General features: G+C 66.8%; 55 protein-coding genes and 6 tRNA genes (1 of these 61 running past the window's edge). 50 read left to right on the top strand and 11 right to left on the bottom strand.

Translation table 11 applies throughout. The features are described from left to right. The 9 genes from rimO to C665_RS01090 all read left to right on the top strand — a co-directional run. Nucleotides 1-477, top strand: partial view of a 30S ribosomal protein S12 methylthiotransferase RimO gene (gene rimO / locus C665_RS01130; protein ID WP_004265999.1) — the 3' portion only. Its footprint begins 855 nt before the window's first position; 477 of the gene's 1,332 nt are visible here — the last part of the coding sequence; the start codon falls outside the window, past its left edge; its stop codon occupies nt 475-477. Between the two features lie 30 nt (nt 478-507). Continuing rightward, nucleotides 508-1,482: a patatin-like phospholipase RssA gene (gene rssA / locus C665_RS01125; RefSeq protein WP_004265997.1), complete on the top strand. Its 975-nt coding sequence runs from the start codon at nt 508-510 to the stop codon at nt 1,480-1,482. Nucleotides 1,483-1,489: 7 nt separating this feature from the next. After that, the gene (locus C665_RS01120) at nt 1,490-2,899 is read left to right on the top strand and encodes an FAD-binding oxidoreductase (protein ID WP_004265996.1); all 1,410 of its coding nucleotides are present in this window, start codon (nt 1,490-1,492) and stop codon (nt 2,897-2,899) included. A gap of 63 nt (nt 2,900-2,962) precedes the next feature. Next, nucleotides 2,963-3,038, top strand: a tRNA-Ala gene (locus tag C665_RS01115). Nucleotides 3,039-3,052: 14 nt separating this feature from the next. After that, nucleotides 3,053-3,128 (top strand) — tRNA-Glu (locus C665_RS01110). Nucleotides 3,129-3,188: 60 nt separating this feature from the next. Beyond that, a tRNA-Asp gene (locus C665_RS01105) sits at nt 3,189-3,265 on the top strand. Nucleotides 3,266-3,364: 99 nt separating this feature from the next. Next, nucleotides 3,365-3,440: transfer RNA gene (locus tag C665_RS01100), tRNA-Ala, on the top strand. Between the two features lie 28 nt (nt 3,441-3,468). Then, a tRNA-Glu gene (locus C665_RS01095) sits at nt 3,469-3,544 on the top strand. 59 nt (nt 3,545-3,603) lie between these two features. Then, nucleotides 3,604-3,680, top strand: a tRNA-Asp gene (locus C665_RS01090). Between the two features lie 113 nt (nt 3,681-3,793). Here C665_RS01090 and C665_RS01085 read toward each other — a convergent pair. Then, nucleotides 3,794-5,461: a sigma-54-dependent Fis family transcriptional regulator gene (locus C665_RS01085; protein ID WP_004265994.1), complete on the bottom strand. Its 1,668-nt coding sequence runs from the start codon at nt 5,459-5,461 to the stop codon at nt 3,794-3,796. A 485-nt stretch (nt 5,462-5,946) separates the two neighbouring features. On the opposite strand from C665_RS01085, the gene C665_RS01080 reads away from it, so the two are divergent. The 8 genes from C665_RS01080 to C665_RS01045 all read left to right on the top strand — a co-directional run bounded on the left by C665_RS01080 (nt 5,947) and on the right by C665_RS01045 (nt 12,647). Further along, nucleotides 5,947-6,216: a phenol hydroxylase subunit gene (locus C665_RS01080; RefSeq protein WP_004265992.1), complete on the top strand. Its 270-nt coding sequence runs from the start codon at nt 5,947-5,949 to the stop codon at nt 6,214-6,216. Nucleotides 6,217-6,249: 33 nt separating this feature from the next. Continuing rightward, a complete protein-coding gene (locus C665_RS01075) occupies nt 6,250-7,245 on the top strand; it encodes an aromatic/alkene monooxygenase hydroxylase subunit beta (protein ID WP_004265991.1) in 996 nt (331 codons plus the stop codon). 12 nt (nt 7,246-7,257) lie between these two features. Then, on the top strand, nt 7,258-7,527 hold the full coding sequence (locus tag C665_RS01070; protein WP_004265988.1) for an MmoB/DmpM family protein: 270 nt from the start codon (nt 7,258-7,260) through the stop codon (nt 7,525-7,527). Nucleotides 7,528-7,547: 20 nt separating this feature from the next. Further along, nucleotides 7,548-9,101 carry an aromatic/alkene/methane monooxygenase hydroxylase/oxygenase subunit alpha gene (locus C665_RS01065; protein WP_004265985.1) on the top strand — a complete coding sequence of 518 codons (1,554 nt, stop codon included), beginning with the start codon at nt 7,548-7,550 and terminating at the stop codon, nt 9,099-9,101. A 62-nt stretch (nt 9,102-9,163) separates the two neighbouring features. Beyond that, the gene (locus tag C665_RS01060) at nt 9,164-9,523 is read left to right on the top strand and encodes a phenol hydroxylase subunit P4 (RefSeq protein ID WP_004265975.1); all 360 of its coding nucleotides are present in this window, start codon (nt 9,164-9,166) and stop codon (nt 9,521-9,523) included. Nucleotides 9,524-9,598: 75 nt separating this feature from the next. Then, complete coding sequence (locus C665_RS01055) at nt 9,599-10,654, top strand: NADH:ubiquinone reductase (Na(+)-transporting) subunit F (RefSeq protein WP_004265972.1); 1,056 nt, start codon at nt 9,599-9,601, stop codon at nt 10,652-10,654. 19 nt (nt 10,655-10,673) lie between these two features. After that, nucleotides 10,674-11,588, top strand: a complete 915-nt coding sequence (locus tag C665_RS01050; RefSeq protein WP_004265969.1) for an alpha/beta fold hydrolase — start codon at nt 10,674-10,676, stop codon at nt 11,586-11,588. 129 nt (nt 11,589-11,717) lie between these two features. Continuing rightward, complete coding sequence (locus tag C665_RS01045) at nt 11,718-12,647, top strand: catechol 2,3-dioxygenase (protein ID WP_004265966.1); 930 nt, start codon at nt 11,718-11,720, stop codon at nt 12,645-12,647. Between the two features lie 87 nt (nt 12,648-12,734). Here the strand turns inward: C665_RS01045 and C665_RS01040 are convergent, their stop codons facing one another. After that, nucleotides 12,735-13,454 (bottom strand): FCD domain-containing protein, encoded by a 720-nt coding sequence (locus C665_RS01040; RefSeq protein ID WP_004265939.1) that lies wholly within the window; start codon nt 13,452-13,454, stop codon nt 12,735-12,737. A gap of 160 nt (nt 13,455-13,614) precedes the next feature. On the opposite strand from C665_RS01040, the gene C665_RS01035 reads away from it, so the two are divergent. The 6 genes from C665_RS01035 to C665_RS01010 all read left to right on the top strand — a co-directional run bounded on the left by C665_RS01035 (nt 13,615) and on the right by C665_RS01010 (nt 18,285). Further along, nucleotides 13,615-14,052: a GlcG/HbpS family heme-binding protein gene (locus tag C665_RS01035; RefSeq protein ID WP_004265936.1), complete on the top strand. Its 438-nt coding sequence runs from the start codon at nt 13,615-13,617 to the stop codon at nt 14,050-14,052. A gap of 138 nt (nt 14,053-14,190) precedes the next feature. Further along, entirely contained in the window at nt 14,191-15,114 is a 924-nt protein-coding gene (locus C665_RS01030) for an acetaldehyde dehydrogenase (acetylating) (protein ID WP_004265933.1), read from the top strand. Between the two features lie 24 nt (nt 15,115-15,138). Then, nucleotides 15,139-16,170: a 4-hydroxy-2-oxovalerate aldolase gene (dmpG, locus tag C665_RS01025; protein WP_004265916.1), complete on the top strand. Its 1,032-nt coding sequence runs from the start codon at nt 15,139-15,141 to the stop codon at nt 16,168-16,170. 98 nt (nt 16,171-16,268) lie between these two features. After that, nucleotides 16,269-16,460 carry a 2-hydroxymuconate tautomerase gene (gene thmT / locus C665_RS01020; RefSeq protein WP_004265915.1) on the top strand — a complete coding sequence of 64 codons (192 nt, stop codon included), beginning with the start codon at nt 16,269-16,271 and terminating at the stop codon, nt 16,458-16,460. Nucleotides 16,461-16,564: 104 nt separating this feature from the next. Then, the gene (locus tag C665_RS01015) at nt 16,565-17,494 is read left to right on the top strand and encodes a SphA family protein (RefSeq protein WP_004265914.1); all 930 of its coding nucleotides are present in this window, start codon (nt 16,565-16,567) and stop codon (nt 17,492-17,494) included. 224 nt (nt 17,495-17,718) lie between these two features. Beyond that, complete coding sequence (locus C665_RS01010) at nt 17,719-18,285, top strand: antibiotic biosynthesis monooxygenase (protein ID WP_004265913.1); 567 nt, start codon at nt 17,719-17,721, stop codon at nt 18,283-18,285. Between the two features lie 71 nt (nt 18,286-18,356). On the opposite strand, the gene C665_RS01005 is transcribed toward C665_RS01010, so the two are convergent. The 6 genes from C665_RS01005 to benA form a co-directional block, all read right to left on the bottom strand. Next, nucleotides 18,357-18,755, bottom strand: coding sequence for a RidA family protein (locus C665_RS01005; protein ID WP_004265912.1), 399 nt, complete (start codon nt 18,753-18,755; stop codon nt 18,357-18,359). A 105-nt stretch (nt 18,756-18,860) separates the two neighbouring features. After that, complete coding sequence (locus C665_RS01000) at nt 18,861-19,832, bottom strand: AraC family transcriptional regulator (protein WP_012585812.1); 972 nt, start codon at nt 19,830-19,832, stop codon at nt 18,861-18,863. A 306-nt stretch (nt 19,833-20,138) separates the two neighbouring features. Further along, nucleotides 20,139-20,915 carry a 1,6-dihydroxycyclohexa-2,4-diene-1-carboxylate dehydrogenase gene (locus C665_RS00995; protein ID WP_004265908.1) on the bottom strand — a complete coding sequence of 259 codons (777 nt, stop codon included), beginning with the start codon at nt 20,913-20,915 and terminating at the stop codon, nt 20,139-20,141. A gap of 27 nt (nt 20,916-20,942) precedes the next feature. Next, nucleotides 20,943-21,953, bottom strand: a complete 1,011-nt coding sequence (gene benC, locus C665_RS00990; protein ID WP_004265907.1) for a benzoate 1,2-dioxygenase electron transfer component BenC — start codon at nt 21,951-21,953, stop codon at nt 20,943-20,945. A gap of 68 nt (nt 21,954-22,021) precedes the next feature. Continuing rightward, nucleotides 22,022-22,510 (bottom strand): benzoate 1,2-dioxygenase small subunit, encoded by a 489-nt coding sequence (gene benB / locus C665_RS00985; RefSeq protein WP_004265897.1) that lies wholly within the window; start codon nt 22,508-22,510, stop codon nt 22,022-22,024. A gap of 15 nt (nt 22,511-22,525) precedes the next feature. Continuing rightward, nucleotides 22,526-23,860, bottom strand: coding sequence for a benzoate 1,2-dioxygenase large subunit (gene benA, locus C665_RS00980; protein WP_004265895.1), 1,335 nt, complete (start codon nt 23,858-23,860; stop codon nt 22,526-22,528). Between the two features lie 273 nt (nt 23,861-24,133). Here benA and C665_RS00975 point away from each other — a divergent pair, with 273 nt between their 5' ends. The 12 genes from C665_RS00975 (at nt 24,134) to C665_RS00920 (ending at nt 37,631) form a co-directional block, all read left to right on the top strand. After that, entirely contained in the window at nt 24,134-27,676 is a 3,543-nt protein-coding gene (locus tag C665_RS00975) for an indolepyruvate ferredoxin oxidoreductase family protein (protein ID WP_004265893.1), read from the top strand. A 1-nt stretch (nt 27,677) separates the two neighbouring features. Further along, nucleotides 27,678-28,037, top strand: a complete 360-nt coding sequence (locus C665_RS00970) for a 2Fe-2S iron-sulfur cluster-binding protein (protein WP_004265891.1) — start codon at nt 27,678-27,680, stop codon at nt 28,035-28,037. A 97-nt stretch (nt 28,038-28,134) separates the two neighbouring features. After that, nucleotides 28,135-29,064 carry a catechol 2,3-dioxygenase gene (locus tag C665_RS00965; RefSeq protein WP_004265889.1) on the top strand — a complete coding sequence of 310 codons (930 nt, stop codon included), beginning with the start codon at nt 28,135-28,137 and terminating at the stop codon, nt 29,062-29,064. Between the two features lie 145 nt (nt 29,065-29,209). Further along, nucleotides 29,210-30,670, top strand: a complete 1,461-nt coding sequence (locus C665_RS00960; protein ID WP_004265886.1) for a 2-hydroxymuconic semialdehyde dehydrogenase — start codon at nt 29,210-29,212, stop codon at nt 30,668-30,670. Between the two features lie 14 nt (nt 30,671-30,684). After that, nucleotides 30,685-31,467, top strand: a complete 783-nt coding sequence (gene dmpE / locus C665_RS00955; protein WP_004265883.1) for a 2-oxopent-4-enoate hydratase — start codon at nt 30,685-30,687, stop codon at nt 31,465-31,467. Nucleotides 31,468-31,496: 29 nt separating this feature from the next. Continuing rightward, nucleotides 31,497-32,285: a 2-oxo-3-hexenedioate decarboxylase gene (gene dmpH / locus C665_RS00950; protein WP_004265878.1), complete on the top strand. Its 789-nt coding sequence runs from the start codon at nt 31,497-31,499 to the stop codon at nt 32,283-32,285. A gap of 155 nt (nt 32,286-32,440) precedes the next feature. Next, nucleotides 32,441-33,613 carry an ABC transporter substrate-binding protein gene (locus tag C665_RS00945; protein WP_004265875.1) on the top strand — a complete coding sequence of 391 codons (1,173 nt, stop codon included), beginning with the start codon at nt 32,441-32,443 and terminating at the stop codon, nt 33,611-33,613. 106 nt (nt 33,614-33,719) lie between these two features. Continuing rightward, the gene (locus C665_RS00940; RefSeq protein ID WP_004265873.1) at nt 33,720-34,586 is read left to right on the top strand and encodes a branched-chain amino acid ABC transporter permease; all 867 of its coding nucleotides are present in this window, start codon (nt 33,720-33,722) and stop codon (nt 34,584-34,586) included. A 4-nt stretch (nt 34,587-34,590) separates the two neighbouring features. Then, nucleotides 34,591-35,556 (top strand): branched-chain amino acid ABC transporter permease, encoded by a 966-nt coding sequence (locus tag C665_RS00935; protein ID WP_004265870.1) that lies wholly within the window; start codon nt 34,591-34,593, stop codon nt 35,554-35,556. Further along, nucleotides 35,553-36,329 (top strand): ABC transporter ATP-binding protein, encoded by a 777-nt coding sequence (locus C665_RS00930; RefSeq protein ID WP_004265868.1) that lies wholly within the window; start codon nt 35,553-35,555, stop codon nt 36,327-36,329. The genes C665_RS00935 and C665_RS00930 overlap by 4 nt, the downstream gene beginning before the upstream one ends. Next, on the top strand, nt 36,322-37,035 hold the full coding sequence (locus C665_RS00925) for an ABC transporter ATP-binding protein (protein ID WP_004265867.1): 714 nt from the start codon (nt 36,322-36,324) through the stop codon (nt 37,033-37,035). The genes C665_RS00930 and C665_RS00925 overlap by 8 nt, the downstream gene beginning before the upstream one ends. A gap of 20 nt (nt 37,036-37,055) precedes the next feature. Then, nucleotides 37,056-37,631, top strand: a complete 576-nt coding sequence (locus tag C665_RS00920; protein WP_004265854.1) for a hemerythrin domain-containing protein — start codon at nt 37,056-37,058, stop codon at nt 37,629-37,631. 202 nt (nt 37,632-37,833) lie between these two features. Here the strand turns inward: C665_RS00920 and C665_RS00915 are convergent, their stop codons facing one another. Next, nucleotides 37,834-38,547 carry a GntR family transcriptional regulator gene (locus C665_RS00915; protein WP_004265851.1) on the bottom strand — a complete coding sequence of 238 codons (714 nt, stop codon included), beginning with the start codon at nt 38,545-38,547 and terminating at the stop codon, nt 37,834-37,836. A gap of 301 nt (nt 38,548-38,848) precedes the next feature. Here C665_RS00915 and C665_RS00910 point away from each other — a divergent pair, with 301 nt between their 5' ends. Then, nucleotides 38,849-39,700, top strand: a complete 852-nt coding sequence (locus tag C665_RS00910) for a 3-hydroxybutyryl-CoA dehydrogenase (protein ID WP_004265849.1) — start codon at nt 38,849-38,851, stop codon at nt 39,698-39,700. A 76-nt stretch (nt 39,701-39,776) separates the two neighbouring features. On the opposite strand, the gene rho is transcribed toward C665_RS00910, so the two are convergent. Both rho and trxA read right to left on the bottom strand, forming a co-directional pair. Then, a complete protein-coding gene (gene rho / locus C665_RS00905; protein WP_040828237.1) occupies nt 39,777-41,036 on the bottom strand; it encodes a transcription termination factor Rho in 1,260 nt (419 codons plus the stop codon). A gap of 178 nt (nt 41,037-41,214) precedes the next feature. Continuing rightward, nucleotides 41,215-41,541, bottom strand: a complete 327-nt coding sequence (trxA, locus tag C665_RS00900) for a thioredoxin TrxA (RefSeq protein WP_004265846.1) — start codon at nt 41,539-41,541, stop codon at nt 41,215-41,217. Between the two features lie 374 nt (nt 41,542-41,915). Between trxA and fdxA the strand changes: the two genes are divergently transcribed. The 14 genes from fdxA to C665_RS00830 all read left to right on the top strand — a co-directional run. Further along, the gene (gene fdxA, locus C665_RS00895) at nt 41,916-42,239 is read left to right on the top strand and encodes a ferredoxin FdxA (RefSeq protein WP_004265844.1); all 324 of its coding nucleotides are present in this window, start codon (nt 41,916-41,918) and stop codon (nt 42,237-42,239) included. Nucleotides 42,240-42,331: 92 nt separating this feature from the next. Continuing rightward, nucleotides 42,332-42,781 (top strand): CBS domain-containing protein, encoded by a 450-nt coding sequence (locus C665_RS00890; RefSeq protein ID WP_004265841.1) that lies wholly within the window; start codon nt 42,332-42,334, stop codon nt 42,779-42,781. 213 nt (nt 42,782-42,994) lie between these two features. Continuing rightward, nucleotides 42,995-44,656: a long-chain-fatty-acid--CoA ligase gene (locus C665_RS00885; protein WP_004265839.1), complete on the top strand. Its 1,662-nt coding sequence runs from the start codon at nt 42,995-42,997 to the stop codon at nt 44,654-44,656. Between the two features lie 299 nt (nt 44,657-44,955). Continuing rightward, nucleotides 44,956-46,623, top strand: a complete 1,668-nt coding sequence (gene ilvB / locus C665_RS00880; RefSeq protein WP_012585806.1) for an acetolactate synthase large subunit — start codon at nt 44,956-44,958, stop codon at nt 46,621-46,623. Further along, nucleotides 46,623-46,940, top strand: coding sequence for an acetolactate synthase small subunit (gene ilvN / locus C665_RS00875; protein ID WP_004265834.1), 318 nt, complete (start codon nt 46,623-46,625; stop codon nt 46,938-46,940). Before ilvB ends, ilvN begins: the two co-directional genes overlap by 1 nt. 95 nt (nt 46,941-47,035) lie before the next feature. Then, a complete protein-coding gene (gene aroC / locus C665_RS00870) occupies nt 47,036-48,166 on the top strand; it encodes a chorismate synthase (RefSeq protein WP_004265816.1) in 1,131 nt (376 codons plus the stop codon). Nucleotides 48,167-48,253: 87 nt separating this feature from the next. Beyond that, on the top strand, nt 48,254-49,423 hold the full coding sequence (locus C665_RS00865) for an MFS transporter (RefSeq protein ID WP_004265815.1): 1,170 nt from the start codon (nt 48,254-48,256) through the stop codon (nt 49,421-49,423). A gap of 7 nt (nt 49,424-49,430) precedes the next feature. Then, the gene (locus tag C665_RS00860) at nt 49,431-50,246 is read left to right on the top strand and encodes a M48 family metallopeptidase (RefSeq protein WP_004265813.1); all 816 of its coding nucleotides are present in this window, start codon (nt 49,431-49,433) and stop codon (nt 50,244-50,246) included. 76 nt (nt 50,247-50,322) lie between these two features. Beyond that, nucleotides 50,323-51,729 carry a 3-isopropylmalate dehydratase large subunit gene (gene leuC / locus C665_RS00855; protein WP_004265811.1) on the top strand — a complete coding sequence of 469 codons (1,407 nt, stop codon included), beginning with the start codon at nt 50,323-50,325 and terminating at the stop codon, nt 51,727-51,729. A 28-nt stretch (nt 51,730-51,757) separates the two neighbouring features. After that, nucleotides 51,758-51,886 (top strand): entericidin A/B family lipoprotein, encoded by a 129-nt coding sequence (locus C665_RS00850; RefSeq protein WP_004265808.1) that lies wholly within the window; start codon nt 51,758-51,760, stop codon nt 51,884-51,886. Then, nucleotides 51,886-52,524: a 3-isopropylmalate dehydratase small subunit gene (leuD, locus tag C665_RS00845; RefSeq protein WP_004265805.1), complete on the top strand. Its 639-nt coding sequence runs from the start codon at nt 51,886-51,888 to the stop codon at nt 52,522-52,524. The genes C665_RS00850 and leuD overlap by 1 nt, the downstream gene beginning before the upstream one ends. Nucleotides 52,525-52,560: 36 nt before the next feature. Beyond that, nucleotides 52,561-53,625, top strand: coding sequence for a 3-isopropylmalate dehydrogenase (leuB, locus tag C665_RS00840; protein ID WP_004265802.1), 1,065 nt, complete (start codon nt 52,561-52,563; stop codon nt 53,623-53,625). Nucleotides 53,626-53,679: 54 nt separating this feature from the next. Then, a complete protein-coding gene (gene asd / locus C665_RS00835; protein WP_004265800.1) occupies nt 53,680-54,813 on the top strand; it encodes an aspartate-semialdehyde dehydrogenase in 1,134 nt (377 codons plus the stop codon). A 206-nt stretch (nt 54,814-55,019) separates the two neighbouring features. Continuing rightward, nucleotides 55,020-55,502 (top strand): type IV pilus assembly protein FimV (locus C665_RS00830; protein ID WP_004265797.1); only part of this gene is annotated, 483 nt, incomplete at its 3' end.

The following is a 55,502-nucleotide window of genomic DNA, read 5'->3' as shown; positions in this document are numbered from 1 at the left end:
CTCGAGCGCGTGCGCAAGTGGCGCAGCATCTGCCCCGAGCTGACCATCCGCTCGACCTTCATCACCGGCTTCCCCGGCGAGACGGAGGAAGACTTCGAGATGCTGCTGAACTTCCTCGAAGAGGCCCAGCTCGACCGCGTCGGCGCCTTCGCCTATTCGCCGGTCGAGGGCGCGACCGCCAACGAGCTGCCCGGCGCGGTGCCGGACGAGGTGCGCGAGGAACGCCGCGCGCGCCTGATGGACTTCCAGGAGGACATCTCCACCCAGCGCCTCGAGGCCAAGATCGACCGCGAGATGACCGTGCTGGTCGACGAGGTCGACGAGGAGGGCGCGCTCGCGCGCTCGCCGGGCGACGCGCCCGAGATCGACGGCCTGGTCGTCATCCCCGAGGGCGACGGCCTCGCGCCGGGCGACTTCGTGCGGGTGCGCATCACCGACTGCGATGTGCACGACCTCTACGCCGAGCGCATCGAGTAAGGCCGGCATTTCCGTGCCGGAGCCCTCGCCGTGCTGAGCGGGGCGGGCTCTGTCGGGCTGGCCTGCGCCGAGCCCTCGGGTGGCGGGCCGGTGATCGGCCTGGCGCTCGGCAGCGGTGCCGCGCGCGGCTGGGCGCACCTGGGCGTGTTGCTCGAACTCGCGCGTGAAGGCGTGGTGCCGCAGATCATCACCGGCTGCTCGATCGGTGCCTTCGTGGGCGCCGCCGCGGCCTCGGGCGACCTCGACAAGCTGGTGCGCTGGGCCGAGACCCTCAAGTGGCAGGACGTGGTGTCGCTGCTCGACGTGTCGCTGCGCGGGGGGCTCATCAAGGGCCAGAAGCTGATCGACTTCTTCGAGCGCAACTTCGTCGACCGCGACTTCACCGAGCTCGACCAGCGCTTCGCCTGCGTTGCCACCGAACTCTCCACCGGACGCGAGATCTGGCTGCACGAGGGCAGCGTGTCGGCCGCGGTGCGTGCGTCGATCGCGCTCCCCGGGCTGATGACGCCGGTGCTGCACCAGGGCCGCATGTTGGTCGATGGCGGCCTGGTCAATCCGGTGCCGGTGTCGCTGTGCCGCGCGATGGGGGCCGACGTCGTGATCGCGGTGGATCTCGGCTCGGACATGGTGGGGCGCGCCTTCCGGCGCTCGGCGGTCGAGCCTGCGCCGGTCGAGGAGACCGAGGCGGGGTGGACCGAGCGCCTGCTCGCGCGCTTCGGCTTCGCCGCCGAAGCCGAGTCCGGCATGCCCTCGCGGCCCCTGGCTGCGGCCGACAGCCTTCCCTCGCTGGTCTCGGTGATCAGCTCCAGCATCAACATCATGCAGGTGCGCATCGCGCGCAGCCGCCTCGCCGGCGAGCCCGCGGACCTGCTGGTGTCGCCGCGGGTGAGCCAGCTCGGCTTGATGGACTATCACCGCGCCGACGAGGCGATCGCCGAGGGCGTCGCGGCGGTGGCGCGGGTGCGCCCGTTGTTGCGCGAGCTGCTCGGCGGCGCCAACGAGTGAGGATCGGATGAGCGATGAACTGAATGCGCGCCTGCGCGCGATCGTCGGCGCGGCCAACGTGCTCGACGGCGAAACCGACATGGCACCCTTCCTGAGCGACTGGCGCGGGCGCTACCACGGCCGCGCGCGCGCGGTGGTGCGTCCGCGCGATACCGCCGAGGTGGCCGCGGTGGTCGCCGCCTGCGCGCAGGCGGGCGTGGCGATGGTGCCGCAGGGCGGCAACACCGGCCTGTGCGGCGGCGCGACCCCGCTCGCCGATGGCGCGGCGGTGGTGATCAGTCTCGCGCGCCTGGACCGTGTTCGTGCGCTCGACCCCGACAACGACACGCTCACCGTCGAGGCCGGTTGCACGCTCGCCGCGGTACAGGAGGCGGCGCAGGCCGCCGGGCGCCTGTTCCCGCTCTCGCTCGCCTCGGAGGGCAGCTGCCTGATCGGTGGCAACCTGTCGACCAACGCCGGCGGCGTGCAGGTGCTGCGCTACGGCAACACGCGCGACCTGGTGCTCGGGCTCGAGGCGGTGCTGCCCGACGGCCGGGTCTGGGACGGGCTGCGTGCTCTGCGCAAGGACAACACCGGCTACGACCTCAAGCAGCTCTTCATCGGCGCCGAGGGCACCCTGGGCATCGTCACCGCCGCGGTGCTGAAGCTCTTCCCGGCCATCCGCACTCGCGCCACGGCCTGGGTGGCGGTGGCCGACCCGCGCGCGGCGGTGCGCCTGCTCGGGCTCTTGCGGGCAGCCTGCGGCGACCGCGTGAGCGCGTTCGAGATTGTCGGCCGCACGGCGCTCGGGCTCGTGCTCCGGCACATCCCGGGCGCGCGCGATCCGCTCGCCGGTGCGCCGGCGTGGACGGTGCTGGTCGAGCTCTCCGATCCGGCCGTCGATGCGCCGCTCGAGGCCCAACTCGAGGCGGTGCTGGGCGAGGCCGTCGCGCAGGGCCTGGCCAGCGACGCCGCGGTGGCGGCGAGCGTGGCGCAGGCGCGGGCCTTGTGGGCGCTGCGCGAGGACATCTCCGAGGCGCAGCGCATCGAGGGCGTCAGCATCAAGCACGACGTCTCGGTGCCGGTCAGCCGCATCCCCGAGTTCCTCGAACGCGCCGGCGCGGCGCTTGCCGCGCGCTGGCCGGACATTCGCGTGGTGGCCTTCGGGCACATCGGCGACGGCAACCTGCACTACAACCTGTCCAAGGCGGTGGCCGACGACAACGCCACCTTCATTGCACGCACCGCAGAGGTCAATGGCATCGTGCACGACCTGGTTTGCGAACTCGGTGGCTCGATCTCTGCCGAGCACGGTCTCGGCCAGCTCAAGCGCGAGGAGGTGCTGCGCTACAAGCCGGCGCTCGAGATGGAGCTGATGCGGCGGGTGAAGCAGGCCTTCGATCCGGCCGGTTTGATGAATCCGGGCAAGGTGCTGTAGAAAGTTCGGAGAGGGGGTTTACAGGTCCCGGGGAGCGACCTATAATGCGCGCTCTTTGGTGCCGGGGGTATAGCTCAGCTGGGAGAGCGCTTGCATGGCATGCAAGAGGTCAGCGGTTCGATCCCGCTTACCTCCACCAAACTGAAGAATGCAGTCCCCATCGTCTAGAGGCCTAGGACACCGCCCTTTCACGGCGATAACCGGGGTTCGAATCCCCGTGGGGACGCCATACAAGGCGGTCCGGCCAATGGCTGGAAAGCAAGCCGGTGAAAGCCGGGCAGGTCAGCGCGGAGTGGTAGTTCAGTCGGTTAGAATACCGGCCTGTCACGCCGGGGGTCGCGGGTTCGAGTCCCGTCCACTCCGCCAGTTTCAAGAGCAGGGCTTCGGCCTTGCGATGTTTCGGAAGTGACGCTCCGGGGCAGTTGCGGTGGGCTTTTTCAGAAGCTATAATCGCCGACTCGTTGTGGGGGTATAGCTCAGCTGGGAGAGCGCTTGCATGGCATGCAAGAGGTCAGCGGTTCGATCCCGCTTACCTCCACCAAAGGTTTTTTGCAGTAGATAGGCTTGCAGTCCCCATCGTCTAGAGGCCTAGGACACCGCCCTTTCACGGCGATAACCGGGGTTCGAATCCCCGTGGGGACGCCAGAAAAGGCGGTCCGATGTTGCTCGGGTCGCAACCGGCGAAAGCCGGAGCAGGTCAGCGCGGAGTGGTAGTTCAGTCGGTTAGAATACCGGCCTGTCACGCCGGGGGTCGCGGGTTCGAGTCCCGTCCACTCCGCCACCAAAAAAGCCACCGTACGGTTTCCGTGCGGTGGCTTTTTTCCGTCTGCGGCCGCAACGGGCATGCTTCCGTTGGTCCTAGGGGAGGGGCCCGCATGCGCCCCTCCTCGCGCCTTACGCCCCCTGCTTCTTGATGCGGTAGTTCAGCTGCGGCCGCGTCATGCCCAGCAGTCGCGCCGCCGCCGACAGGTTGCCGTTGGCGCGCTCGACCGCGTGCTGCAGCAGGCGCTGCTCGAAGGCGTCGAGCGACATCCCCGAGTCGAGTACAGCCGCGGCGAGATCCTGCTGCGCGCGTCGCGCGGTTTCGAGCCCGCCCTGGGCGCTGAGCGAGTGCTCGCGGGCGTGCTCGTCGAGCGTGCCGATGAAGAGGTGCTCGACCTCGATCTGGCCGTTCTGGGGCGCGAGGATCACGCCGCGCTCGAGCACGTTCTCGAGCTCGCGCACGTTGCCCGGCCAGGCGTGCAGCTTGAGTGCGTGCATCGCCTTGTCGCTGAGGCCGGCGATGCGCTTGCCGTGCAGGGTTTCGAAGCGGCGCACCATGGCCTCGACCAGTGCGGGAATGTCGCCGGTGCGCTCGCGCAGCGGCGGGATGGTGACCGGATAGACGTTGAGGCGGTAGTACAGGTCGCGCCGGAAAGTGCCGGCATTGACCGCCTTCTGCAGGTCGACGTTGGTCGCGGCGACGAGGCGGACGTTGACCTTGCGCGTGCGCTCGTCGCCGAGGCGCTCGATCTCGCCTTCCTGCAGCGCGCGCAGCAATTTGGCCTGCGCGGGCAGCGGCAGCTCGCCGACCTCGTCGAGGAAGAGGGTGCCGCCATGCGCGCGTTCGAACTTGCCCGCGCGCGAGGTGTGCGCGCCGGTGAAGGCGCCGCGTTCGACGCCGAAGAGCTCGGATTCGATCAGCTCGTCGGGCAGCGCGGCGCAGTTGACCGCGACGAAGGCCTCGTCCTTGCGCGCGCTCATCTCGTGCAGGGTACGGGCGAAGCGCTCCTTGCCGACGCCGGTCTCGCCGAGCAGCAACACCGACACGTTCGTGGACGCGGCGCGACCGATGAGGTCGTAGGCGTGCAGGAAGGCGGCGGAGCTGCCGATGAGGTCGGGGGTGCGGCGCGGACAGGAGATCGTGCGGCGCATGGCCTCGATCTCCTCACGCAGCTCGAGCAGGCGGCCGACGATCGAGTCGGCCTGGAAGTAGGGCAGGAGGGTGTCCGCGTCCGGCCAGTCCTCGGCCGGCCGGCCGACGATGCGGCAGTGCTCGTGCCCGGTCGCGGCGCATTCGGTCTCGCGGAAGAGGATGAAGCGTCCGGTGAAGGCGCTGGTGTAGCCGGAAGCGTAGCCGATCATCATCCAGCACACCGGCTCGGCGGACTCGCCGAAGGCCTGCACGTGCGCTTCTGCCTCCCAGGCGTTCTCCCACAGGAATTCGGCGTAGAAGCCGTTGTCCGCACCGCCGAACTCCAGCCGTACGGGCTCGACGCGGGCACAGCCCTCGAGCATGTGCAGCTGCGGTCCCATCACGAAAGCGTCGGCCAGGCCGCTTGCGCTGCGCGTCTTGCGTGCGAGTTCGGCGTCGCGCATGCCCGAGGCGAAGCCCATGCGGGTGAGGATGCGGCGCGCCTGCTCGCGGCCGACCGATTCGATCAGCTCCTTGCGCAGCTCGGCCATCGCGCCGGCGTGCAGCAGCAGCATGCGGTGCTCGCCGAGCCAGATGAGGCCGTCCTCCGCGGCGAAGCGCAGCAGGCTGCGCAGGTCGGCGTTCTCCGGGTATTGGATGCTGGCCAAGGGTCTCCTCCAGGCTGGTTTCGCTCCCGCTCTGCGGCGGTTGGTGTCCGGGATCGTCGTGGTGGCCGGGCGAAGCGCACAGGTTACCTCACGCGGCTGCGCTTCGGGTGGCGAGGAATTCCAACGATTATGTGGAAAATCTCGAGAAAAAGGAATGGGCTGCGGGAATCAAGCGGACCTTTCATCATCCAGCCGATCTTGTCGCTCATCCACGCGCGTCGGGTCCGGCGTCCATCACCGCCCGGGGCGGGAGGATGCGCAAGCGAGGGCGAATGCTGCGCAGCAATAAATAGACTGAATCAAATAATCAACCAGACACTGGGTTTGATCATTTGATGAAGCCGGAAATCCTTGCTTCGGTAGGGCGAATATCGAGAAAGGGGCTAAATCCGGCCATAAGCCGGATTTTTCTGAAATTGGCACGGAACTTGTTAGGTAGTCCCCTGCGGCCAGCCCGTGTTGATCAATCCGAAGGAGTGTGGGCCATGAAGAACAGCGAACCGGCGGTGGACCTGAACCGGAAGTTCGTCCGTCTGATCGAGCGTCGTCCGGACGGTTTCGTGGAATTCGAGTTCGCCATCGGCGACCCCGAGCTGTTCGCGGAGATGTTGCTGCCGTCCGACGCCTACGACTCCTTTTGCCAGTCGAACCACGTCGTCTTCCTGGAGCCCCGCGTGGAGGAAACGAAGGGCGAGGACGAGTCCGGGGACTGGAACTGGAACCTGCATCAAGCCACCCACCAGCGCTTCCGCTGAGCGCCGACAGACGAGTACACAGGAGGAGATTCCATGCAGATCGATTTGCGCACCGTCACCATCAAGCCGCTGCGGCAGACGTTCGACAACATCGCCCGGCGCATCGGCGCGGACAAGCCCGCGTCGCGCTACCAGGAAGGCACGCTGGACATGCAGCAGACGGCGAACTTCCATTACCGCCCGACCTGGGATCCCGAGCACGACATCTACGATGCCTCGCGCACCGCGATCAAGATGGCCGACTGGTACGCCTTCAAGGATCCGCGTCAGTTCTACTACGGCGCCTACACCCTGGCGCGCGCCAAGCAGCAGGACACCGCCGAGGCCAACTTCGACTTCGTAGAGAATCGCGGCCTGGCCGCAACCCTGCCCGAGTCGGTGCGCAAGACCGTGCTCGAGCTGCTGCTGCCGCTGCGCCACGTGGCCTGGGGCTCGAACATGAACAACGCGAGCGTCTGTGCCTACAGCTACGGCACGGGCTTCTCGCAGCCGCACATCTACCAGGCGATGGACCAGCTCGGGATCGCCCAGTACCTCACCCGCGTCGGCCTGCTGCTCGGCGACGTCGAGTCGCTGGACGAGGCCAAGCGCGCCTGGATGGACGATGACGCCTGGCAGGGCCTGCGCCGCTACGTCGAGGATTCCTTCGTGATCAAGGACCCGGTGGAGCTCTTCGTGGCGCAGAACGTCGCGCTCGACGGCCTGCTCTACCCGCTGGTGTACGAAACCATCATCGACGACGTGCTGTCGTCCCAGGGGGGCACGCCGGTGGCGATGCTCACCCAGTTCATGACCGACTGGTTCACCGAGACCCGGAAGTGGGTCGACGCCACGGTGAAGATCGCCGCGGCCGAGTCGCCCGAGAACAAGGAAGTCATGGCGCGCTGGCTGAGCCAGTGGCGTGATCGCTCGGCCGCAGCGCTGCTGCCGGTCGCGCGCATCGCCCTCGGCGACCGCTCGGACGAAGTCCTCGGCGAAGTCGTCCAGCAATTCAACGCGCGCATGGCCAAGGCCGGCGTCGCCCTCTGAGCGGAGCATTCAATGTCGACCGTATTTCTCGCATTGCAGACCAACGAAGACACCCGCCCGATCATCGAGGCGATCCTGCAGGACAACCCCGGCGCCGTCGTGGATGAGCAGCCGGCGATGGTGAAGATCAACGCCGACGGCCGCCTCGTCGTGCGTCGCGAGACCATCGAGGAGCTCATCGGCCGCGACTACGACCTGCAGGAGCTGCAGGTCAACATGATCACCATGTCGGGCAACCTCGATCAGACCGACGACGAAATCACCCTGTTCTGGAAATCCTGAGACCCCGAGGAGACACGAAAATGGACATGCAAGTCGCCAAGAAGAAGCTCGGCCTGAAAGAGCGCTATGCCGTGATGACGCGGGGCCTGGACTGGACCCCGTCCTACCAGAAGATGGAAGACATCTACCCCTACATCGCCTACGAGGGGATCAAGATCCACGACTGGGACAAGTGGGAAGACCCCTTCCGCCTGACCATGGACGCGTACTGGAAGTACCAGGCCGAGAAGGAGCGCAAGCTGTACGCGATCATCGACGCCTTCAATCAGAACAACGGCCACCTCAACGTCACCGACGCGCGCTACATCAACACCATCAAGCTCTTCATCAGCGGCATCAGCCCGCTCGAGTACGTCGCCCACCGCGGCTTCGCCCACGCCGGCCGCGCCTTCCCGGGCCCGGGGCCGCGCGTCGCCTGCCTGATGCAGTCGCTCGACGAGATCCGCCATGCGCAGACGCAGGTGCACTCGATCTCGAACTACAACAAGTACTACAACGGCATGCACGACTTCCACCAGGCGCACGACCGCGTGTGGTTCCTGTCGGTGCCCAAGAGCTTCTTCGACGACGCGATCACCGCCGGCCCCTTCGAGTTCATGGTCTCGATCGGCTTCTCGTTCGAGTACGTGCTCACCAACCTGCTGTTCGTGCCCTTCGTCTCGGGCGCGGCCTACAACGGCGACATGGGCACGATGACCTTCGGCTTCTCGGCGCAGTCCGACGAGGCGCGCCACATGACGCTGGGCCTGGAGGTGATCAAGTTCATCCTCGAGCAAGACCCGGCCAACGTTCCGATCGTGCAGCGCTGGATCGACAAGTGGACCTGGCGCGGCTACCGCGTGCTGACGCTGGTCGCGATGATGATGGACTACATGCTGCCCAAGCGCACGATGAGCTGGAAGGAGGCCTGGGAGGTGTATTTCGAGGAGAACGGCGGCGCGCTGTTCAAGGATCTCGCGCGCTACGGCATCAAGATGCCCAAATGCGCCGAGCAGATCGCCCTGGAGAAGGATCACCTGTCGCACCAGGCCTGGAGCACCTTCTACAACTACGCCGCGGCCGCCAACTTCCACACCTGGATGCCGGACGAGGACGAGATGGCGTGGCTGGCGGCGAAGTATCCGGCGAGCTTCGACAAGCACTACCGTCCGCGCTACGAGTTCTGGCGCGAGCAGGCCGCCAAGGGCAACCGTTTCTACAACAAGACGCTGCCCATGCTGTGCCAGACCTGCCAGATCCCGATGATCTTCACCGAGCCGGGCGACGCGACCAAGATCTGCTACCGCGAGGTCGATTACAAGGGCGACAAGTACCACTTCTGCTCCGACCACTGCAAGGAGATCTTCGAGCACGAGCCGGAGAAGTACGTCCAGGCCTGGCTGCCGGTGCACCAGATCTACCAGGGCAACTGCTTCCCCGAGGGCACCGACCCGACGGTGGAGGGCTTCGATCCGCTCGCCGCGGTGCTGGAGTACTACAAGCTCGAGCACGGTCGCGACAACCTCGACTTCGACGTGTCCGAGGACAAGAAGAACTTCGCCGAGTGGCGCGGCCAGGCCACGAAGAACATCTGAGCCAGCGGTGCCGCGGGCCGGCTCCGGCCCGCGGCCTTCGACAAGACACCAGGAGACAAGACATGAGCGTTGCCGCCCTCAAGGCCTACGATTTCCCCGCCGCCGACACCCAGGACAAGTTCCACGGCGCCCAGCTGCTGTACATCGGCTGGGAAGACCACCTGCTGTTCTGCGCGCCCTTCGCCTTCCCCTTCCCGCCGACCATGCGCTTCGGCGACGTCGTCGCCGGGCCGATGCAGGCCGCCTTCGGCTACCACCCCGACTACGCGCAGATCGACTGGGCGAAGGCCGAGTGGTTCAAGTCGGGCAAGCCGTTCGCGCCCGACTTCGACAAGTCGCTGGCCGAGAACGGGCTCAGGCACAAGGACGTGATCCGCTTCCGCACGCCCGGCCTCACCGGCATCAAGGGCTCCTGCAGCTGATCGCCCCCCACGGGGTGCGGCGCGCGCCGCACCCCGCGCACCCCGCCAGAGAACGCACAAGAACGGAAGCGCACCATGAGCTACGAACTGACGATTGAACCGATCGGCCAGACGATCGAGGTGGAGGAGGGCCAGACCATCCTCGACGCCGCCCTGCGCGCGGGGATCTGGCTGCCCCACGCCTGCTGCCACGGCCTGTGCGCCACCTGCAAGGTGCAGGTGCTCGACGGCGAGATCGACCACGGCGAGGCCTCCAGCTTCGCGCTGATGGACTTCGAGCGCGACGAGGGCAAGACGCTGGCCTGTTGCGCCCGCCTCGAGTCCGACGTGACCATCGAGGCCGAGATCGAAGAAGATCCCGACGCCGAGTCGATCCCGGTGCGCGACTTCCCCGGCACCGTGACGCGGATCGAGGCGCTGACGCCGACGATCAAGGCGGTCTTCATCGAGACCGACGAGCCGATGCATTTCCAGGCCGGCCAGTACATCAACTTCTTCCTCGAGGGCGGGGAATACAGCCGCGCCTTCTCGCTCGCCAACCCGCCGTCCACCGGCCGCGAGGTCGAGCTCAACATCCGCATCGTGCCCGGCGGCCGCGGCACGACCTGGGTCCACGAGCAGCTTCAGGTCGGTGAGCGCGTGCGCCTGTCCGGTCCCTACGGACGCTTCTTCGTGCGCAAGTCGGCGCCCGAGGCGCTGCTGTTCATGGCCGGGGGCTCGGGTCTGTCGAGCCCGCGCTCGATGATCCTCGACCTGCTCGAGGCCGGCGACACACGGCAGATGACCCTGGTGTACGGCCAGCGCAACCGCGCCGAGCTCTACTACCACGACGAATTCCTCGCCCTCGCGGCGAAGCACTCCAACTTCACCTACGTGCCGGCGCTGTCCGACGAGCCCGCGGATTCGGGCTGGGAAGGCTTCCGCGGCTATGTGCACGAGGCGGCGACGGCACACTTCGACAACGACTTCCGCGGCCACAAGGCCTACCTGTGCGGCCCGCCGCTGATGATCGACGCCTGCATCACCGCGCTGATGCAGGGACGCCTGTTCGAGCGCGACATCTACATGGAGAAGTTCTTCTCCGCGGCGGACGTGCAGCAGGTACGCAGCCCGCTGTTCAAGAAGATCTGAGACGGGCGAGGACGGACGGATGAGCATCATGTCCAGCGCGCAACCGGCGGCGCCAGCGACCGCTGCGGACGATCCGGAGATCGGCCGCAGCATCCACGCGGCCGGCATCCTGACCAACTACCACGACCTCGGCGAGGGCTTTCCCGCGCTCTTCATCCACGGCTCGGGTCCCGGCGTCTCCGCCTGGGCCAACTGGCGCCTGGTGCTGGCGCCGCTCGCGCAGCGCATGCGGGTGATCGCGCCCGACATGGCGGGCTTCGGCTTCACCGAGCGGCGTGCCGACCTGCGCTACGACATCGACACCTGGGTCGCGCAGGCGCTCGGGCTGATGGATGCGCTCGGGCTGGAGCGGGCAGACGTGGTGGGCAACTCCTTCGGCGGCGCGCTCGCGTTGGCGCTGGCGATCCGCCACCCGCAGCGCGTGCGCCGGCTGGTGCTGATGGGCAGCGTGGGCGTGCACTTTCCGATCACGCCGGGGCTGGACGCGGTGTGGGGCTACACACCCTCGTTCGAGAACATGCGCCGGATCATGGACTGCTTCGCCTGGGACCGCAGCCTGGTGAACGACGAGCTCGCCGAACTGCGCTACCGCGCCAGCGTCCGCCCGGGCTTCCAGGAGTCCTTCGCGAGCATGTTCCCCGCGCCGCGCCAGCGCTGGGTCGATGCGCTCGCCAGTCGCGAGGAGGACATCCGCGCGCTGCCGCACGAGACCCTGATCATCCATGGCCGCGACGACCAGGTGATTCCGCTGCAGACCTCGGAGACCCTGCTACGCTGGATCGAGCGCGCACAACTTCACGTGTTCGGCCGCTGCGGGCACTGGACGCAGATCGAGCACTCCACGCGCTTCGTGCGTCTGGTCGGCGACTTCCTCTGCGAGGAGGGCGAGCGCCGAGCCTGGCCGGCGGCAGGGCGGGCTGAAGGCGGTACTTGAAGGCTTCGTGGCGCGCGCCCGCAGGGCGGCACGGGCCACGGCAGGATCCGTCGAACGACGGATGAAGATCGAGCAAACCGACCCGGGCGGGCGTGCCGTCCCGGGCATATCAAGAGAGGAGCAGACAACATGGCAATGACAGGCGTACTTCGTCCGGGACACATCTCCCTGCGTGTCCTCGACCTCGAGGAAGGCATCAACTTCTACAAGAACACCCTCGGCCTGGTCGAAACCGGCCGCGACGGCCAGGGCCGCGTCTACTTCAAGGCCTGGGACGAGCGCGAGCACAACAGCGTACTGATCCGCGAGGCCGAGAGCGCCGGCGTGGACTTCTTCGCCTTCAAGGTCGCCGACAAGGCGACGCTCGACAAGCTCGACGCCGACCTGCAGGCCTTCGGCCTGAAGACCGAGCGCATACCCGCCGGCGAGATGCTCGAGACCGGCGAGCGCGTGCGCTTCGAGGTGCCGTCGGGCCACCTGATCGAGCTCTATGCCGAGAAGACCGACATCGGCAACGGCCAGTCCTATGTGAACCCGGACCCGTGGATCCCGGATGCCGAGCGTGGCATCGCGCCCTCGCGCATGGACCACTGCCTGCTGTACGGGCCGGACATCGAGAAGGTGCAGGAGATCTTCGAGAAGGTGCTCGGCTTCTACCTCGTCGAGCACGTGGTGATGGAAGACGGCAAGACGGACCTGGCGATCTGGCTGTCGTGCTCGACCAAGGCCCACGACATCGCCTTCGTGCGCCACCCCGAGCCGGGCAAGCTGCACCACATCTCGTTCAAGCTCGACAGCTGGGAGAAGGTGCTGCGCGCGGCCGACATCATGTCGATGAACCGCATCTCGATCGACATCGGCCCGACCCGCCACGGCATCACCCGCGGCACCACGATCTATGCCTTCGACCCCTCGGGCAACCGCTTCGAGACCTTCTGCGGCGGCTACGACACCTACCCCGACTACAAGACCATCACGTGGACCTGGGACGAGGTGGGCGCCGGGATCTTCTATCACGACCGCAAGCTCAACGAGCGCTTCCTGAGCGTGGTGTCCTGACCGCGGCCGCGCCGGCGCTCCCTGCCGATCGGGCAGGGGCGCCGGTGGGCGCGCAGGCAGGTTGAACGGGGCGTGCGTCCGGCGAACTCAGGACTTGTGCTTGCCGGCGAAGAACTCCGCCGGAAGCAGCTTTACCGCGTCGAGCGTGCGCAGCACGTGCTCGGTGAGGATGGAGGTCGCGCGCGTGGTGTCGCGTGCCAGGCTGGCGTTGAACAAGGCCTGGTGCTCGGCGTGGATGTCGCGCGGGATCGGATGGCTGAACAGGCTCAGGCGCCGGTAGCGCTCGGACTGCTGGTAGAGGATGTGCTGGAAATGACGGATCCAGCGCGAGGGCGACGCGGCAATCAGTGCCTCGTGGAAGGCGCGGTTGCGCCGCTCCCACTCCTCGGCGGCCAGCGAGTCGTGGTCGCCGAGCTTTTGCTCGGCGCGAGAGAGGCGGTGGAAAGCCGCGACCACGGAGGCCTCCCAGTCCTCGCCGCCGAGCTGCAGCGACTGGCGCAGGGCTTCGGTCTCGAGCAGCAGGCGGGTGCGGGTGATGTCCTCGAAGTCCTCGATGGAAATCGGCGAGACGCGGAAGCCGCGTTGTCCCTGGGCGACCACCAGGGCGTCGGTGACGAGCAGGAGGAGGGCCTCGCGCAGGGTGCCGGCGCCGACCTCGTAGCGGTCCTTGAGATGTTCGACGCGAAGTTTCTCGCCGGGCGGGTGAACGCCCTCGATGATGTCCCGGCGCAGGCGCTGGTAGGCCCCCTCGACGAGGGTCTTGGGCTCGACGGCCTCCGGTGTTCTTTGCGGAACGGCTTCGTTCATGATTGCGAAAATGTTGGAAACACCCCGGTTCCCGATTCTATCCGAGCGGGATGGAATTAGCTTCTTCTATAAATCTCGAGAAAAATCCTTGACGTCGACATTGCCCTGGCCTATCTTCAAAAACATTACAAATCAAACCTGAACCACAGGAGCTCACCCGATGAAAGTCGCTGTTCCTCAGGCCACCATCAGCTGGGAGGCGGCACATGCCGCCGTCGCCGCCGCGGTCGAGAAGGCCGAGGCGCTCGGGGTGCGGATCAACGTCGGTGTTGCCGACGCCTCCGGCAACCTCGTCGCTTTCCTGCGCATGCCCGGCGCCTTCCCGCAGTCGATCGCGATCGCCATCGACAAGGCCTACACCGCCGGCGGCTTCGGCTTCCCGACCGGGAAGTGGATGGACGTGTGCGCCGGCAACGAGGGCATGAAGCTGGGCTTCTCGGCACAGCCGCGGCTGGTCGTGTTCGGCGGCGGCCTGCCGATCCGCGTCGGCGGCGAGCTGGTCGGCGGCATCGGCGTCTCGGGTGCCTCCGAGGACCAGGATGGCATCTGCGCACGCGCAGGGCTGCTCGCGATCGGCGCCGACGACGTCGAGCCCTGAGCGGCGAGTTCTTTTTTTCGTCCGCACTGCGGGCATCTCCCGGTTGCAGTCGTGCGGCGGTCCGTCTCTCTCCCCTCTCCCCGGACCGTCGCGCGGCCTGCATTCCTGGAAACGACTCAACCCCAAAGGAAGACAGGCATGAACAAGATCAAGTGTGCGCTGATCGGACCGGGCAACATCGGCACCGACCTGCTCTACAAGCTCAAGCGTAGCCCGGTGCTCGAGCCGGTGTGGATGGTGGGCATCGACGCCACCTCCGAAGGCCTCGCGCGCGCGCGCGAGCTCGGCCTCAAGACCACCGCCGACGGCGTCGACGGGCTGCTGCCGCATGTGAAGGCCGACGGCGTGCAGATCGCCTTCGACGCCACCTCGGCCTATGTGCATGCCGAGAACAGCCGCAAGCTCAACGAGCTCGGCGTGCTGATGATCGACCTCACCCCGGCCGCGATCGGCCCCTTCTGCGTGCCGCCGGTGAACCTCGTCGAGCACGTCGGCAAGGGTGAGATGAACGTGAACATGGTCACCTGCGGTGGCCAGGCCACGATCCCGATGGTCGCGGCGGTGTCGCGCGTGCAGCCGGTGGCCTACGGCGAGATCGTCGCCACCGTGTCCTCCAAGAGTGCCGGGCCCGGCACGCGCAAGAACATCGACGAATTCACCCGCACCACTGCCGGCGCGGTCGAGAAGGTGGGCGGCGCCAGGAAGGGCAAGGCCATCATCATCCTGAATCCGGCCGAACCGCCGCTGATCATGCGCGACACGGTGCATTGCCTCACCGAAACCGAACCCGACCGCGAGAAGATCACCGCCTCGATCCACGCCATGATCCAGGAAGTGCAGAAGTACGTGCCCGGCTACCGCCTGGTCAATGGCCCGGTGTTCGACGGCAACCGCGTCTCCGTCTTCCTGGAAGTCGAAGGCCTGGGCGACTACCTGCCCAAGTACGCCGGCAACCTCGACATCATGACTGCGGCCGGCGCGCGCACCGCCGAGATGTTCGCCGAGGAGATCCTCGCCGGGCGTCTGCAGCTCGAATCCAACCGCGCCACGATGGTGGCCTGAGCGCCCCGGCACAAGGAGATGAACATGGAACTTCGCGGCAAGAAGATCACCGTCCACGACATGACCCTGCGGGACGGCATGCACCCCAAGCGCCACCTGATGACGCTCGAGCAGATGAAATCGATCGCCACCGGGCTCGATGCGGCGGGCGTACCGCTGATCGAGGTCACCCACGGCGACGGCCTCGGTGGCAGCTCGGTCAATTACGGCTTCCCGGCGCACAGCGACGAGGAATACCTCGGCACCGTGATCCCGCTGATGAAGCAGGCCAAGGTCTCGGCGCTGCTGCTGCCGGGCATCGGCACCGTCGATCACCTCAAGATGGCGCACGAGCTCGGCGTGTCCACCATCCGCGTCGCCACCCACTGCACCGAGGCCGACGTCTCCGAGCAGCACATCGGCATGGCGCGCAAGCTGGGCATGGACACCGTCGGCTTCCTGATGATGGCGCACATGAACAGCCCCGAAGGCCTGGTCACGCAGGCCAGGCTGATGGAGAGCTACGGCGCCAACTGCATCTACGTCACCGACTCGGCCGGCCACCTGCTGCCCGACACGGTGAAGGCACGCCTGTCCGCGGTGCGTGACGCGCTCAAGCCCGAGACCGAACTCGGCTTCCACGGCCACCACAACCTCGCCATGGGCGTGGCCAACAGCCTGGCCGCGCTGGAAGTGGGTGCCACCCGCATCGACGCGGCCGCCGCGGGCCTGGGTGCCGGCGCGGGCAACACCCCGCTGGAGGTCTTCATCGCGGTGTGCGACCTGATGGGCATCGAGACCGGCGTGGATGTGTTCAAGATCCAGGACGTGGCCGAAGACCTGGTGGTGCCGATCATGGACTTCCCGATCCGCATCGACCGCGATGCGCTCACGCTCGGCTACGCCGGGGTGTACGGCTCCTTCCTGCTGTTCGCCAAGCGCGCCGAGAAGAAGTACGGCGTGCCGGCGCGCGAGATCCTGGTCGAGATGGGCAAGCGCGGCATGGTCGGCGGCCAGGAAGACATGATCGAGGACACCGCGCTCAACCTCGCCAAGGCGCGCGGCCTGGCGGTGTGAGTCGCCGCCGGTGCGGCGCGGGCCGCACCGGTCGTTTTCCGCGGGCCGGACGCCGGGGGCGCCGGCTCGCAATAGTTCGACAACCGGAGGAAGAGACCATGCCGCTGGCAGAAATCACCATGATGGAAGGCCGTACCGAAGACCAGAAGCGCGCAGTGATCCAGAAGGTGACCCAGGCGATCGTCGAGGCCGTCGGCGCTCCGATCGAGAGCGTGCGCGTCGTCATCCGCGAGGTGCCCAAGACCAACTGGGGCATCGGCGGGGTGTCGGCGAAGGACCTCGGGCGCTGACGGTCGTGCACCCGCGAGAATGAGATTCACCGAGCGCTCCGCAGAGGGCGCCGGTCCAGGAGCAACACACTCGTCGCAAGACCAATCAAGGAGGAATTCAAGGGATGAACATCAGCAAGATTGCGGCTGCGGTCGCGCTCGGTGCGCTCGCGATCGGCGGCGCCCACGCCAAGGAAGGCGGTGACCAGTATCCGAACGGGGCCGAGACCTGGCTGGCCGGCGCGGTGCCGCCGCCGGGGAACTATTTCATCAACTACTTCGGCTATTACAGCGGGGATCTGGTCGACGGTGGCGGCAACAAGGTCGCGGGCGCCGGCGTCGATGCCTGGTTCAACGCCTTCCGCTTCGTGCACACCAGCGAGTACAAGATCCTGGGTGGCAACTGGGGTTGGCACGTGATCGTGCCGCTGGTGCATCAGGACGTGGCGCTGGGTGCGGGCTCGGAGTCCAAGTTCGGTCTTGGCGACATCACCATCGACCCCTTCATCGTCTCCTGGCATTCCAAGAACTGGCACTGGGCGATCGGGCTCGACATCAATCTGCCGGTGGGAGCCTACAAATCGGGTGAGCCGCGCCAGAGCATCGGCGCCAACTACTGGAGCTTCGAGCCGCTGTTCGCGTTCAGCTACATGGGAGACACCGGCTGGGAGGTGTCGTCCAAGATCATGTACAACATCAAGACGTCGAACAGTGATTTCCGTCCCGCCCTCGGCGCGCCCAAGATGAAGTATGAGTCGGGTGACGAGTTCCACTTCGACTATCTCGTCGGCAAGCGATTCGGGCCGTGGGGCGTGGGGCTGTCCGGTTACTACCTGAAGCAGACGGGCAATGACAAGCTCAATGGACAGACGATCTCGTCCGCGCTTGGACCGTGGTCGGACGGACGCAAGGGTGAGGTCTTCGCCATCGGCCCCACCGTCAGCTACACGACCAAGGGCGGCGTGCATTTCACTGGCCAGTGGAACCGTGAAACGGGCGCGGAGAACCGCTTCGAGGGCGACAAGTTCATCCTCAAGCTGATCATGCCGCTGTAAGAGGCGGCGGGGCCTTTCCCGGAGCTGCGCGCACAACCCCGGCACACCGTCCTGGTGGCCGGGGTTTTTCGTCTGCCGTGTGCGCGGAGCGGCCGATCGTGACCATGCAAAATATTAATCACGATTATTTATAAAAATCTCGAGAATTATGCGTTAGAGTAGAGCTCTACCCGCGGTGATGCGCAATCCGGCTTCACCGCCCCGTCAGAACAGGAGAGTCCTCGATGAATGCACCTGCCGCCGCTCCCGCCCGCATCACCCGCATCGCCCGCCGCCGCGCGCGCCCGGGGCATGAGGCCGAGTACGAAGTGATGCTGCGTGAAATGCTCGCCAAGATGCGCGAGCACAAGGGTTTTCTGGGCGGCGATCTGATTCCGCCCGAGGCGGCGGGCGAGGAGTATCAGCTCGTGATCCGCTTCGCCTCGGAGGCCGAGTTGCAGGCCTGGGACATGAGCGAGGCACGACACGAGCTGCTCGAGCGCATGAAGGCGGTGGCCGAGGGCGAGCCTGAATTCCGCAAGCTGAGCGGGCTCGAAGCCTGGTTCGAGCCCGCGGTGGTGCCCGCGACGATGCATCCGCCGCGCGTGCGCATGGCGGTGGTGACCTGGCTGGGGATCTTCCCCACCGTGTCCTTCTTCCTGTGGTTCGTGCTGCCGTGGATCCAGCCGCTGCCCTTCCTGCCGCGCACCGCGGTGCTCACTGCGCTGATCGTGGTGACGATGACCTGGGTGGTGATGCCGCGCCTCACCCGCCTGATGCGCGGCTTCCTGAATCCGCCGCGCAAGGGCTGATCGCGCGCCGACGGCACGCGCGTGCCCTGCCTGCCCGGCGGCGCCGGAGCGCGGCGCGCCGGGCCTTTGCGTCACTGCGCCGCGATGATGTCGATCTCGACGCGCAGCCCGGGGAAGGCGAGGCGCTCGATGCCGAGCAGGGTGACCGCCGGCGGGCGCTCGGCGTCGAAGTAGGCGGAGCGGATCTCGCGGATGCGCGTGGTGTCCTCGGGGCGCAGCCCGACGACGTAGATCGTCACCTGCACCAGGTCGCGCATGCTCGCGCCTTGCGCGCGCAGTGCGATCTCGAGGTTGTCGAGCGTGCCTTTCAGTTGCGCCTCGAGGTCGTCGGGGTTGCGCACCTTGCCCTCGCGGTCGCAGTCGACCTGGCCGGACACGAAGATCAGCCGTTGCGGCGTGCTGATCGAGAAGGTCTGGCTGAAGGCCTTGCCGCTGAAGAGCTCGGGGGGATTGATCGCGATGCGTTCCATGGCGCATTTCTCCAGGTGGGGTCGTGACCCTGCCCCGCCCGGAGGAGGGCGGGGCAGGGTGGGGTACGGAAGATGCGGCGCCCGGCTGCGGGCGCCGGTCGCTGTTCAGCGCCCGGCCTGGGGCTGGCGGCAGCGGATCGACTGCGAGGGCAGCACGCCGTAGGTGGATTTGTAAAGTTCGGAGAAGCGGCCCAGGTGCGAGAAGCCGTACTCGAGCGCGACCGCGGTGACGTTCGGACAGGCCTGGCCCGGGTCGCTCAGGATCGAATGCACCTTCTCGAGCTTCTTCTGGCGCACGAAGTTCTTCGGCGTCGTCTTCACGTTCTTCTCGAACAGCAGGTAGAGCGAGCGCAGGCTCAGCCCGGCGTAGTGGGCGAGATCCTCGGCGCTGAGATCGAGCTTGATGTTGCGCTCGATGTAGTTCACCAGGCGCTCGAAGCTGGGCGCGTGCCGGGTGGGGGCGACCATGCTGACGTTGTGCTTGAGCATCACCATCAGCTTGGTGGTGACCACGCGACAGTAGTGCTGCAGCATCTGCGGCGTCGCCAGCTCGGATTCGGCCTCCTCGCAGAGCAGGCGCAACAGCAGCAGCAGGCTGTCGATGTCCTCGAAACGCTGCGGCTCGGGGCTGAACTTGATGCGCTCGTTGGGCTTGAACCAGCGGTGCTCGGTGCAGGCGTCGTCGAGCATCGCCGAGGGGATGCGGACGATGAACTTCTCGCAGTTGTCCGAGTAGGTGAGGTCCACCGGCTCGTCCGGGTTGAGCACCAGCACGTGGCCGGCGGGCAGGTCGAGCGTGCGGTTGGCGAGCGTGTAGCTGCAATAGCCTTGCAGGATGAACTGGGCGTGGTAGATGTCGCCGAGGCTCTCGGACAGCACGCGGGCCTGCGCGCCGTAGCTGAGACGGCAAAGATCCAGCGTGCCGGCGCGGCGGTGGCTGAGCGAGGCGCTGGCGTCGCTGGCGCGCGGCAGGCGCAGGCTGTGCGAACCCACGTTGGCGCGCACGTACTCGGAGACCTCGAAGGGGTTGGCGGCGGCGAAGACATTGCTCTGGCCGTTGAGGAAGCGGATGGGCATCACGCGGTCCTCCATTCGGGTTTGCTCACGTGCGTCTGAAACCGGCGTTCCTTGCTCATGCGCTTCTCCTCTCCGCCTGGCGTGCAGGCTGTCTCGCTCTCTGTCGGACGAAGTCGGCTTCTTGATCGGCCATTCTTCGAGAAACTTAAGAATCTCGATTTTATTGGGAAGCAAAAGCGCTGTCTATGGTTCTATGGATAAAGTTTTTTAATTCTGAGGCCGCAAGACAGGGGGACGAAAAAAAGCCGCGCTGCATCGCTGCAGCGCGGCCGAGGCGTCCGAGGGGAGGGAGAGGACGCGGGAAAATCAGCCCAGGTCGCCACCGCCCACCGGCACGATGGTGCCGGTGATGTAGGCGGCGTCGTCGGAGGCGAGGAACAGGATCGGGTCGGCCTGCTCGTCGAGCGTGCCGTAGCGCTTCATCAGGCTGCTGTCGATCGACTGGGTGTAGATCTGCTTGTACCAGAGCTTCTCCTGCTCGCTCTGTTCCTTGGTGTTGCGCGGGATCAGACGCGGCGGGGCCTCGGTGGCGCCGGGCGCGGTGGCATTGACGCGGATGCCGCGCTCGGCGTTCTCGAACGCCAGGCAGGCGGTGAGCGCATTGACGCCGCCCTTGGCCGCGCCGTAGGGCACGCGGTTGACGCCGCGGGTGGCGATCGAGGACACGTTCACGATCGCACCCTTGCCCTGTTCCTGCATGTAGGGCAGGGCGGCGCGGCAGCACCACAGCGTGGGGAAGAGCGAGCGCCGCACCTCGGCCTCGATCTCGTCCTCCTCGTAGTGCTCGAAGGGCTTGGTCCAGATCGTGCCGCCGACGTTGTTGATCAGGATGTCGATGCGGCCGAACTTCTCGACCGCGGCCTCCATGACCCGCTTGCAGTCGGCGAACTTCTCCAGGTCGGCGGTGAGGCTGAGGACGTCGACCTTGCCGGACAGCTCCTTGGCCACCTCATGCACGAGCTCGGAGCGGTCGACCAGCACCAGGGTGCCCTTCTCCTTGGCCATCTTCTCGGCGACGCGCTTGCCGATGCCCTGCGCGGCGCCGGTGATGACGGCCACTTTCTTCTTGAAACGGTTTGCCATTGTCGCTCCTGACGGGATGGGCAGCGCTCAGACGCTGGCGGCGAACTTCTCGTAATGGAAGCTGTTCGGTTCGACCTTGCGCTCGCGCAGGTCGTGGGCGACGGCCTCGACCATGGGCGGGGGGCCGCACAGGTAGATGTCCACGTTGCCTTCGTTGAGGTGGGCGGGCTCGATGTGGGCGGTGACATAGCCCTTCTTCGGCCAGCTGCTGTCGTCGGCCACCACGCAGACGTCGTAGGTGAAGTTGGGCAGTGCGGCCTTGAAGGCGTCCAGGCGCTGGAGCTCGACCACGTCGGCATCGGTGTTCACGCCGTAGATCAGGTGCACCGGGTGCGCGCTTCCACCGGCCGCGACGAGCTTGTCGAGCATGGCGAGGAAGGGCGCGAGACCGGTGCCGCCGGCGAGCATCAGCACCGGGCGGGCGACGTCGCGCAGGTAGAAGCTGCCGATCGGGCCGGCGAGCTTGATGGTGTCGCCGGCCTTGGCTGCGCCGGTGAGGTAGCCGCTCATCAGGCCGTTGGGCACGTTGCGGATGAGGAAGCTCACCTGGCTGTCGGTGGGCATGGAGCTGAACGAGTAGGCGCGCGTCTGCTCGGTGCCGGGCACGGTGAGGTTGGCGTACTGGCCGGGCAGGAAGGCGAGCTTGCCGATGCCTTCGCCCTGCAGCACGAGCGAGAGCGTGCTCGGCGAGAGCTGGCGCACCTCGGCCACGGTGGCGGTGAGGGTGGCGTGCTTGATCTTGCACACCTCGGACGAGGCGGGCACGTTCACGACGCAGTCGCTCTTGGGGTGCATCTGGCAGGTGAGGACGTAGCCGAGCTTGGCCTCTTCCGCGCTCATGGCGTCGTCGATGTAGAAGCCGAGCTCGTACTTGCCCGACTCGGCCTTGCACTTGCAGGCGCCACAGGCACCGTCGCGGCAATCGATGGGCACGTTCACGCCCTGGCGGTAGGCCGCGTCGGCCACGGTCTCGGTGGCGTTGCAGTCGATGAAGCGGGTGACGCCGTCCTCGAAGTTCAGCGCGATCTTGAATGTCATGGTTGTCTCTCCCGGTTGGGGCGGGGTCGCCCGCGCCGTTGCCGGCGCGCGGTGCCCCGCCCTCGTTGTCAGACGTGGTAAACGTCGATGACGTGGCGGATGTAGTCGGTCTTCAGGACGACCTTCTTTTCCTTGATCAGCGGGCTCGCACCGGACACGTCCAGGGTGTAGAAGCTGGTGCCGCAGAAGTGGTCGGTGTGGTTGTAGCGCACGCTCATGGTGTGCCAGTTGAAGCGCAGCTTGACCGTCTTGTCGTTCTGCTCGACCACCTCGACGTTGCTGATGTGGTGGTTCGTGCGGGTGTCGGGGATGGTCGCGCTCGAGCGCTCGGTGCGGATGCGGAACACGCGGTCTTCCAGGCCGGCGCGGCGGCCGTACCAGATCAGCGAGATCTCGGTCTGCGGGTCCTCGGTCAGCTCGCCGTCATCGTCCCAGGCGGGCATCCAGAAGGTGCAGTTCTCGTCGTACATCGCCAGCCACTCGTCCCACTCGCGGTCGTCGAGGTGACGGGCTTCGCGGTACAGGAAGGCGCACAGGTTCTCGTAGGAAAGGCTCATCTCTTGGGTCTCCGGTTATGCGTTCTTGGCCGCGGCAGCCTTGCGAATCTCTTCAAGCCAGTAGGTGTGCTGGGCGACGTAGAGGCCCTCGTCCTCGGTCTTCACGCCCGACAGGATGGGCTTGAGGTCGATCTTGTCCGCTTCTTCGTCCGGGCCTTCGACCCAGTGCGTGGCGCCGCGCGACATGTCGTTCCACTCCAGCGCACGGCCCATGAAGCCTTCCTGGCAGGCGCGGAATTCTTCGAGGTCGTCCGGCGTGGCCATGCCCGAGGCGTTGAAGAAGTCCTCGTACTGGCGGATGCGGCGGGCACGCGCCTCGGCCGACTCGCCCTTGGGCGCGATGCAGTAGATGGTGACTTCGGTGCGGTTGACGTCGAGCGGGCGGAACACGCGGATCTGCGAGCTGAACTGGTCCATCAGGTACACGTTCGGGTACAGGCACAGGTTGCGCGAATTGCCGATCATCCAATCGGCCTTGGCTTCGCCGAATTCCTTGACCAGACGGTCGCGCTGTTCCATCAGCGGACGGTCTTCGGGGTTGTCCCAGCGCGTCCACAGCAGCAGGTGGCCGTTCTCGAACGAGTACGAGCCGCCGCCCTTCTTGGCCCAGCCGCCGGCGCTCATGGCCTTGATGTCGTCGCCGGCGTCGCGGCTCTTGCGCTGCGCCTGGGTGGCGGCGTAGTTCCAGTGCGTGGCGGTGACGTGGTAGCCGTCGGCGCCGTTCTCGGCCTGCAGCTTCCAGTTGCCTTCATAGACGTAGGTCGAGGAGCCGCGCAGCACTTCCAGGCCCTCGGGCGACTGGTCGACGACCATGTCGATGATCTTCTTCGACTCGCCGAGGAAGTCTTCCAGCGGCTGCACGTCGGCCTTCAGGCTGCCGAACAGGAAGCCGCGGTAGGACTCGAAGCGCGCGATCTTCTTGAGATCGTGCGAGCCCTCGCAGTTGAAGCTCTCGGGGTAGCCGGTCTCGGACGGGTCCTTGATCTTCAGCAGCTTGCCCGAGTTGTTGAAGGTCCAGCCGTGGAACGGGCAGGTGTAGGTGGCCTTGTTGCCGTGCTTGAAGCGTGCCAGCGTGGCGCCGCGGTGGGCGCAGGCGTTGATGAAACAGTTGAGCTGGTTGTCCTTGTTGCGGGTGATGAACACTGGCTGACGACCGATCTTGGTCGTGTAGTAGTCGTTGATCTTCGGCAGCTGGCTCTCGTGGGCGAGGTAGATCCAGTTGCCCTCGAAGATGTGTTCCATCTCGAGGTCGAACAGCTCCCTGTTGGTGAACATCTCACGCTTGCAGCGGAAAAGGCCCTTTTCCTTGTCCTTTTCGATGAGTGAGTCCAGATATTCCGTGGTGATCATCGCCAGAGTCTCCTGTGTTGTCTGATGCGCGGAGTTCGCATCGTAGGGAGGTCAAAAGGCGCGAAATATCCAGTTCTTGCAACATCAGTATCCACTCTCTGCAGGGTGGTCCCGGCTGCACAAAGCGGATAGCGGTTGTGCACGAAGTGGATATTGCCGTATGGCCGCTCCCCCTAATCTGCGCCCCAGATCGTTCCGCCATGCCGCCCGGCGCGTGGGGGACGAGACGGACAAAACGCCCGGAGACGGGCTGATAAAAGGGGAAGGACACTCATGTCATCCGGCAAGCAAATCTCCAACACGTTCACCCAGGAAGAAGGAGACATCCACCTCGGCGGCATCGACGCGATCGTCCGTCTGACCCTCGATCAGGTGCGCACCGACGCCCGTCGCGGGCTCAAGACGGGCATGTTCGTCTCCGGCTACCGCGGCTCTCCCGTCGGCATGCTCGACGCCGCGCTGATCAAGCAGCAGAAGCTGCTGGTGCAGAACCACATCCACTTCGTGGACGGCATCAACGAGGATCTCGCCGCCACCGCGGTGTGGGGCACGCAGATGCTGCACACCGTCGGCAAGCAGAAGTTCGACGGCGTCACCGGCATGTGGTACGGCAAGGCGCCGGGCGTGGACCGCTCCGGTGACGCGCTCAAGCACGCCAACTACACCGGCATCGCCAAGAACGGCGGCGTGCTCGCGATCGCGGGCGACGACCCGAGCTGCAAGAGCTCCTCGCTGTGCTCGCAGTCCGAGCCCATGCTGTTCCACGTCGGCATCCCCTCGCTGTACCCGGGCAACGTGCAGGAGATCCTCGACTACGGCCTGCACGGCTACCAGATGTCGCGTCTGGCGGGCGTGTGGATGGGCATGAAGATCGTCACCAACGTCGCCGACGGCACCGGCACCGCCAGCGTGTCGCCCGAGCGCCTGAACTTCGTCACCCCCGACCTCGAGTTCGATGGCAAGCTGTTCACGCCCAACATGAACCTGGGCATGAACGTGCGCGTCGAGGCGCTGGAGATGGAGCAGTCGCTGTACACCCGCCGCCTCGAGGTGGTGAAGCGCTACGCCCGCGCCAACAACCTCAACAACGTCGTCTTCCCCAACCCCGACGCCTGGATCGGCATCCTCACCGCGGGCAAGACCTACAACGACCTCAACCAGGCCTTCCTCGAGATGGGCCTGGACGATGCCGCGCTGCGCCGCTACGGCATCCGCATCCTCAAGATGGGCATGCTGTTCCCGATGGAGCCGAGCATCGTGCGCGAGTTCGCGCAGGGACTGGAAGAGATCTTCGTCATCGAGGAAAAGCGTCCCTTCCTGGAGATGTTCGCCAAGCAGGTGCTCTACGGCATGGCCAACGCGCCGCGCATCGTCGGCAAGTTCGACGAGGAAGAGAAGGAGCTGCTGCCGCACTACGGCGAGTTCGAGTCCGACGTCATCGTGCGCGCGCTGCTGAAGCGCCTGTCGCGCAAGACCCGCATCGAGTCGGCCGAGAACTGGCTCAAGCGCCTGGACGAGATCCACTCGCGCAACAAGCTGCCGACCGCGGTGCGCACCGCCTGGTTCTGCTCGGGCTGTCCGCACAACTCCTCGACCCAGGCCCCCGACGGCAGCATCGTGTCGGCCGGCATCGGCTGCCACACCATGGCGATGTGGATGGGCCGCAACGTGGTCATGGGCACCCACATGGGCGCCGAGGGCACGCAGTGGATCGGCATGGCGCCCTTCACCGAGGCGCAGCACATCTTCCAGAACATGGGCGACGGCACCTACGCGCACTCGGGCAGCCTGGCGATCCGCTATGCGGCTTCGACCGGGGTGAACATCACCTTCAAGCTGCTGCGCAACGCGCACACCTCGATGACCGGCGGCCAGGCCATCCAGGGCGAGGTCCCGGTGACCAACATGGTCTCCGACCTCCTCGCCAACGGCGTCAAGAAGATCATCGTCACCACCGACGACCCCTCGCGCTTCAACGGCGTGCAGCTGCCCGGTGGCACCGAGGTCTGGCACCGCGACCGCATCGAGGAGGCGCAGCGCGAGCTTGCCGCCACCCCGGGCTGCACCGTGCTGCTGCACGACCAGGAGTGTGCCGCCGAGCTGCGCCGTGCGCGCAGCCGCGGCAAGGCCGACGAGCCGGTCGAGGTCACCGTCATCAACGAGCGCGTCTGCGAAGGCTGCGGCGACTGCGGCGAGAAGTCGAACTGCATGTCGGTCGAGCCGGTGCAGACCGAGTTCGGTCGCAAGACCCGCATCCACCAGTCCTCGTGCAACAAGGACTTCAGCTGCGTGAAGGGCTTCTGCCCGTCCTTCCTGACCATCACCCCGCATCCGGCCCCGGCCGCCGATGGCGCGCCCAAGAAGAAAAAGGGTCGCATCCCGGCGCTCGAGCGCGAGCTGCCGCCGCCGGTCAAGAAGGTCGATGACAGCCTGGGCTTCGGCATCCACGTCATGGGCATCGGCGGCACCGGCTCGGTGACCGTCGTGGCGACGCTGGCGCGTGCCGCCCGCCTCGAAGGCAAGCACGTGATCGGCCTCGACCAGACCGGTCTGGCGCAGAAGGGCGGCGCGGTGATCTCCGACATCAAGATCACCCACGCCCCGTTCAAGGGTTCGAACAAGATCTCCGACGGCCGTGCCGACCTGTATCTGGGCTTCGACATCCTCAACGCCACCGACCCGAAGAACCTCGACAAGTGCAATCCGGAGCGCACCATCGCGATCGTGTCCACCACCCAGACCCCGACCGGTCAGATGGTGACCAACCGCAAGGCGCTGTTCCCGGCCACCAGCGGCCTCACCGGCGGCATCGACCGCGTCACCCGCAAGGAGCACAACGTGTTCCTCGACGGTGAGGCGCTGGCGGCGGGCCTGTTCGGCGATGCGATGGCGACCAACAACTTCATGGTCGGCGTGGCCTTCCAGGCCGGCACGATCCCGCTCCGGGCCGAGTCGATCGAGGACGCCATCCGCCAGTCCGGCGTCGCGGTGGACATGAGTCTGGCCGCCTTCCGCTGGGGCCGCATGGCGGTGGTCGATCGCGCCTTCGTCGAGGCCGAGGTCGCGCGCCAGAAGACCGGTGGCCAGGTGGTCGTGCTGAACAAGGCGCCGCAGCTGTCGCCGGCTGCGCGTGCGATCGTCGATTCGATCGGCGCCAGCGGCGAGGTCAAGCGCCTGGTCGAGATCCGCGTGCCCGAGCTCATCGCCTTCCAGGACGAGGCCTACGCCAGGCGCTACGCCGAGGTGATCAAGCGCGTGGTTGCGGGCGAGCAGAAGGCGGTTTCCTCCTCCGCGCTCGCCGAGGCGGCCGCCCGCTACCTGTACAAGCTGATGGCCTACAAGGACGAGTTCGAGGTCGCCCGCCTGCACACCGACCCGGCCTTCCTCGCCGAGCTCGATGCGCAGTTCCCGCATGGCTACTCGGTGAAGTACAACCTTGCGCCTCCGCTGCTCTCCAAGACCGATCCGGTCACCGGCCACCCGCAGAAGAAGCAGTACGGCGAGTGGATGTTCAAGGCCTTCAAGCGCTTGTCCGGCCTGAAGCGCTTCCGTGGCAGCGCGCTCGATGTCTTCGGCAAGACCGAAGAGCGCCAGACCGAGCGCAAGCTGATCGAGGAGTACATCCAGCTGCTCGACCAGATCCTCGCCAGGCTCAACCCGGTGAATCACGCTGCGGCGGTGGCGCTGGCGAGCGTGCCCGACGAGATCCGCGGTTTCGGCCACGTCAAGGAGAAGAACCTCGCCGCGGCCCGCGAACTGCAGGCTGCGCGCCTGAAGGCCTTCAACGAGGCGCAGCAGGAACGGCAGGTGGCCTGACATGAACGCCCCCGCGCCGAAGGTCTTCCACCAGGTGACCATCGTCGAGACCGGCGAGGTTTACCGCTGCCGTGAGGACGAGACCCTGCTCGCGGGCATGGAGCGGCTTGGCAAGCGCGGCATCCCGGTGGGCTGTCGCGGCGGCGGTTGCGGCGTGTGCAAGGTGCAGGTCGAGGCCGGCGAGTACAGCAAGCGCGTGATGAGCCGGGCCTACGTCAGTGCCGAGGAGGAGGCCGCCGGCATCGTCCTCGCCTGCCGCGTGAAGCCGCTGTCGGACCTCCGCCTGGCGGTGCTCGGCAAGATGAAGAAGAACGTGTGCGCGACGCCGTCAGCGGCGGCCGCGGACGCAAGGCAGTCGTAGAAACAGGCGGGCGCGACCCGCCGCATGAGAACCCGGGGAGCGCGGGTCGCACGAGGCGCCCGCAACCCCGTCCGTGACCCCTGAGAGGAGATGCAAGATGGCAACTACCGGAGTGATGCGTCCTGGCCACATCCAGCTGCGCGTGCTGGATCTGGATGAAAGCGTGGCCTTTTACAAGGACGTGCTCGGGCTCGTCGAGACCGGCCGCGATGCAGCCGGCCGTGTGTATTTCAAGGCCTGGGACGAGCGCGACCACAATAGCGTGATCCTGCGCCAGGCCGACCGTGCCGGCGTGGACCTGATCGGCTTCAAGGTCAAGGACAAGGCGACGCTCGAGCAACTCGACAAGGACCTGCAGGCCTACGGCGTCGCCACCGAGCGCATCCCGGCCGGCGAACTGCTCGAGACCGGCGAGCGCGTGCGCTTCACCATCCCGACCGGCCACGTCATGGAGCTGTATGCCGAAAAGACCGACGTCGGCAACGGCCAGCCCTACACCAACCCGGATCCGTGGATCGCCGCCTCCGAGCACGGCATCGCTCCGCACCGCTTCGACCATTGCCTGCTCTACGGCCCGAACCTCGAGGAGAACCTCAAGCTGTTCACCGAGGTGCTCGGCTTCCACCTCGTCGAGCGCGTGCTGCTCGAAGACGGCAAGTCCCTGCTCGCCACCTTCATTTCCTGCTCGCACAAGGCGCACGACCTGGCCTTCGTCGCCCACCCCGAGCCGGGCAAGCTGCACCACCTGTCCTTCCTGCTCGACAGCTGGGAGAAGGTGCTGCGCGCGGCCGACATCATGTCGATGAACCGGGTGTCGATCGACATCGGCCCGACCCGCCACGGCATCACCCGCGGCTCGACGATCTACGCCTTCGACCCCTCGGGCAACCGCTTCGAGACCTTCTGCGGCGGCTACGAGACCTATCCCGACCACGCGCCGATCACCTGGACCTTCGACGAGGTCGGCGCCGGCATCTTCTACCACGACCGCAAGCTCAACGAGCGCTTCCTGACCGTCGTGACCTGACCTGGTCCGCATGCCCGGCGCATCGCGCCGGGCATGCGCCAGGACGCACCCCCCGACCCCATCCCCGACGCCGCCCGCCCGACGAGGCCACGACGAAAAGCGGCAACACAATCCAGCAACGTTCGAAAACGTAACGGGAGAAATCATGATCGCTGACAAGATCCTCAACTTCATCGACGGCGAATACGTCGCCACCGACAAGTGGTACGAGAACCGCAACCCGATCAACAACAAGGTGATCGGCATGGTCGCCGAAGCCGGCGAGAAGGAAGTCGACGCCGCCGTCAAGGCCGCCAAGGCCGCGCTGAAGGGCCCCTGGGGTTCGATGTCGCTGCAGAAGCGCATCGAGTTGCTCGAGGCCCTGGTGGTCGAGATCAACAACCGCTTCGACGACTTCCTCGAGGCCGAGTGCGCCGACACCGGCAAGCCCAAGAGCATGGCCTCGCATGTGGACATCCCGCGCGGTGCGGCCAACTTCAAGGTCTTCGCGGACATGGTCAAGAACGTTCCGACCGAGTTCTTCGAGATGACGACGCCCGACGGCGGCAAGGCGATCAACTACGGCTATCGCCGTCCGGTCGGCGTGGTCGGCGTGATCTGCCCGTGGAACCTGCCGCTGCTGCTGATGACCTGGAAGGTCGGCCCGGCGCTGGCCTGCGGCAACACCGTGGTCGTCAAGCCCTCGGAAGACACCCCGCGCACCGCCGCGCTGCTCGGCGAGGTGATGAACAAGGTCGGCATCCCCAAGGGGGTCTACAACGTGGTCAACGGCTTCGGCGCCAACTCCGCCGGCGCCTTCCTGACCGCCCACCCGGACGTCGACGCGCTCACCTTCACCGGCGAGACCCGCACCGGCGAGGTCATCATGAAGGCGGCGGCCAACGGCTCGCGCCCGGTGTCGCTGGAAATGGGCGGCAAGAACGCCGCGATCGTGTTCGCCGACTGCGACTTCGACAAGGCCATCGAAGGCACCCTGCGCTCCGTCTTCCTGAACTGCGGCCAGGTCTGCCTGGGCACCGAGCGCGTCTATGTCGAGCGCCCGATCTTCGACAAGTTCGTCGCCGCCCTGAAGGCCGGCGCCGAAGGCATGAAGATCGGCGTGCCGGACGATCCGGCCGCCAACTTCGGCCCGCTGGTCAGCAAGAAGCATCAGGAGAAGGTGCTGTCCTACTACAAGGTCGCCGTGGAAGAAGGTGCGACCGTGGTGACCGGTGGCGGCGTGCCCCAGATGCCGGGCGAACTCGCCGATGGCTGCTGGGTGCAGCCGACCATCTGGACCGGCCTGCCGGAAACCGCCCGCGTGATCAAGGAAGAGATCTTCGGGCCGTGCTGCCACATCGCCCCCTTCGATACCGAGGAGGAAGTGCTGGAGAAGGCCAACGACAACAAGTACGGCCTGGCCTGCGCGATCTGGACGCAGGACGTCTCGCGCGCCCACCGCGTCGCGCAGAAGATGGAAGTGGGCATCTCGTGGGTGAACAGCTGGTTCCTGCGCGACCTGCGCACCCCCTTCGGTGGCTCCAAGCAGTCGGGCATCGGCCGTGAAGGCGGCGTGCACTCGCTCGAGTTCTACACCGACCTCAAGAACGTCTGCATCAAGCTGTAATAGGAAGATCGTACATGGACCAGAAAACCATCGAAGCCCTGGGCGATTCGCTCTACGACGCGCTCGTCGCGCGCACGCCGATCGCGCCGCTGAGCGCCGCGCATCCCGACATGACGATCGAGGACGCCTACCACGTGCAGCAGCGCATGATCGCGCGCCGCCTCGAGAAGGGCGACCGCGTCATCGGCAAGAAGATCGGCGTCACCAGCAAGGCGGTGATGAACATGCTGGGCGTGCATCAGCCCGACTTCGGCTACCTGCTCGACAGCATGGTCTTCAACGAGGGCGAGTCGGTCGACATGGACACGCTCATCCAGCCCAAGGCCGAGGGCGAGATCGCCTTCCTGCTCAAGAAGGACCTGCAGGGCCCGGGCGTCACCGCGGCCGACGTGCTCGCTGCCACCGAAGGCGTGATGGCCTGCTTCGAGATCGTCGATTCGCGCATCCAGGACTGGAAGATCAAGATCCAGGACACCGTGGCCGACAACGCCTCGTGCGGCGTGTTCGTGCTCGGCGACCAGCTGGTCGACATCGCCGACCTCGACCTCGCGCTCGCCGGCATGGTGCTGGAGAAGAACGGCGAGATCGTCGTCACCGGCGCCGGCGCGGCCACCATGGCCCATCCGGTCAACGCCATGGTGTGGCTGGCCAACATGCTCGGCTCGCTCGGCATCGCGCTCAAGGCCGGCGACATCGTGCTCTCGGGTGCCATGGGCGCCATGGTCCCGGTGGCGCGCGGCGACAACCTGCGCATGACGATCGGCGGCATCGGCGGCTGCTCGGTGCGCTTCGTCTGACCCGCCCCCAATCCAACAGGAAACTTCCAATGAAACTGAATCAGCAAACCATCGAACAACTGGCCGAACACCTCGAGAACGCCGAACTGCAGGCCTTCGAAGTGGTGAAGATCACCGAGGCCCATCCCGACATGGACTGGGACGACGCCTACGCGATCCAGGCCGAGATCCTGCGCCGCAAGCTGGCGCGCGGCAACCGCGTGGTCGGCCTCAAGGCCGGCCTGACCTCGCGCGGCAAGATGAAGCAGATGGGCGTCGACACCCCGGTGTTCGGCTGGCTCGTCGACTACTTCAGCGTGCCGGACGGTGGCGAGATCAAGACCAGCGAGCTGATCCACCCGAAGGTCGAGCCCGAGATCGTGTTCGTCACCAAGCGCGCGCTCAAGGGCCCCGGCTGCCACATCGGCGCGGTGCTCGCGGCGACCGACTTCGTCATGCCCGGCATCGAGATCATCGATTCGCGCTACAAGGACTTCAAGTTCGACCTCAAGAGCGTGATTGCCGACAACTGCTCGTCGACCCGCTTCGTGCTCGGCGGCCAGGCGGCGCCGGTCGCCGGCCTGGATCTGCGCACCCTGGGTGTGGTCCTCGAGAAGAACGGCGAGCCGGTGGCGGTCGGTGCCGGCGCCGCGGTGCTCGGTCACCCGGCGGCGGCGATCGCGGCCCTGGCCAACCACCTCGGCGCGCGCGGCGAGGAGATCCCCGCGGGCACCATGATCCTGTCGGGCGGCGTCACCGAGGCGGTCTCGGTGCAGGCCGGCGACAGCGTCAACCTGCGCATCCAGTCGCTCGGCAGCGTCAGCACCCGTTTCATCTGAGGCCTCCGCCCTCGTCGGCGCGCGGCCGCCTCGGCGGCCGCGTTTCCAGCCCCGTCGCGGCACAGCCCGTGCCGCGACGGGGCCGACCGAATCCGCAAGACGATGCGTCGTCCAGAAGACGCACGAATCCAACCCACCTGCAAGGAAGAGACATCATGAAGAGCACGTTCAAACTCGCCGGCAACCTCGCCCTGACCCTCGCGCTGGCCGCTGCCGGCATCGGCGCCGCGAACGCGGCCGACAAGGTCAAGGTCGGCCTGATGCTGCCCTACACCGGCACCTACGCCGCGCTCGGCACCGCGATCACCAACGGCTTCAAGCAGTTCGTCGACGAGAACGGCGGCAAGCTCGGCGGCCGCGAGGTCGAATACTTCACCGTCGACGACGAGTCCAACCCGGCCAAGGCGACCGAGAACGCCAAGAAGCTGGTCTCGCGCGACAAGGTCGACGTGCTGGTCGGTACCGTCCACTCCGGGGTCGCGCTCGCCATGGCCAAGGTGGCCCGCGACACCAAGACCCTGATGATCGTCCCCAACGCCGGCGCCAACGAGCTGACCGGCCCGCTGTGCTCGCCCTACATCTTCCGCTCGTCCTTCTCGGCCTGGCAGCCGTCCTACGCGATGGGCGAGGCGCTTGCGAAGAAGGGCATCAAGAACGTCGCCACGGTGACCTGGAAGTACTCCTTCGGCGAGGAGTCGGTCGCCGGCTTCAAGGAAGCCTTCGAGAAGGGGGGCGGCAAGCTCGTCAAGGAAATGACCTTGCCGTTCCCCAACGTCGAGTTCCAGCCCTTCCTGACCGAGATCGCCGCGGCCAAGCCCGATGCGGTGTTCGTCTTCTTCGCCGGCGCCGGCGCCGCCAAGTTCGTCGCCGACTATGCCGCGGCCGGTCTCAAGAACAGCATCCCGCTGTACGGCCCGGGCTTCCTCACCGACGGCAACCTCGGTGCGATGGGCGGAGCGGGCGAGGGCCTGCTCACCACACTGCACTACGCCGACGGCCTGACCCACGCCAAGGATGCGGCCTTCCGCACCAAGTACGCCACGACCTACAAGCTCCAGCCCGACGTCTATGCGGTGCAGGGCTACGACGCCGCGCAGATGTACGAGGCCGGCCTGAAGGCCGCCGGCGGCGATCCGGAGAAGCAGGAAGAGATCATCAAGGGCATGGAGTCCGCCAAGATCGACAGCCCGCGCGGCGCCTTCACGCTGTCCAAGGCGCACAACCCGGTGCAGGACATCTACATGCGCCAGGTCAAGGGTGATCAGAACGTGATGCTCGAGGTCGTCTCCAAGGGCCTCGAGGATCCCGCCCGCGGCTGCAAGATGTAAGCCTTCAGCCTCGCAGGGGCGGCCGCTCGGGCCGCCCCCCAATCCCGTTCCTTCTTGAACCCTGATCGATCCTGACAGGCGCATGCCTGCCGGGAGGGGGAGTGTCATGGATTTCGCAAGCTTCCTGATCCAGACGCTGAACTCGCTGCAGTACGGATTGCTGCTTTTTCTGGTGGCAAGCGGACTGACGCTGGTGTTCGGCATCATGGGCATCATCAATCTGGCGCACGGCAGTTTCTACATGATCGGCGCCTACCTGGCCTTCGTGCTCACCAGCGCGACCGGCAGCCTGGTGCTGGCGGTGGTGCTCGGCATCCCGCTGGCGCTGGCCTTCGGCGCCTTCCTGGAGTGGGCGCTGTTTTCCCACCTGTACAAGCGCGACCACCTCGAGCAGGTGCTGCTCACCTACGGCCTCATTCTCATCTTCGAGCAGCTGCGCAGCCTGCTCGTGGGCGACGATGTGCACGGGGTGGCGATTCCCGCCTTCCTCGACGCCTCGATCCAGCTCACCGAGGTCATGAGCTATCCGGTATACCGGCTGGCCATCTCGGCGATCTGCATCGTGCTCGCGGTCGCGCTCTACTACCTGATCCAGCGCACCCGCCTGGGCATGATGATCCGCGCCGGCAACGACGACCGCGGCATGGTCGAGGCGCTCGGCATCAACATCAACATGATCTACCGGGTCGTGTTCGCGCTCGGCGTCGCGCTCGCCGCGCTCGCCGGCATGCTGGCCGCGCCGATCTCGTCGGTGTTCCCGAACATGGGCAGCCACGTGCTCATCATCTCCTTCGTGATCGTGGTCATCGGCGGCATCGGCTCGGTGTGGGGCGCGCTCGTCGCCGCGCTGATCGTGGGCTTCGCCGACACCTTCGGCAAGGTCCTGGTCCCCGAGCTCTCCGGCATCGTGGTGTATGTGGTCATGGCGGTGGTCCTGCTGTGGCGCCCCGAAGGCATCCTGAAGAAGGGCTGAGACCATGAACGCAAATGCTTCCCTGATTCCCAAGCTGGTCGCGCTCGCGATCGTGGCCTGCGTGCCGCTGTCGGGCGAGTCCTTCTACATCGAGATGGTCGGCAAGGTGCTGGTGATGGCGATCTTCGCCATGAGCCTGGACCTGCTGGTGGGCTTCACCGGCCTGGTCAGCTTCGGCCATGCGGCCTACTTCGGCATCGCCGCCTACGCGGTGGCGATCCTGAGCCCCGAGTACGAGGCGGCCAGCCTGTGGTACGTGCTGCCCGCCTCGGTCGGCCTGTCCGCGCTCGCCGCCTTCGTGATCGGGCTCTTCGTGCTGCGCACCAAGGGCATCTATTTCATCATGGTGACGCTGGCCTTCGCGCAGATGGCCTACTTCATCTTCCACGACACCCCGCTCGGCGGCGGTTCGGACGGCAAGTACCTCAACAACAAGCCCTCTGCGTCCATCTTCGGCTGGGAGCCGTTCGACCTCACCAACGAAGTGCACATGTTCTATTTCGTGCTCGCGGTGCTGGTGCTGGTGTATCTGTTCCTGGCGCGCGTGCTGCAGTCGCCCTTCGGCCGCGTGCTGGTGGGCATCAAGAGCAACGAGCACCGCATGCAGTCGCTCGGCTACTACACCTTCCGCTACAAGCTCGGCGCCTTCACGCTGGCCGGCGCGCTCGGCGGGCTGGCGGGCTTTCTGTACGCCGTGCTGTCCGGCTTCGTGACCCCGGAGCTGCTGTCCTGGCACGAGTCGGGCAACGTGCTGCTGATGGTGATCCTGGGCGGCATGGGCAATCTCGCCGGCGCGATCGCGGGGGCCTTCGCCTTCGAGGCGATGCGCGAGATCTTCGCCGACATCACCAAGTACTGGCAGCTGCTGATGGGTGGCGTGATCGTCGCGGTCGTGCTGTTCCTGCCGGGTGGCCTGGCCGGCGTTCCGGGCCGTATCAAGCGCGCCCTGCAGGGAGGAGACGCCAAATGAGCGTGACGACGAAGAACGAAGTCCTGCTGCAGGCGGACAAGCTGACCCGCCGCTTCGGCGGTCTGGTGGCGAACCAGGACATCAGCGTGACGCTCGAGCGGCAGATGATCCATGTGCTGCTCGGCCCCAATGGTGCCGGCAAGTCGACCTGCATCAACATGCTTTCGGGCGACCTGCCGCCGTCCGAGGGGCGCATCCACTACCTCGGCAGGGACATCACGGCGCTTACCGCGGCGCAGCGCTCGCAGGTGGGGATCGGGCGCAGCTACCAGCGCACCAACATCTTCCCGCAGTTCACCGTGCTCGAGAACGTGCGCCTGGCCGCACAGTCGCGCCGCCAGCAACCGTGGCGCCTCTTCAGCAAGGCGATGGAGCAGAAGTGGGCGCTGGAGAAGGCGCGCGCCTGCATCGAGGAGGCCGGCCTGGGCAAGCGCGTCGACTGGGTGTCGGGCGTGCTCAGCCATGGCGAGCAGCGCCAGCTCGAGATCGCCATGGTGCTGGCCACCGACGCGCAGGTGCTGCTGCTCGACGAGCCGCTCGCCGGCATGGGTTCGGAGGAGTCGGCGAGCATGGTCGAGGTGCTCAAGCGCCTGCGCCAGACGCGCGGCATCCTGCTCGTGGAGCACGACATGGATGCGGTGTTCGCGGTCGCCGACATGATCACGGTGATGGTCAACGGGCAGTTGCTGGAGTGCGGGCCGCCCGCGCAGATCAAGGCCAGCGTGGCCGTCCAGCAGGCCTATCTGGGTACGGAGGACAGCTTCCATGTCTAACATGCTGCTCGAAGCCAAGGAGATCCACACCTACTACGGTGCGAGTCACATCCTGCACGGCATCGACTTCAACATCCGCGAAGGCGAGGGCATCGCCCTCATGGGCCGTAACGGCATGGGCAAGTCCACGCTGATCAAGAGCATGCTCGGGATCGTCCGCCCCAGGCACGGTCGGGTGCTCGTGCGCGGCGACGACTACACCAGGGCGCGCACGTTCCAGACCGCGCAGCAGGGCATCGCCTACGTGCCGGAAGGGCGCGGCATCTTCAAGAGCCTGAGCGTGCGCGAGAACCTGCTGATGTCGGCGCGCGCCGGCGTCGATGGTCGCCGCGAGTGGACCTTCGACCGCGTGATGGAGACCTTCCCGCGCCTGGGCGAACGCATCAACAACGGCGGCTGGCAGCTCTCGGGCGGCGAGCAGCAGATGCTCACCATTGGCCGTGCGCTGATGACCAACCCCGATCTGCTGATCCTCGACGAGGCCACCGAGGGCCTCGCGCCGCTGATCGCGATGGAGATCTGGCGCATCGTCAAGGAGATCCGCAAGACCGGCATCGCCACCGTGATCGTGGACAAGAACCACGGCGCGGTCACCAGCATCTGCGACCGCGCGATGATCCTGGTCAAGGGGCAGGTCGTATTCGACGGCACCAGCGACGAGATCCGCGCCCAGCCGGAGCTGATCCAGAAGCATCTCGGCGTCTGAGAGCAAGGAGGAAACCAAGCATGAGCAACAAGTCGCTGGACATCATCCATGACGAGCACCGCGCCCTCGCCGCGATGCTGAGCGGGTTGCGCGGGCTCGTCGCCTCGATCGAGGCGGGGCGGCTGAAGCCCGATTTCGAGCTGATGGCGTCGATGATCGAGTACATCGAGATGGTCCCGGAGAAGGTGCACCACCCCAAGGAGGACAGCTACCTCTTCGCCCGCCTGCGCGAGCGCAGCGCGGAGGCGCTGCCGATCATCGAGCGCCTGGAGGCCGAGCACCGCGAGGGCGATGCGCGCATGGCCACCTTGCGTGCGGCGCTCGAGGCCTACCGGCGCGAAGGCGAATCCGGCCTGGCGGGCTTCCAGGGCGCGCTCAAGACCTACATCGAGCACGAGTGGCAGCACATGAACACCGAGGAGCACCTGATCTTCCCGCTCGCCCGGAAGCACCTGAGCGCGGAGGACTGGGCGCACATCGACGCCGCCTTCCTCGCCAACGACAACCCCTGGCAGGGACCGGCGGGCAAGTACGCGGCGCTGTTCACCCGCATCGTCAACACCGCCCCGGCGCCGGTCGGGCTGGGCGGCGGTTGAGCACACGCTCCGGCGGAGATGGCCGCAGGCTTCGCGCGCCCCGCGGCCCTCTCCATCCCAGGCTCTCCCTCCCCGAAATCGAGCAGTTCGTCGTGGTTGCCTTCTGCGCGCCCGCGCAGAGGTGATTTCGGGTTTGGCCCGCTTCGGCGGGCCATTTTTTTGACTGTTCGCCGCTGTGCGGCGGCAAGCCCGGGTGGCCGGCTCAGTGGCTGGCGGTGGCGGCCTTGTCGAGGCTGACCGACTGCAGCGTCAGGCGGATGTGTTCGCCGAGCAGGCGGGTGGCAGTCTCGGCGTCACGCCCCATCGCGGCCTCGAACAGGGCGGCGTGCTCGTCGTGCAGCCGGCGCGTACCGTCGCTGCGACGCAGCGAGAGGTGGCGGTAGCGCTCGGCCTGGTGATAGAGGATGGACAGGAAGTGCTTGGTCCAGCGCGAGGGGCAGGCGGCGATCAGCACCTCGTGGAAGATGCGGTTGCGCTCTTCCCACTGCTCGCGATTGTTGCCTTCGGCGAGCTTCTCCTCCGCGCGCGTGAGGCGGTGGAAGGCGGCGGTGAGCTCGGCCTCCCAGGCCTCGTCGCCGAGCGTGATCGACTGGCGCAACGCGCTGCACTCGAGCATCACCCGCGTCTCGGTGATATCGGCGAGGTCCTCGAGCGAGACCGGGGCGACGCGGAAGCCGCGCTGGCCCTGCGACACCACGAGCGCATCCGAGGTGAGCAGCGAGAGGGCCTCGCGCAGCGTCGCGCCCCCCACGCCGTAGTCGTTCTTGATGTGCTCGATGCGCAGCTTCTCGCCCGGCGACAGGCGGCCCTCGATGATGTTGCGGCGCAGGCTGCGATAGGCCGCCTCGACCAGCGTCTTCGGTTCGGCGACCTCGGTTTCTTGGCGGACGGCGTAGGGAGGCGAGGTGTGGAGCATGATCTTGGAGAGGAAGGGGGACGGATGGAGGCCTCTCTAATGTAGCCGCTGCCCCGGGGGACTCACAAGAAAAATATCGAGAAATGATCGAAAAGCCGGCTTGCTTGCAGCGCTTCGCCCGAGCTGCCGAGCATCGAGAAACGCTTGGGTGGAGCGCCTTTCGATCCTCCCGCTGTGCGGCCGCGCGACGCTGGCACCCGCCCGCGGAATCCGCTAAAGTCCCCGCGCATACGCAGCGGTATGGAGACCGTCGTCCGGCGGCCGTTGCGTCGACCAAAATCCTGTGCGGAGAACGAAGGCGATGAGTATCGGCAAGATCGGAGTGGTGGGTGCGGGCACGATGGGTAACGGCATCACCCAGGCGTTCGCGGTCGCGGGGCGCAAGGTGGTGATGATGGACGTCGCCGAGGCGCAGGTGCAGCGCGGGCTCGCGACCATCTCGGCCAGCCTCGACCGCCTCATCAAGAAGGACAGGATGAGCGCGCCGCAGAAGGACGCCGCGATGGCCTGCATCACCACCGTGAGCTCGCTCGATGCGCTCGCCGACTGCGACCTAGTGATCGAGGCGGCGACCGAGAATGTCGATCTCAAGCTGCGCATCTTCGCCGACCTCGACCGTATCGTGAAGCCGGAGGCGATTCTCGCCAGCAACACCTCGTCGATCTCCATCACCCGCCTGGCCGCCGGCACCCAGCGTCCCGGCCAGGTGATCGGCATGCACTTCTTCAACCCGGTGCCGGTGATGGCGCTCGTCGAGCTGATCAACGGCCTGCAGACCTCGGCGGCGACCTACTCCGCGGTCGAGGACGTCGCGAAGGCGATCGGCAAGACGCCGATCAAGGTCAAGAACAGTCCGGGCTTCGTGGTCAACCGCATGCTGTGCCCGATGATCAACGAGGCGGTGTTCGCGCTCGGCGAGGGCCTGGCGACCGCAGCCGAGATCGACGAGGCGATGAAGCTCGGCTGCAACCACCCCATCGGCCCGCTCGCGCTGTGCGACCTCATCGGCCTGGACGTCGAGCTCGCGGTCATGCAGGTCCTCTATGAAGGCACCAAGGACCCCAAGTACCGCCCGGCGCCGCTGCTGGTCGAGATGCTCGAGGCGGGCTACCTCGGTCGCAAGAGCGGCAAGGGCTTCTACGACTACAAGTGAGCGTCGGCCGCGCACGGCGCGGCCGCACAAGAAAAAACGCCACCTCCAAGGTGGCGTTTTGCTGTCGAGCGCGGAATCAGCCGCGGCCGGTGCGCATCGCGTCGAAGAACTCGGCGTTGCTCTTGGTGGCCTTGACCTTGTCGAGGAGGAATTCCATCGCGTCGATGTCGTCCATGCCGTACAGCAGCTTGCGCAGGATCCACACCTTCTGCAGCACGTCGGCCTTGAGCAGGAGCTCCTCGCGGCGGGTGCCGGAGCGGTTGACGTTGATCGCCGGATACACGCGCTTCTCCGCCATGCGGCGGTCGAGGTGGAGCTCCATGTTGCCGGTGCCCTTGAATTCCTCGTAGATCACGTCGTCCATGCGGCTGCCGGTGTCGACCAGCGTGGTGGCGATGATGGTCAGCGAGCCGCCTTCCTCGATGTTGCGCGCCGCACCGAAGAAGCGCTTGGGCTTCTGCAGCGCGTTGGCGTCGACACCACCGGTGAGCACCTTGCCGGAGGCCGGCACCACGGTGTTGTAGGCGCGCGCCAGACGGGTCAGCGAGTCGAGCAGGATCACCACGTCGTACTTGTGCTCGGTCAGGCGCTTGGCCTTCTCGATCACCATCTCGGCGACCTGCACGTGACGGGTGGCGGGCTCGTCGAAGGTGGAGGCCACGACCTCGCCCTTCACCGAACGCAGCATCTCGGTCACTTCCTCCGGGCGCTCGTCGATCAGCAGCACGATCAGCTTGACGTCGGGATGGTTGGCCGTGATCGCGTGCGCGATGTGCTGCAGCATGACCGTCTTGCCGCTCTTGGGCGGGGCGACGAGCAGGCCGCGCTGGCCCTTGCCGATCGGCGCGATCATGTCGATGATGCGGCTGGTGACGTTCTCCTCGCCACGGACCTCGCGCTCGAGCTTCAGGCACTCCTGCGGATGCAGGGGCGTGAGGTTCTCGAAGAGGATCTTGGTCTTGCACTCTTCCGGCGGCCGCCCGTTGATCTTGTCGAGCTTGGTCAACGCGAAGTAGCGCTCGCCGTCCTTGGGCGTGCGGATCTCGCCCTCGATGGTGTCGCCGGTGCGCAGGTTGAAGCGCCGGATCTGCGAGGGCGACACGTAGATGTCGTCCGTCCCCGCGAGATACGAGGTGTCGGGAGAGCGCAGGAAGCCGAAGCCGTCAGGCAGCACTTCGAGTGCGCCGTCGCCACAGATCGGTTCGCCCCTGCGGGCACGGTTGCGCAGCAGCGCGAAGACGAGTTCCTGCTTGCGCAGCCTGTTCGCGCCCTCGACACCGGCGTCCATCGCCATCTGCAGCAGCTGGCTGACGTGCAGGGCCTTGAGTTCGGACAGGTGGAGCGCGGGCGCGTCGGGGTCGCGCGGCGTGGAAGAACCTTCCTCGCCGCCGTTCTCGACGTCGAACAGATCGTCTTCGGTCTGCGGATTCTGGGGGGAATTGCCGTCCCGGTTGCGCGCGCCGCGGCGACGGGCGCGCGAGGAACCGCGGGAACGGGCCGGAGCCTGGTCCGGCTTAGATGTTGCTGTCAATGAAGGCGGTCAGTTGAGATTTGGAAAGGGCGCCCACTTTGGTCGCCTCGACATTGCCGCCCTTGAACAGCATCAGCGTCGGGATGCCGCGGATGCCGTACTTCGCGGGCGTCTCCTGGTTGTCGTCGATGTTGAGCTTGGCGACCTTGAGCTTGCCCGCGTAGTCCTTGGCGACGTCGTCCAGGATCGGCGCGATCATCTTGCAGGGGCCGCACCACTCGGCCCAGTAATCGACCAGGACAGGGGTCTGGGACTGCAGCACTTCATCGTCGAAGTTGCCGTCGGTCACATGGTGGATGTGCTCGCTCATGATTCCTCACTAAGGCTGGCAGGGGGTGGTGACGAAGGCGGAAGCCCTCGTTGCCGGGTAACGGGTGCTGCGGGGTATGGGGTGTTGCGGGGTAATGCGAACGGATGCTGCGTGCGGGAAGGGGCGGACCCCCTGCGATCTCGCCGCGAGCGGGAGGCGCTGCTGCGATGCACGACGATCCAGCGGAAGGAGAGGCCTTCCGTAAAGAAATTTTTCCGAAACTTATGCGATGCCGGGGGCGCCGTCAAGGAAATCGCTGCTGGCGGACGGGCAAGCGCCTGCTTGCCGTGGCAAAAAAGCCAAGGGCTGGTCTATATTGTCCCCCCTTCGGCCAGCCGCAGCGGGTGGCGGCCGATCCTGCCTGGAGAGTCGAGATGACCTACGTCGTTACCGAGCGCTGCATACGCTGCAAATACACCGACTGCGTGGACGTCTGTCCGGTCGACTGTTTCCGCGAGGGGCCCAACTTCCTTGTCATCGATCCGGAGGAGTGCATCGACTGCACCTTGTGCGTGGCCGAGTGTCCGGTCGAGGCGATCTATTCCGAGGACGACGTGCCGGACGACCAGAAGGGTTACATCGCGCTCAACGCCGAACTGGCCAAACAATGGAAGCCGATCGTCGAGCGCAAGGATCCTCTGCCGGATGCCGACCACTGGGCCCGCATCAAGGGCAAGCTCGGCGAGCTGAAGCGCTGAAGGCACGCCGCGGCTGGCTTTGCGCGCACGCGGCGATGCACTAAGATGGTGAGCGTCATCAAACCTGTAAGTGCAACGGCACGGAGACCGACATGCTGGTGAGCGAGATTCTCGCGATCAAGGGCAAGGTGTTATTCACCATCGGCCCCAACCGACCCATCGCCGAGGCGGTCGAGATCATGAACGAGCAGGATGTCGGCTCGCTGGTCGTGTTCTCGCGTGGCGAGATGGTCGGCATGCTCACCTTCCGGCAGGTGTTGCAGGCGGTGCAGCAGGGCGGGGCGGACTGGCAGTCGCTGCAGGTCGAGGCGGTCATGCTGCGCGAGCCGCGCGTGGCCGCGCCCGACATGGAGATGGACGAGCTGCGCCGGCTGATGGTCGAGCACCACCAGCGCTACCTGCCGGTGATGGACGGCAACACGCTGCTCGGTGTGGTGAGTTTCCACGACGTCGCCAAGGCGGTGCTCGAGGAGCAGAGCTTCGAGAACCGCATGCTCAAGAACTACATCCGCAACTGGCCCGCGGGCGAGGGCGAGGAATAAGCAGCATCGCCGGGCCCCGCGCCCGGCAGCGGCGGTCGAACCGCCGCACCTCCAGGAACGGGCTGCGCCCGTTCGGTCGACACCCACACCAAGATCGGGTGCGGCATGGTTGGAATGAACGGAAGGGCCGCTTGCCCGTCCGACGCCTTGGGAGGGCGGAGCCGGGGCGCCATCGCGGCGCTCCGGCGGTATTTCCAGCAAAAGGAGGAGACCATGGAAAAAATCTGGCTGAAGAGCTACCCCCCGGGCATTCCGGCGGAAATCGACGTCGACGAATTCCGTTCCCTGGGTGACCTGTTCGAGCGCAGCGTGGCGCGCTATGCGGACAAGACCGCCTATCACTGCATGGGCAAGTCGATCACCTATGCGGAGCTCGACGCGCTCAGTGCGCGCTTCGGCGCCTGGCTGCAGGGCGCGCTGAAGCTGCCCCGCGGTGCGCGCGTCGCGCTGATGATGCCCAACGTGCTGCAGTACCCGATCGCGCTCTTCGGCACGCTGCGCGCGGGCTACACGGTGGTCAACGTCAATCCGCTCTACACCGCGCGCGAGCTCGAGCACCAGTTGAAGGACTCCGGCGCCGAGGTCATCGTGATCCTGGAGAACTTCGCCCACACGCTCGAGCATGTGCGGGCGCAGGTGCCGATACGCCACATCGTGGTCACCAGCCTGGGCGAGATGCTCGGCCTGGTCAAGGGCGCGATCGTGAACTTCGTCGTGCGCAAGGTGCGCAAGCTGGTGCCGCCGTGGCGGCTCGACGGCCACGTGCGCTTTTCCACGGCCTTGCAGCGCGGCGCTGCCCACGAGCTGCAGCCGGCGCAGGTGGGCCATGAGGACGTCGCCTTCCTGCAATACACCGGCGGCACGACCGGAGTGGCCAAGGGGGCCATGCTCACTCATCGCAACGTCATCGCCAACCTGCAGCAGGCGCATGCGTGGATCGCCCCCTACGTGGGCGAGGGCAAGGAAATCATCATCACCGCGCTGCCGCTCTACCACATCTTCTCGCTCACCGCGAACTGCCTCACCTTCCTGAAGATCGGCGCCAAGAACGTGCTGATCCCCAACCCGCGCGACATCCCGGGCTTCATCAAGGAGCTCGGTCAGCACCGCTTCACCGCGATCACCGGGGTCAACACGCTGTTCAACGCACTGCTCAACAACCCCGAGTTCGCCAAGCTGGACTTCTCCACGCTGCGGGTGAGCCTGGGCGGCGGCATGGCGGTGCAGCAGGTGGTCGCCGAGAAGTGGAAGAAGGTCACCGGAGTGTCTCTGGTCGAGGCCTACGGCCTCACCGAGACCTCGCCGGCGGTGACGATCAACCCGCTCGATCTCGCCGAGTTCAACCATTCGATCGGCCTGCCGGTGTCCTCCACCGAGATCAGCATCCGCGACGATGCCGGGCATGAGGTGCCGCTCGGCCAGCGCGGCGAGCTCTGCGTGCGCGGTCCGCAGGTCACGCCGGGCTACTGGCAGCGCCCCGAGGAGACCGCGCGCATCTTCACGCACGACGGTTTCCTGCGCACGGGCGACATCGCCACCGTCGACGAGCGCGGCTTCGTGCGCCTGGTCGATCGCAAGAAGGACATGATCCTGGTGTCCGGCTTCAACGTGTACCCGAACGAGGTCGAGGACGTGGTCGCCGCTCATCCGGGCGTGCTCGAGGTCGCCGCGATCGGCGTACCCGACGAGCGCAGCGGCGAGGCGGTGAAGGTCTTCGTGGTGCGCAAGGATCCGAAGCTGACGGCCGAGGCCCTGATCGCCTTCTGCCGCGAGAACCTCACCGGCTACAAGGTGCCGCACCACGTCGAGTTCCGCGACGAACTGCCCAAGAGCAACGTCGGCAAGATCCTGCGCCGCGAGCTGCGGCCGAAGTGAGCGCGCGCGGTCCGGCACGCGAAAATTTTCTTGTGCAGTGCAGCTTTTCGTGATTAAACTCGCCGTCACGTTGTTTACGCTTTCTTGCAGATCCGTTCCAATGTCCGTTTCCGGCCGTCCCTCGCTCCTGTCGCTGGTCGTTGTAGTACGCGTAGTAGGCGTAGGCATGCGCGCGACGTAACGGGACCGGACACTCGAGAATCAGGAATACCAGACCCCCGTCGGCGCGCAAGCCCGGCGGGGGTCTTGCTTTTGTGCCCGCCGGTCCGGCCGTCGAACCCGAAGCCAAGGAGAGCAACATGATGCAAATGACCGGCGCGCAACTGATGGTGCGCCTTCTCGAGCGCCAGGGCGTGCGCACCGTCGCCGGCATTCCCGGCGGCGCGATCCTGCCCTTCTACGATGCGCTCTCGGGCAGCGAGCACATCCACCACGTGCTCGCCCGCCACGAGCAGGGCGCGGGCTTCATCGCCCAGGGCATGGCGCGCGTCTCGGGCGTGCCGCAGGTGTGCATCGCCTCGAGCGGTCCGGGCGCGACCAACCTGGTCACCGCGATCGCCGACGCCTGCCTGGATTCCATCCCGATGGTCGTCATCACCGGGCAGGTGCCGCAGGCGATGATCGGCACCGACGCCTTCCAGGAGGTCGACATCTATGGCATCACGGTGCCGATCACCAAGCACAACTTCCTCGTGCGCTCGGCGCAGGAGCTGCTCGAGGTCATTCCGGACGCCTTCCGCATCGCCATGTCCGGCCGTCCCGGCCCGGTGCTGATCGACGTGCCCAAGGACGTGCAGAATCAGCTCGTCGCCGTCGCGGAGTTTCCCGCCCCGGCGGTCGCCGATCCGGCCCCGCAGCTCGACCTGGCGGCGGTGGAGCTGGCGGCGAAGATGATCAACGAGGCCGAGCAGCCGGTGCTCTACCTCGGCGGCGGGGTGGTCGCCTCCGGCGCCGCGCCGCTGGCGGTGCAGCTGGCCGAGCAGGCCGGCCTGCCCACCACGATGACGCTGATGGCGCTCGGTGCGATGCCGATGGACCACCCGCTGTCGATCGGCATGCTCGGCATGCACGGCGCGCGCTACACCAACTTCGTGCTTGAGGAGGCCGATGTGCTGGTGTGCGTGGGCGCACGCTTCGACGACCGCGCGATCGGCCGCGCCGCGCAGTTCTGCCCGAACGCGAAGATCGTCCACATCGACATCGACCGCTCCGAGCTGCACAAGATCAAGAACGCCCACGTCGCCATCCACGCCAACGTCAAGTGCGCGCTCGAGGCGCTGCTGCCGCGCGTGCAGGCGACGCTGCGCAAGCGCTGGCTGTCGCATGTCGACAGCCTGAAGACGCGCTTCCCGATGCAGTTCCCCGGCCAGGACGACCCGCGCACCCACTACGGCCTCATCCAGGCGGTCGCCGCCGCGCTCGACGACCGCGCCATCGTCGCCACCGACGTCGGCCAGCATCAGATGTGGGTGGCGCAGGCCTATCCCTTCCGCCGGCCGCGCCAGTGGCTGACCTCGGGCGGCCTGGGCACGATGGGCTTCGGCCTGCCGAGCGCGCTCGGCGCCGCGCTCGCCGAGCCCGGGCGCACCGTGGTCTGCTTCACCGGCGACGGCAGTTTCAAGATGAACATCCAGGAGCTTGCGACGCTGGCCGAGGAGGGTCTGAACGTCAAGATCGTGCTGATGAACAACAACGCGCTCGGCCTGGTGTACCAGCAGCAGACGCTGTTCTACGGTCAGCGCCTGTTCGCTTCGAAGTACCGCACCGAGCCCGACTTCGTGAAGATCGCCGAGGGCTTCGGCGTGCCGGCGGTGGATCTCGATCTCGCCGACAATCCGCGCGCCGCGCTCGCCGAGGCGCTGCACCGCCCCGGTCCGTGCCTGATCCACGCGACGATCGACCGCGAACAATTCGTCTACCCCATGGTGCCGCCGGGTGCCGCCAACACCGAGATGATCGGAGGCTGATGATGATCGAACAGGTTTCCGACCCGCTGCCGCAAGCCGGCTATGCCAAGGTCGTTCTGGAACTGGATGTGAACAACCACCCCGGGGTGATGAGCCACATCTGCAACCTCTTCGCGCGTCGCGCGTTCAACGTCGAGGGCATCCTGTGCATGCCGGTGTCCGACGGCAAGCGCTCGCGCATCTGGCTGCTGGTGTTCGAGGACCAGCGCCTCGAGCAGATGGTGCGCCAGCTCGAGAAGCTCGAGGACGTGCTCAATGTGCGCCGGCATGGCGCCGAGCACGAGGTCTTCGAGCGCCTGGAGGGCTTCTTCCACTGAGGGGCGGCGCTCCGGCGCCCAAGCAGAAGGGGACGGCACGCGTGCTAGACTCGCGACCCGTCCCCGTTCCGTCATCGCGATCAGGCAGGAAATCCATGTCCGGCAACACCCTCGGCACGCTCTTCACCGTCACCTCCTTCGGGGAATCCCACGGCCCGGCGATCGGCTGCATCGTCGATGGCTGCCCGCCGGGACTGGCGATCTGCGAGGCAGACATCCAGGCCGAGCTCGACCGCCGCAAGCCGGGCACCTCGCGCCACGTCACCCAGCGCCGCGAGCCCGACACCGTCGAGATCCTCTCCGGCGTGTTCGAGGGCGTCACCACCGGCACCCCGATCTCGCTGCTGATCCGCAACCAGGACCAGCGCAGCAAGGACTACGGCAACATCGCCGACACCTTCCGCCCCGGCCACGCCGACTACGCCTACCTGCAGAAGTACGGCCTGCGCGACCATCGTGGCGGCGGGCGCTCGTCGGCGCGCGAGACCGCGGTGCGGGTGGCGGCCGGCGCGATCGCGAAGAAGTGGCTGAAGGAGCGCCACGGCATCGTCATCCGCGCCTGCATGGGTGCGCTCGGCCCGATCGAGATTCCCTTCGTGTCCTGGGACGAGGTCGACGGCAACCCCTTCTTCGCGCCCAACGCCGCGATCGTGCCCGAGCTCGAGGCCTTCATGGACGCGCTGCGCAAGTCGGGCGACTCGATCGGCGCGCGCATCGACGTGGTCGCCAGCGGCGTCCCGGTCGGCTGGGGCGAGCCGGTGTATGGCCGCCTGGACGCCGACATCGCCTATGCGATGATGGGCATCAACGCGGTCAAGGGCGTGGAGATCGGCGCCGGGTTCAAGTCGGTCGCGCAGCGCGGCACCGAGCACGGCGACGAGATGACGCCCGCGGGCTTCCTGTCCAATCATGCGGGCGGCGTGCTCGGTGGCATCTCCACCGGGCAGGACATTCTCGCCAGCATCGCGATCAAGCCGACCTCGAGCATCCGCCTCGAGCGTCGCTCGATCGACCGCGCAGGCAATCCCGTCATGGTCGCCACCGAGGGTCGCCACGACCCCTGCGTGGGCATCCGCGCGACGCCGATCGCCGAATCCATGCTCGCACTGGTGCTGATCGACCACGCGCTGCGCCATCGCGCGCAGTGCGGCGACGTGCGCACCGACACCCCGCGCATCCCGGCGCTCGCGCCCGCAGGGAGCCAGCGCCTGCCTTCGCCGCGCTGAGGCGATGCGGGCAGGGCGGGGCGGTGCGGGGCGCCGCCCGGACGCAGGGGCTGGAGGGGGTGAGCGCGCGTACCCGGAGTGGGCGCGATGATTCCCTACTGGCGCCTGTCGGCGTACTACTTCTTCTACTTCGCCTTCGTCGGCGCGTTCTCGCCCTACTTCACGCTCTACCTGCAGTCGATCGCGCTGTCGGCCACCGACATCGCGCTGCTGATGTCGCTGATGCAGCTGATGCGCGTGCTGGCTCCCAACCTGTGGGGCTGGCTGGCGGAACGCCTGGGGATGCGTATCGCGATCGTGCGTCTGTCGGCGCTCGCCAGCCTGGCGGGCTTCTCGGTGTTTTTCCTGACTACCGAGTTCGCCGGGCTGTTCGCCGCGATGGCGCTGATGGCCTTCTTCTGGAGCGCGGTGCTGCCGCTGATCGAGGGTCTCGCCTTCGCCCACCTCGGCGAGGCTTCGCACCGCTATGGCCGCATCCGCGTATGGGGCTCGGTCGGCTTCATCGTCGCCGTGCTCGCGCTCGGGCATTCGCTCGACCGCCTGCCGATCGAGGCGGTGCTGTGGATCACCATGTCCATCCTCGTCGGCATCGTGCTGTGCAGCTTCATCGTCCCCGAGGCGCCGCGCCCGCCGCTGCAGCGCGACGCCGCGAGCTTCGGCGACACCCTGCGCCGTCCCGAGGTGCGTGCCCTGCTCGGCGCCTGCTTCCTGATGTCGGCGGCACACGGCGCGCTCTACGTGTTCTATTCGATCCACCTGGTCGGCATGGGTTACGACAAGGGCGTGGTGGGCTGGATGTGGACGCTGGGGGTGCTCGCCGAGATCGGGGTCTTCATGTGGATGCCGCGCATCTCGGTGCGCTTTTCGCTGCGTGCGATCCTGCTGTTCTCCTTCGCCTGCGCGGTGGCGCGCTTCCTGATGATCGGCTGGGGCGCGCACAGCCTGGCGCTGCTGCTGCTCGCCCAGGTTCTGCACGGCGCCACCTTCGGCGCCTACCACGCCGCGGCGATCGCGGTGGTCAACGAGTGGTTTCCGGGCCGCCTGCAGTCGCGCGGCCAGGCGCTCTACGGCAGCATCTCCTTCGGGGCCGGCGGCATGCTGGGCGGCTTGCTGAGCGGTTACACCTGGGAGGGCATCGGGCCGGCGTGGACGTATACGATCGGCTCCGGCTTCGCGCTCGCCGGCCTGCTCTGGTTGCTGCTGGGCTGGAAAGGGGAACCCCGCCCCGCGCACGCACTCCACGAACCGAGGAGGTAATCGACCCATGCAATCCATCTTCAAGATCGCCCTGCCGGTGCTGCTCGCCGGCACCATCGCCACCGCCTGCCAGACCGTGCAGACCACGCACGGCGGCGCGGTCGGCGTGCAGCGCTCGCAGCTGATGATGGTCTCGGCGCAGGAGGTCGAACAGGCCTCGAACCAGCAGTACCAGCAGATGGTCGCCGAGGCGCGGAGCAAGAACGCGCTCGATCGCGACCCCGCCACCGTGCAGCGCGTGCGCCGCATCGTCTCGCGGCTCGCCGCGCAGACCGGCGCCTTCCGCACCGATGCCCCGTCGTGGTCCTGGGAGGTGCATGTGTTCAGCTCGAGCGAGCTCAACGCCTGGTGCATGGCCGGCGGCAAGATGGCGATCTACACGGGGCTGATCGAGCGCCTCGCGCTCACCGACGACGAGATCGCCGCGGTGATGGGCCACGAGATCGCGCATGCGCTGCGTGAGCACGCGCGCGAGCGGGTGTCGAAGTCGATGGCGACCGGGCTGGGCATCTCGGTCGCGGGCGCCCTGCTCGGTGTCGGCCAGCTCGGCCAGGACCTCATGGGCCAGGTTGCCAAGGTGACCTTCGAGCTGCCCAACTCGCGCGAGCACGAGACCGAGGCGGACCGCATGGGCGTGGAACTCGCCGCACGCGCCGGCTACGATCCGCGTGCCGCGGTGACGCTGTGGAACAAGATGGCCGGACAGTCGGCCGGCGCGCCGCCGCAGTGGCTGTCCACCCACCCCTCGCATGCGACGCGGCAGCGCGACCTGGCAGAGTACGCCGCACGCGTGATCCCGCTCTACGAGGGCGCGCGGCGCTGAGGGCGGGGCGTGCCTACACAGTTTTGCAGGCTTTGTGAAATAATCGATTCCTTTTTCAGACGCGGAACACTCCGGGATGAAAGCTCAAACGCTGTATGAAAAGCTCTGGTCCAGCCACGTGGTCCACGAGGAGGCCGACGGCACGGCGCTGATCTACATCGATCGCCACCTGGTGCACGAAGTGACCAGCCCGCAGGCCTTCGAAGGCCTCAAGCTCGCCGGGCGCAAGCCCTGGCGCGTCGGCTCCATCGTCGCCACCGCCGACCACAACACGCCCACCGACCACTGGGACCTGGGCATCCAGGACCCGGTGTCGCGCCAGCAGGTCGAGACGCTGGACGCCAACATCCGCGAGGTCGGCTCGCTCGCCTATTTCCCGTTCAAGGACGCGCGCCAGGGCATCGTGCACGTGATCGGGCCGGAGAACGGCGCCACGCTGCCGGGCATGACCGTCGTCTGCGGCGACTCCCACACCTCCACGCACGGCGCCTTCGGCTGCCTTGCGCACGGCATCGGCACCTCCGAGGTCGAGCACGTGCTCGCCACCCAATGCCTGCTGCAGAAGAAGTCCAGGACCCTGCTGATCCGCGTCGACGGCCAGCTCGGCCGCGGCGTCACCGCCAAGGACGTGGTGCTCGCCATCATCGGCAGGATCGGCACCGCCGGCGGCACCGGCTACGCGATGGAGTTCGGCGGCAGCGCCATCCGCGCGCTGTCGATGGAAGGCCGCATGACGATCTGCAACATGGCGATCGAGGCGGGCGCGCGCGCCGGGCTGGTCGGCGTGGACGAGACCACCATCGAATACCTGAAGGATCGCCCCTTCTCGCCCAAGGGCGCGCAGTGGGAGCAGGCGGTCGACTACTGGCGCAGCCTGCACAGCGACGAGGGCGCCGAGTTCGACAAGGTCGTGGAGATCAAGGCCGAAGACATCCTGCCGCAGGTCACCTGGGGCACCTCGCCCGAGATGGTCACCACGGTCGACGGCCGTGTGCCCGATCCCGCCGCCGTCACCGACCCGGTGCGCCGCGAGGGCATCGAGCGCGCGCTCAAGTATATGGGCCTCGAGGCCAACACCCCGATCACCGACATCCCGGTCGACCAGGTCTTCATCGGCTCGTGCACCAACTCGCGCATCGAGGATTTGCGTGAGGCTGCCGCGGTGGCCAAGGGCCGCAGCAAGGCCGCCAGCGTCAAGCGCGTGCTGGTGGTGCCGGGCTCCGGCCTGGTCAAGCGCCAGGCCGAGGCGGAGGGCCTGCACGAGATCTTCCTCGCCGCCGGCTTCGAGTGGCGCGAGCCGGGCTGTTCGATGTGCCTGGCGATGAACGCCGACCGCCTCGAGCCTGGCGAGCGCTGCGCCTCGACCTCGAACCGCAACTTCGAGGGCCGCCAGGGCGCGGGGGGGCGCACCCACCTGGTCAGCCCGGCGATGGCCGCGGCCGCCGCGGTCACCGGCCGCTTCACCGACGTGCGCGCGCTCTGAGCGGGCGTTCCGGACAGAGGAGAAGGCAATGAAGAAACTCGCACTGATCGCCGCGGCGCTCGTCGCCGGCTTCGTCTCCATGGCCTGCAACACCGTGCAGGGCGTCGGCAAGGACATCGAAAGGGGTGGCGAGGCCATCCAGAGGGCAGTCAAATAATGAAGCCGTTTACCCAGCTCGACGGGCTGGTCGCGCCGCTCGACCGCGCCAACGTCGATACCGACGCGATCATCCCCAAGCAGTTCCTCAAGTCGATCAAGCGCAGCGGCTTCGGCCCCAACGCCTTCGACGAGTGGCGCTACCTCGACGTCGGCCAGCCCGGCGCGGACAACAGCAAGCGTCCGCTCAACCCCGACTTCGTGCTCAACCAGGCGCGCTACCAGGGCGCGCAGATCCTCCTCACCCGCGACAACTTCGGTTGCGGCAGCTCGCGCGAGCACGCGCCGTGGGCGCTCGAGGACTACGGCTTTCGCGTGCTGATCGGGCCGAGCTTCGCCGACATCTTCTTCAACAACAGCTTCAAGAACGGCCTGCTGCCGATCAAGCTGGATGCCGCAGAGGTCGACGAGCTGTTCCGTCAGTGCGAGGCCAGCGAGGGCTACCGCCTGAAGGTCGACCTCGCCGCGCAGACGATCACCCGCCCGGACGGCAAGTCGATCGCCTTCGACATCGACCCCTTCCGCAAGGAATGCCTGCTGAACGGCTGGGACGACATCGGCCTCACGCTGCGCCACGCCGACAAGATCCGCGCCTTTGAAGAGCAGCGCCGCGCCCAACACCCTTATTACTTTGCCTGAGCCGGCCTGGCTCACCGAACCGAGGAAAACGATCCGATGAAGATTTGCGTGCTGCCGGGTGACGGCATCGGCCCCGAGATCATGGCGCAGGCCGTGCGCGTGCTGAACGCGCTCGATCTCCAGTTCGAGATGGAAGAGGCCCTGGTGGGCGGCTGCGCTGTGGATGCCACCGGCAATCCGCTGCCCGAGGCCACCCTCCAGCTGGCGCGCGCAGCCGACGCCATCCTGCTCGGCGCGGTCGGCGGCCCGAAGTGGGACAGCCACCCGCGCAACCAGCGCCCCGAGCTCGGTCTGCTCGGCATCCGCAAGGAGCTGGCCCTGTTCGCCAACCTGCGCCCCGCGATCCTGTATCCGGAACTGGCCAACGCCTCGACGCTCAAGCCCGAGATCGTCGCCGGCCTGGACATCCTGATCGTGCGCGAACTGACCGGCGACATCTACTTCGGCCAGCCGCGCGGCATCGAGCTGCGCGAGGTCAATGGCGAATCGCAGCGCGTCGGCTGGAACACCATGATCTATGCCGAGTACGAGATCCGCCGCATCCTGCGCGTGGCCTTCGAGGCCGCGATGAAGCGCGGCAAGCGCCTGTGCTCGGTCGACAAGATGAACGTGCTCGAGACCACCCAGCTGTGGCGCGACATCGCGATCGAGGTGAGCAAGGAGTTCCCCGAGGTCGAGCTCACCCACATGCTGGTCGACAACGCCGCGATGCAGTTGGTGCGCAACCCCAAGCAGTTCGACGTGATGGTCACCGGCAACATGTTCGGCGACATCCTGTCCGACGAGGCCTCGATGCTCACCGGCTCGATCGGCATGCTGCCTTCGGCCTCGCTCAACGCCGACAACAAGGGCATGTACGAGCCCTCGCACGGCTCCGCGCCCGACATCGCCGGCAAGGATCTCGCCAACCCGCTCGCCACCATCCTGTCGGCGGCGATGATGCTGCGCTATACCTTCAACCAGGAGGCCGCTGCCCAGCGCATCGAGCGCGCGGTCAAGAAGGTGCTGGCCCAGGGCTATCGTACCGGCGACATCTACGAGCCGGGCACGAAGCGCGTCGGCACCCGCGAGATGGGCGACGCCGTGCTCGCAGCGCTGTAAGCTCGCGCGCTGGCAAGGCTTTTTCGAAGAACGTTTTTGTTGAGAGTGATGAACATGAATCGAGTCGGTCTGGTTGGCTGGCGTGGCATGGTCGGTTCCGTGCTGATGCAGCGGATGGTGGAGGAGGGCGACTTTGCCTTCATCGAGCCGGTGTATTTCTCCACCTCGAACGCCGGCGGCAAGGCGCCGTCCTTCGGCGGCAAGGAAGCGGCCGCGCCGCTGCAGGACGCCAGCAACATCGACGCACTGAAGTCCTGCGATATCGTGATCACCTGCCAAGGCGGCGACTACACCAAGGAAGTCTTCCCCAAGCTGCGCGCCACCGGCTGGAACGGCCACTGGATCGACGCCGCCTCGGCGCTGCGCATGAACGACGACGCGGTGATCATCCTCGACCCGGTCAACCGCAACGTCATCGATGCCGCGCTCGCCAAGGGCGGGCGCAACTGGATCGGCGGCAACTGCACCGTGTCGCTGATGCTGATGGGCTTGGGCGGCCTGTTCAGGCACGGCCTGGTGGAGTGGATCTCGGCGATGACCTACCAGGCGGCCTCGGGCGCCGGCGCGCAGAACATGCGCGAACTCATCAGCCAGATGGGCACCATCCACGACTCGGTCAAGGACCTGCTCGCCGACCCGGCCTCGGCCATCCTCGAGATCGACCGCAAGGTTGCCGAAACCATGCGCTCGGACGCCTTCCCGAAGAAGAACTTCCGCAACACCCCGCTCGCCGGCAGCCTCATCCCGTGGATCGACGTCCCGGTCGAGCACGGCCAGAGCAAGGAAGAATGGAAGGGCGGCGCCGAGTGCAACAAGATCCTCGGCAACCCGGCCTTCCGCACCCCGGGCTCGATCCCGATCGACGGCCTGTGCGTGCGCATCGGGGCGATGCGCTGCCACTCGCAGGCGCTCACCATCAAGCTCAAGAAGGACGTACCGCTCGACGAGATCACCGAGATCATCGCCGGTGCCAACCCGTGGGTGAAGGTGGTGCCCAACGACCGCGAGATCACCGAGCGCGAGCTCACGCCGACCGCCGTCACCGGCACGCTCACCGTCCCGGTCGGCCGCCTGCACAAGATGGCGATGGGTCCCGAGTACCTTGGCGCCTTCACCGTCGGCGACCAGCTGCTGTGGGGGGCGGCCGAGCCGCTGCGCCGCATGCTGCGCATCCTGCTTGAGCGCTGAGCGTTTCGCGGCAGTCTGGCAAGGGGGGCGAAAGCCCCCCTTTTTGTTGCGAACTCGTGTCGAAAGGCGGTATTTCTTCACACCGGACGGGTACGAATCAGGCCCGGCTAATGCGATGCAAGCCGGGAAATGCTAGATTCCTAGGCCAGACGCGGTGAAATCGACCGTGATGCTCCGTTGCGGGGGAACGAGTTTTGAGATCCAAAATGACAAAATCGGTCCGGGCTTCCCTGCTCGCCCTCTCCATCGCCGCGCTTCCGCTGTCCGTGCAGGCGGCCGGGCTCGGTCAGATCAACGTGCTCAGCGGATTGGGTCAGCCGCTGCGCGCCGAGATCCAGATCTCCGCCAGCGCGCAGGAACTGCAGTCGCTGAGCGCCCGCATCGCCTCGGCAGACGCGTTCCGGCGTGCGAACCTGAGCTACGGCTCCGCGGTGAGCACGATCCGCGTCAGCGTGGATACGCGCGCCGCGCGTCCCGTCGTCCGTCTCACCAGCGACCGGCCGATCAACGATCCCTTCGTCGACCTGCTCGTCGAGCTCGACTGGGCGGGCGGCAATCTGGTGCGCGAATACACCTTCCTGCTCGATCCGGTCGAGCTCTCCGCCCCGCGACCGCTTGCAGCGGCGATCGAGACTCCAGCGGCGCGGCCCGTGCGCGGCGCGCCACGCGCCGCCGTGGCGGCGCCCGCG

It is taken from the genome of Thauera aminoaromatica S2 (assembly GCF_000310185.1).
GTDB lineage: Bacteria > Pseudomonadota > Gammaproteobacteria > Burkholderiales > Rhodocyclaceae > Thauera > Thauera aminoaromatica.
The sequence above is the reverse complement of the archived record's forward strand: the minus strand, read 5'-3'. Positions and strand labels throughout refer to the sequence as shown.

Coding starts and splice junctions, on each gene's coding strand:
- C665_RS01120 (WP_004265996.1), top strand. CDS start 1,490: ATGAGCGATGAACTGAATGCGCGCCTGCGCGCGATCGTCGGCGCGGCC.
- C665_RS01080 (WP_004265992.1), top strand. CDS start 5,947: ATGAAGAACAGCGAACCGGCGGTGGACCTGAACCGGAAGTTCGTCCGT.
- C665_RS01075 (WP_004265991.1), top strand. CDS start 6,250: ATGCAGATCGATTTGCGCACCGTCACCATCAAGCCGCTGCGGCAGACG.
- C665_RS01070 (WP_004265988.1), top strand. CDS start 7,258: ATGTCGACCGTATTTCTCGCATTGCAGACCAACGAAGACACCCGCCCG.
- C665_RS01065 (WP_004265985.1), top strand. CDS start 7,548: ATGGACATGCAAGTCGCCAAGAAGAAGCTCGGCCTGAAAGAGCGCTAT.
- C665_RS01060 (WP_004265975.1), top strand. CDS start 9,164: ATGAGCGTTGCCGCCCTCAAGGCCTACGATTTCCCCGCCGCCGACACC.
- C665_RS01055 (WP_004265972.1), top strand. CDS start 9,599: ATGAGCTACGAACTGACGATTGAACCGATCGGCCAGACGATCGAGGTG.
- C665_RS01050 (WP_004265969.1), top strand. CDS start 10,674: ATGAGCATCATGTCCAGCGCGCAACCGGCGGCGCCAGCGACCGCTGCG.
- C665_RS01045 (WP_004265966.1), top strand. CDS start 11,718: ATGGCAATGACAGGCGTACTTCGTCCGGGACACATCTCCCTGCGTGTC.
- C665_RS01040 (WP_004265939.1), bottom strand. CDS start 13,454: ATGAACGAAGCCGTTCCGCAAAGAACACCGGAGGCCGTCGAGCCCAAG.
- C665_RS01035 (WP_004265936.1), top strand. CDS start 13,615: ATGAAAGTCGCTGTTCCTCAGGCCACCATCAGCTGGGAGGCGGCACAT.
- C665_RS01030 (WP_004265933.1), top strand. CDS start 14,191: ATGAACAAGATCAAGTGTGCGCTGATCGGACCGGGCAACATCGGCACC.
- dmpG (WP_004265916.1), top strand. CDS start 15,139: ATGGAACTTCGCGGCAAGAAGATCACCGTCCACGACATGACCCTGCGG.
- thmT (WP_004265915.1), top strand. CDS start 16,269: ATGCCGCTGGCAGAAATCACCATGATGGAAGGCCGTACCGAAGACCAG.
- C665_RS01015 (WP_004265914.1), top strand. CDS start 16,565: ATGAACATCAGCAAGATTGCGGCTGCGGTCGCGCTCGGTGCGCTCGCG.
- C665_RS01010 (WP_004265913.1), top strand. CDS start 17,719: ATGAATGCACCTGCCGCCGCTCCCGCCCGCATCACCCGCATCGCCCGC.
- C665_RS01005 (WP_004265912.1), bottom strand. CDS start 18,755: ATGGAACGCATCGCGATCAATCCCCCCGAGCTCTTCAGCGGCAAGGCC.
- C665_RS01000 (WP_012585812.1), bottom strand. CDS start 19,832: ATGCCCATCCGCTTCCTCAACGGCCAGAGCAATGTCTTCGCCGCCGCC.
- C665_RS00995 (WP_004265908.1), bottom strand. CDS start 20,915: ATGGCAAACCGTTTCAAGAAGAAAGTGGCCGTCATCACCGGCGCCGCG.
- benC (WP_004265907.1), bottom strand. CDS start 21,953: ATGACATTCAAGATCGCGCTGAACTTCGAGGACGGCGTCACCCGCTTC.
- benB (WP_004265897.1), bottom strand. CDS start 22,510: ATGAGCCTTTCCTACGAGAACCTGTGCGCCTTCCTGTACCGCGAAGCC.
- benA (WP_004265895.1), bottom strand. CDS start 23,860: ATGATCACCACGGAATATCTGGACTCACTCATCGAAAAGGACAAGGAA.
- C665_RS00975 (WP_004265893.1), top strand. CDS start 24,134: ATGTCATCCGGCAAGCAAATCTCCAACACGTTCACCCAGGAAGAAGGA.
- C665_RS00970 (WP_004265891.1), top strand. CDS start 27,678: ATGAACGCCCCCGCGCCGAAGGTCTTCCACCAGGTGACCATCGTCGAG.
- C665_RS00965 (WP_004265889.1), top strand. CDS start 28,135: ATGGCAACTACCGGAGTGATGCGTCCTGGCCACATCCAGCTGCGCGTG.
- C665_RS00960 (WP_004265886.1), top strand. CDS start 29,210: ATGATCGCTGACAAGATCCTCAACTTCATCGACGGCGAATACGTCGCC.
- dmpE (WP_004265883.1), top strand. CDS start 30,685: ATGGACCAGAAAACCATCGAAGCCCTGGGCGATTCGCTCTACGACGCG.
- dmpH (WP_004265878.1), top strand. CDS start 31,497: ATGAAACTGAATCAGCAAACCATCGAACAACTGGCCGAACACCTCGAG.
- C665_RS00945 (WP_004265875.1), top strand. CDS start 32,441: ATGAAGAGCACGTTCAAACTCGCCGGCAACCTCGCCCTGACCCTCGCG.
- C665_RS00940 (WP_004265873.1), top strand. CDS start 33,720: ATGGATTTCGCAAGCTTCCTGATCCAGACGCTGAACTCGCTGCAGTAC.
- C665_RS00935 (WP_004265870.1), top strand. CDS start 34,591: ATGAACGCAAATGCTTCCCTGATTCCCAAGCTGGTCGCGCTCGCGATC.
- C665_RS00930 (WP_004265868.1), top strand. CDS start 35,553: ATGAGCGTGACGACGAAGAACGAAGTCCTGCTGCAGGCGGACAAGCTG.
- C665_RS00925 (WP_004265867.1), top strand. CDS start 36,322: ATGTCTAACATGCTGCTCGAAGCCAAGGAGATCCACACCTACTACGGT.
- C665_RS00920 (WP_004265854.1), top strand. CDS start 37,056: ATGAGCAACAAGTCGCTGGACATCATCCATGACGAGCACCGCGCCCTC.
- C665_RS00915 (WP_004265851.1), bottom strand. CDS start 38,547: ATGCTCCACACCTCGCCTCCCTACGCCGTCCGCCAAGAAACCGAGGTC.
- C665_RS00910 (WP_004265849.1), top strand. CDS start 38,849: ATGAGTATCGGCAAGATCGGAGTGGTGGGTGCGGGCACGATGGGTAAC.
- trxA (WP_004265846.1), bottom strand. CDS start 41,541: ATGAGCGAGCACATCCACCATGTGACCGACGGCAACTTCGACGATGAA.
- fdxA (WP_004265844.1), top strand. CDS start 41,916: ATGACCTACGTCGTTACCGAGCGCTGCATACGCTGCAAATACACCGAC.
- C665_RS00890 (WP_004265841.1), top strand. CDS start 42,332: ATGCTGGTGAGCGAGATTCTCGCGATCAAGGGCAAGGTGTTATTCACC.
- C665_RS00885 (WP_004265839.1), top strand. CDS start 42,995: ATGGAAAAAATCTGGCTGAAGAGCTACCCCCCGGGCATTCCGGCGGAA.
- ilvB (WP_012585806.1), top strand. CDS start 44,956: ATGATGCAAATGACCGGCGCGCAACTGATGGTGCGCCTTCTCGAGCGC.
- ilvN (WP_004265834.1), top strand. CDS start 46,623: ATGATGATCGAACAGGTTTCCGACCCGCTGCCGCAAGCCGGCTATGCC.
- aroC (WP_004265816.1), top strand. CDS start 47,036: ATGTCCGGCAACACCCTCGGCACGCTCTTCACCGTCACCTCCTTCGGG.
- C665_RS00865 (WP_004265815.1), top strand. CDS start 48,254: ATGATTCCCTACTGGCGCCTGTCGGCGTACTACTTCTTCTACTTCGCC.
- C665_RS00860 (WP_004265813.1), top strand. CDS start 49,431: ATGCAATCCATCTTCAAGATCGCCCTGCCGGTGCTGCTCGCCGGCACC.
- leuC (WP_004265811.1), top strand. CDS start 50,323: ATGAAAGCTCAAACGCTGTATGAAAAGCTCTGGTCCAGCCACGTGGTC.
- C665_RS00850 (WP_004265808.1), top strand. CDS start 51,758: ATGAAGAAACTCGCACTGATCGCCGCGGCGCTCGTCGCCGGCTTCGTC.
- leuD (WP_004265805.1), top strand. CDS start 51,886: ATGAAGCCGTTTACCCAGCTCGACGGGCTGGTCGCGCCGCTCGACCGC.
- leuB (WP_004265802.1), top strand. CDS start 52,561: ATGAAGATTTGCGTGCTGCCGGGTGACGGCATCGGCCCCGAGATCATG.
- asd (WP_004265800.1), top strand. CDS start 53,680: ATGAATCGAGTCGGTCTGGTTGGCTGGCGTGGCATGGTCGGTTCCGTG.